The following is a 57,671-nucleotide window of genomic DNA, read 5'->3' as shown; positions in this document are numbered from 1 at the left end:
TCTCTCACTGCGAGCATGGCTAGACTATGCAGTGGGCAAGGCGTGTCGCCGTCAAAGGGAATATGAAATTGGCGGAAAGTAAGATGCCGGAACGGCCGTTTTATCAGCCTGGCGCCAGCAGCGTGGAAGGCCTGCCGCTTGCCCTGCAGATGTTTCATAACCATCCGCTGGTGATGCTCAAGCCACATTGGCACGCCCAGGTCGAGGTCAATTTCATTGTGCGCGGCAGCGTGCATTACCGCATGAACGAACATGAGATCGCACTGTCGGCAGGCGACATGTGCCTGTTCTGGGGCGGCCTGCCGCACCAGATGACCGATCTCTCGGACGACGCCATCTATGCCGGCGCGCATCTGCCGCTGGTGCATTTCTTTCGCTTGCATTTGCCGACGGATGTCCGCCATCGGCTGATGACGGGCGCGACGCTGGTGACGGGCGCGACCGATCCGGCGGACCACCATAATTTCGAGCGCTGGAATCGCTATTTCCGTTCGGGCGATCCGGCCATGATCGAGCATGCCGTGAACGAGTTGCTGCTCAGGCTGGAACGGGTGCGATTCGAGCCTTATCGACTGGTGCCGGAAACCGCGCCCGGGCAGGAAACGGGCAGCCCCTTCGACCAGCAGTCGTCCCGCAATGTCGGTCGAATGTGCGATTTCATCGCCGAGAACTTCCTCTACGAGATCGATAGCGTGAACATTGCAACCGCCGCCGATATCCATCCCAAATACGCGATGAACCTGTTCAAGAAATCGACCGGCATGACGCTCAACGAATATGTCAACCTGCTGCGGCTGAGCTATGCACAAGCGCTTTTGATGCATCAGGACGCCAATGTGCTGCGCGTCGCCATGGATTCGGGCTTCGGCTCGCTCAGCGCCTTCAACAAGTCATTCCGCAAGCTGGCCGGCATGTCGCCCTCCGATTTTCGCCGGGGCGTGACCGGCGCCAGATAAGCGGCGGCAGGCATGCCCCGCGCCGTTGCCGCGAAAGCATTGCCGACCTGATCGCCGGCTAAAGACGGGTCGAACGGTTGCGGTCCGCGATAAGGACGCCGTCGGACGAAATGGCGTCGCACTGGCTGCCATTTCCGGCTGCCGCCACGGCATCGGAAGCGGCCGTCCAATGGCATCGCCTTTCCTGTCTGAATTCGCCATCTGGGCGCTGGACAGGCCGAATTCCCATGCTATAACCCACGCGCTTTCAAGGGACGCCCACGGCGCCTCGATGAAATCCGGCCAAATGAGATTTCGTTTGCCGGAACAGGCCCAGATAGCTCAGTTGGTAGAGCAGCGGACTGAAAATCCGCGTGTCGGTGGTTCGAATCCGCCTCTGGGCACCATCCCCTCTTCTCCCGACCCTCCGTTTAGCCGAACCGTCTACGCTGCAGCTTCTGCAAGCGACTGGAATTATTGATCTTTTGCTGTCGCATTGCGCAATTAGGCGTGACAGAGAGCGCTTCGGGCGCATTTGATCCAACGAGGCGGGGGGATGGTATTTCCGTTGGTATTCGACATCCTGATGGTATCGAAACAGCCAAGGGAGACCTGACGAATGGCCCTATCCGACGTGAAATGTCGAAACGCCCGCCCTGCTTCCAAACTCGCGAAATTGTCTGACGGGGGCGGGCTGCAGCTATGGGTACAGCCCACGGGCTCTCGCCTCTGGCGGCTCGCCTACCGCTTTGACGGCAAGCAGAAACTGCTCGCGCTGGGCAGCTATCCCCTTATCTCTCTCGCCGAGGCACGGGAGGCGCGCGATGATGCTAAAAGGCTCCTGCTAGCTGGCGTCGACCCTGGAAAGGAACGCAGCTTGCGGAAGGCCGATTCGGCAAAGGACTCCTTTCGCTCAATCGCGGACGAATATGTTGACAAGCTGAAGAAGGAGGGACGTGCCGACCGGACGATCAGCAAGGTCAAATGGCTGCTCGACTTTGCCTATCCGATAATCGGCGACAAGTGCATTCGGGAGATCGAGCCGGCCAGCATCCTTACCGCCCTCCGTCGCGTGGAGGTTCGCGGTCGATATGAGTCGGCCAGGCGACTGCGCTCCACCATCGGCAGCGTGTTTCGATACGCGATCGCGACCGCACGCGCCGAGACAGATCCGACCTTCGCCCTCAGAGGCGCACTCATCAGTCCGAAGGTAACGTCTCGCGCCGCGATTACCGATCCGAAGGCCTTGGGCGGTTTGCTGAGGGCGATCCATGCATTTGACGGACAGCCTACAACGCGAGCCGGTCTGAAGCTGATAGCGCTGCTGTTTCCCCGCCCAGGCGAGCTTCGCGCCGCTGAATGGGAAGAGTTCGATTTTGAAAGCTCGGTGTGGACGATCCCTGAAGCACGCATGAAAATGCGACGGCCGCACCGCATTCCCCTATCAAAGCAAGCGATCAGCGTCCTGACTTCACTGAGAGAAATCTCTGGTGATGCATCGCTGCTGTTTCCTAGTGTTCGATCGGCTTCGCGTCCGATTTCCGACAATACCCTTAACGCCGCACTGCGTCGTATGGGTTACAGCAAGGAAGAAGCTACCGCGCATGGTTTTCGAGCAACGGCATCAACTCTGCTGAACGAATGCGGCAAGTGGCATCCGGACGCGATAGAGCGGCAGCTGGCCCACATTGAGAACAACGACGTTCGGCGCGCCTACGCCCGGGCAGAGCACTGGGACGAGCGCGTCGAGATGATGCAGTGGTGGGCCGATTATCTGGATGAACTCAAGAGCAAAAACCTGCGGGTGATCTCAATCGAGGGACGCCGCAAGCCTGCTGTCCACACACCAACGCGACCATCCACTTTGAAACCAACAGCGGCCGTTCATCAAACGCCGATACAAATCTCCAACCGCCGGAAATCATACTGACCGTCGAAAAACGCCACAACTCGACGCCAAATCGTAGGCCCGCATTGTCAGATTTTCCGGAGAGAAAGTTGACCGCGTTCGGCGGGAAGCTGCCGTTCTGCAGCCGACCCCATTTCCGTCATTCAAGCTGCCGATGGCCGGTTCCGAAACCGGCCATCTACCCGGCCCGGGGCCGCGCGCTATTAGAGCGAGAATCCCGTGGGCAGTGTGCGGTCCGTCCGTTTCGCCGGCATTAGTCCGTGGATCCGCTATCCCCGCCCGACTTTAACCTCCACAACCTTCCTCTCCATAGATCCGGGACAAGCCCTTGATGCGCGTCGCGATCGCGTCGACGAGGCGACCAACGATCTCATGGATGATCCCCTCCTGGCGAAGCTCTTGGGCGCACTCCGATGCCATATCGGGCATCACCGCGAGCTGATGGCGGATCGTCCGCACCATGTACTCGCCGCCAACCTTTGCTGAGGACGCACAGCGCCCCCAGTGGCGCGGCATGATCTCCTCGATGGGATAGACTCTGTCGATCTTCATCGCCAGTTTAAGGTCGCGCATCTCAGATTGGATCTCTCCCCCGAGGTGCGGCAGAATGGAGGAGATGTCGTAGAGCGGAGCTAGGCGGGCCTCGCCCTGGGCTCCGAGCAGCATCGAGTAGTTCTTTGCATGCGCGTCCGTGCCGGCGATGATCCAGTTGAAGACGTTCGCGGCCATGAAGATCTGACGGTCTTGGACGGGGTCGAGGGAGGCCGACAGCACCTTTCTGGAGATCGTCGTGGTACCTGGCCCACCCTGGTTCTCGTACTTGAGCGTCGGCATCACCGACAGGGCCTGGCACATGTCCTCCTGATGGATGCGGATGGTCTTGCCCTCGTTGTTGCGGCGGTCGTAGCGCTCGATAACGATTGCCTTTTCGCCTGCGAAGTCGAGAACCTGGCTATGTGCAGCGTCCATGCCGAGCTTGGATGCAAGCTGCAGGCAGAAATGCTCGTTCTCGGTATGCCCGTGCAAGTGCGGCAAAGGCGGCTTGAAGATGTGTGTCGTGGGCGTGTCGCCTAGAGGGATCCCCCAGCGATTGCTGCCCTTATCGAAATGGAACGCCGTCTTTGCCTGCGCACCAGCGAGACTGAACTGACCAGGATCGCCGATTCGCCGGGTCGCTGCACCATCTTTGCGCAGATCGCGCAGGCGGTCGCCGATCTGCGCCTCGGTGAGCAACTCCACGTTCTCGCCGCGGGAAATCTGGTCGCCACGCGAAAGGAACTGGACGGCGCCGGCGCAGTCGCGGCCGACATTCTTGAGCAGGGCAAACGGGTTTCGGGCGGAGACCTGGAACCTCTGCGCCCATCTGGCGAGGGTCTGCTCATTATCTGGCAGTAGGCCCCAGAGGAATGCCTCGACGACCTTGCCCTCGTAGGTCCTGGTGATCGTCGGCATGGACAGGGAGAGCGGGATCGCCACCGGGCCTTCCATCCATGCCTCGTGATAGGAGAACGAAAGCTTGCCGCCCTGCAGGTGGTGGAGCCCCCCAACCGGTCTGCCAGCGATATAGACGTCGAGGGTGTCGATCGGCTTCATCATGATCATCGTCATCTAGAGCTTGTAGGGAATCTCGTCGTCGTCATCGTCGACATGCCGTTCATCGGCATTATGATGATGATCAGCCGACGTCGGCGCCGGCGGGATCTGAAAGTCCATCTCCACACCAAGCGTGGTCAGCGCCAGCAGCACGTTGCCGATCTCGGCGCTGGGCTTGCCGTTCTCGATCCACGACACCCACGTCTGCGTCGTGGTGATCATTTTGGCCAAGGCAGCCTGTGACAGGCCGCGCCGGGTGCGGGCCTCCTTGATCAGGATTCCAATGTCGCGAGCTGTTCTGATCTTCATGGCGTATACGATTTCTGTATGAGCTAGCCTGATATAGGCTCATATATGACGGGTGTCAATATACGTTACTATATCAATTTAACGCAATATAGGCTCACATATCGGCAACCTTCATATACCAACCTATATAAAATCATTGCGCCACGCAACAATGTGCGATCGACCTTTCGCCACGGTACCATCGAGAATGACCGCTGGTCGAGAACTCAACAACTTGTCGGGGCCGGGAGCGGTCTGGTCCGCTATTCAATTACTGTTGGCGAGAAGCTGTCATTCAGCATCCGGTCTGGCGGCATCGTGACAAGATCGATTTTTGTCCGAAGAGAACGAGGCCGGCCGCAAGATAAAGCCACGGCTTTTATGCACTTATTGTCTAGCAGGCTTAGTTGTTCCCCTGAAACTTGAATCTCCCTCAGACTCAGTGTCTTCTCAAGGTAGCCGCTGGGAATTAGACATGCCTTCAGGCTCGTTTCAACACCGCGTGTGGCAATGGATTGTCGCGTGCTTTCCGACGCCGGCTCACCTCGATGTACAGGAGCGCAATCATCGCTTCCTTGAAGAGGCGCTCGAACTCGCTCAGGCGAATTCCTGCACAAAGGAGGAGGCACTCGAACTGGTGGAGTACGGACCGGCGGCAACGCGGTCAGGATCAAGAACCTAGCGTGCTCCAAAACGACACCAAGCGCTAACCGTTGTCCAGTGTGGAAGATGATTGCCTTCGTGGTTTCTCCGACGCGCCGGCGCCCGGCAGACCTTCCTTTCTGGCCTTGGCAAACGCCCGGTCGCCTTCCAGGAACCCGACCAGCATAAAGGGGATCAGTTCCGCCACCGTTTCGGACTCGCCATAGGTCTCACGGTAAAGTGCGGCATAGTCGTTGAGTGCTTGGCTCAAGTCGGCGCCAACGGTGATGGTGATCTTCGAAGGTGTCCGGTCCGGAAGTTTTCCGAGTTTCAGGTTAGCCATGAAGTCCTCCTGTTCACCCCGTGTATGGCCGCAACACGAGGTCCTTGTGCACGATGACGCGCAACGGCCAACCAGGGCGCACGGTGATCGTGGGTTGGACGTTCAGGTTCTTTTCAGTGATCCGTTGGCCCGCTTGACTGACGTTCTGCTGGGTGGATTCACGAATTGCCTTGACCAAGTCGCTTTCATTTTCCCCAAAGCTCAACTCGGTACCAACCCCCAGCAATGTGGCTACCGCGACGCCCTTGATCAACTGCCAAGTATGGAAATCCACCTTGTCCTCGAGCCCGGCATAGCCGGCCGCGTCGGTCACGGGCAGATTGTCGATTTCGGTAGAGGAGCCGTCCGGCATCACGATGCGTTGCCACACCAACAGAGCGCGCCTTTGCCCAAAGGCTACAACGCTGTCGTAGGTGCCGATCAGCCGTGAGCCCTGCGGGATGAGCAGGATGCTGCCGGTGACGCTGTCGTGCACATTCTCGGTGATCTGGGCGACAACAAGGCCGGGCAGATCGGAATTGATGCCGGTGATCAGGCTTGCAGCGATCACGCTACCGGCCATGATCTGATAGGGCGAAGCCGGCGTCTGCAGTGCATGCGGGTTGTAGATCCCGCCGGTGTTCCGTTGATCGATGAAATCGAGCTTGCGCTGTTGATTGTTCTGGTCGCCCTCGGCCGGCGCGACGGAAGCTCGCTGGCCTTCGGTATCTGGCTGCGGAGACGCCGTCTCGAAAGGCGAACGTCCGCCCTGCCCATTGCCAAAAGCTTCCGTCTGCTGGGGCCGGTTTTCGATGCGGAAGAGGACTTGCGACTCGCGCGCCTCAATCGCTTGTTGTGCAAGCCGCTGCGCCTCGGCGGAAACGTCTTGCCCAGGTGCGATGCCAAGCTGGCGCTGGTGCTCGAGAATAGGACGGCCGAGATCCCCGGGCAGCGGCGGTCCAAGCACCGGAGCCTTCGGCTTGCTCCCGGAATAGTCCTTGGGCAGCGATTCAAGTCCCTCGGCGGTCGGGTTGCGGTCGGTGCTGTAAAGCTCTTCAGCCTGCTGCTTCAGGCGCAGTGCCGGCCCCTGCAGCGCCATCATCGTGACGCCAAAGATGGTGGCGGAGCCAACAGCTGCGATCGCGACGATTATGCCGCGCTTGAAGCGCACGGCCCGGCGCGGTGAGGCCCGCAGCTGCAGCTGTTCGGGATCGAGTTTGGGCGGAACATTGGGGCGGGACGTGTCGGTCATGAGCCTCCCCTCACCTGCCAAAACGCGAAAAGAGCGATATCCGCCGCGGCAGTTGCCGTCCGTCGGTCCTGGTGATGCGCACCACCTGCTGCTGCTTGGCGCCGAGACGGAGTTCAGCCGCGGCAAAGAGGCGCTCGACGATGTAGTAGTTGCCGTGCATCCGATAGTTGACGAGCTGGTTGTCCCCGTCAGCACCGACGATGAAGAGCGGTGGCGCCTCGCCCTGATCAATGCGCTTCGGGAACTCTATGTAGACCTTGCTGCCATCATCGAAGGCGCGCGTCGGTCTCCACGGCGGCGTGTCGCCGGTGATCGAATAGCGGAAGCGGATGTTTTCGAGTGCTACGTTCGAGGCCGCGGGCATTTCAGCCTCTGCCTGAGCGTTGCGCCGCCGAAGCGCCACGAGTTGGTCTTCGCTGTAAATCCAGGAGAGCGCCGCCATGGCAGTTTTCTCAGTGCTTTGAAGCTGCAGGTGATAGGATCGCCTGTCCGTCGTGATGACCAGATTGGTGGCAAGCCCCGGCGCGAATGGCTTCACCAGCACATGAGTGCGCTGGTCATCGCCTGAGCCACTAACGGTGTCACCGATCACCCAACGGACCGTATCGCCGGCTGAGACCGAGGTCAGCTTCTCGCCCCGCTGCAATGAGATATCGGTGACGCGCTCCGGCGCGGCGTAGAGCTGGTAGAGCGCGCCGTCGGCAAAGGGGTAAACCTGCACCGCATTGACATAGCCAAACTTGGTGGGTTGTTGCGTCGCCGCCTTGTTGGCATCGGCGACCTGTTCTTCCGGCGAGCGCTTATCTGGGGCGGGCTTGCCGGGTGCGGGCATCAACTGACCAGGCAACGGTAACGGTTTCGGCACTTCCACGACCTTGACCGGCTTCTCCGGCGCCTTCTCGATCGCGGCTGGTTTGAAGTCCTCGTGGTCATAGGAAATCTGAGGCGGCGGCACTGGCTTCGAGGCACAGGCCGAAAGAACCGCAACAGACGCCGACAGGATCAAGGCAGCACGAAGCAATGGGGCTCTATTTGTCATTGGCGGGCTCCTTAGGGGAAACGGGGGTTGGCGCGGCGCTGTCGAGCTCGCGCGACCAGTCGATGGCGTTGATGAAGACGCCGAGCGGGTTCTTGCGCAGCTGCTCGGTTGTCCTAGGCGGGCGGATGAGGATGGTAAGGATCCCGATCCAGCGCGTCGTGCTGGCGAGGCTGCCGCGCTCGAACACCTGCTCGGTCCATTTGACCTGGAACGAGCTGTCGGAAGCCCTGACCACGCTGGTCACCTGTACTGACACGCTGCGCGTGCCGATTTGGCCGAAAGGGTCGTTCGCCTTGGCATATTCGTTGAGGAAGAGCGCCGCTCGGTCGGTGGCAAAGTCGTAGGCCGACAGCCAATTCTGCCGCACCAGAACCGCATCGGTGGAAACCGAACGAACATTCTGGATGAAGCGGCTGAGATGCCAGGCGATCTGGGCATCGTCGGGCTGGTAGTTTTGGACTGCCGGCCCGACCGCGTGCGCCTCGCCAAAGCGGTCGACCTCGACGACATAAGGCACGACGCGGCCCTGCATCGACTGCCACAGAAGCCCACCGGAAAGCCCCGTCGTCAGAGCCAGGCAGCCAAAGGCCATGAAGCGCCAGTTCTTGGCCTGGACGCGCGCCGTGCCGATGCGCTCATCCCAGAGTTGGCTGGCCTTCTGGTAGGGTGTTACGGGTTCGGGCGTCTTTCCATAACGCTGAACGGGTCGCTTGAAGAGCATCTAGTCTTCCTTGTCATTGAGGGAGGGATTGGCGCCGCTTCCGCCCCGATCTCCATCGCGCACCGCCTGCGTGGCAGCATTGCGATGGGCGCGTGCGGTCTGTTCGGAACGCAGACGCCTTGCCCAGGCAGGCGCGGCCGCGGGAGCTACAACTGGAGAGCTTCCGCTCATCGAGCTGGTCGGCATGCCGCCGGTCATCCAGCCGGCATCGCGACCGGCGTCGGCACTACGGCGGAATGGTTCTGCTGCGGATCGCATTCCCCGCATCGCGGCGCCGCTAGCGGCACTCGCAACCCCCTGCAGCCCAGCAGCTACCCCGGACAGCCCGGACTCGGGCGATGTCGCGCGCCCCGTTTGCCAGGCGACGGTGGCAGCGGACCCCATGGCGGCGCCGGCACGGACTGCGGCGAGGCCGCCGCCTGTTGCCATGCGCGCGCCGGCAAACGCAGCGCCTCCGGCAACGAGCGTTGATCCAGCTGCGGCCGCCGTTGTTCCAAGTGCCGCGCCGGCGCCAAGCTGCGGCGCGCCGGAAACGAGACCCGAGGCAATCCCGGGGCCGAAAATGCCGAGCCCAAGCAGCGCCAGCGCACCCAGCACCTGAGACATGGCCGCCGCCAGGTCCGGCTCCTGGCCCTGCAGGGCGGAAGCGAACTCGCCAAAGAGCGTGGAGCCGATGCCGACGATGACGGCAAGCACCATCACCTTGATGCCCGACGAAATCACATTGCCGAGCACGCGCTCGGCCAGAAACGCCGAACGGTTCCAGAGCGCGAAGGGCACCAGGACGAAGCCGGCCAGCGTGGTGAGCTTGAACTCGAGGATGGTGATGAAGAGCTGGATGGAAAGAATGAAGAAGGCGATGAGGACCAGGAACCAGGCCAGAAGCAGCACGAAGATGGTGAGCGCGTTACCGAAGATCTCGGGGAAGCCTACTAGCTGGCTCGCTTGATTGAGGAGCGGCCAGGCGCCCTCGAAGCCGGCCGCGGCAATGCGGCCTGGCCGCAGGAGACTGTCGGCGGACAGGTTGCCGGCCGATGCGTTGATGCCGAGACCGGCAAAGGAGCGGTAAATCATGTCGGCGAGGTTCTTGAAATTGTTCAGGACGAAGGCGAAGGCGCCGACATAGAGCACTTTGCGAACAAGCCGGCCGAGAATGTTGGGCTCGCCGCCGAACGCCCAGACCAAGCCCGCGAGCGTGATGTCAATGCCGATCAGAATGGTGGTGAGAAAGGCGACGTCGCCTGAAAGCAGACCGAACCCACTGTCAATGTAGCGGGTAAAGGTCTCCATGAAGCGATCGATGACTCCGAGGTCGTTCATGTCGCCGCCTTCCTCGTTGTCTTGAAGAACTGCCGCTCAGTTGCCGGGATAAGCCGTGCCGGTGCCCAGGAAACGCTTCGTCGTCTCGCGAGCGGCTTCCTCAGACTGCGCTTTGCGCGCCGCATCCTCGGCTTCGGCCCGGAACTGGGTCGCAAGCAGCGTCTGGATCTGCATCTGCTGCTTGGTCGAAAGCGCGATCAGCTGATTGGTAGCCTGGCTTGCCTCGAGGGCACCTGCCGCGCCCTGACTGCGATTGACGAGATCGGTAAGCAGGTCGCCATCGGCCTGCACGTTCTCGACGATCTGCGACTGCGCGCTCATGGTCTGGCGGAACGCCTGCATGGCGCTCTGCCAGCGCTGGCGCGCGGCGCTCGCCACATCGCTGACCTTGATGGTGGCGTCGTAGCTTTCCGGATATTGCTGGCGCCACTGGTCCTGCAGCTTGTCGAGATCGAAGCTCAGGCCGCTCGCCTGGGTCATCAGACCGTCAATCCGTTGGAGCGAGCCGGTAAGCTGGCCCACGGAAGAGAAATCCAGGCGCTGAAGGTTGCGCGCCATGTTCTGCAGCATGGTCGCCTGGTTCTGAAGCGACTGGATTTGGTTGTTGATCTGCTCCAATGCGCGTGCTGCCGACAGCACATTCTGCGTATAGTTGGACGGGTCAAACACGATGAGCGCATAGGCCGGCTGGACGTAGTCAGCCATCGGTTTGGCAATCAGGGAAACGGTGACCAGGCTAGTAAAAAGGCGGCGTCCGATCATGACGATTGCTCCTTGTTAGGTTGAGGAAATTGCTGGAGAAGCTCGGCAGCCCAATCCAGGCCGCGCGCACTGAAGAAACGGGCGGCAAAGCTGCCCTGCCCTTCTTCGGAAAGAATATTGTCGATCAGGTTCTGGGCGGCCGGGTCGGAGGCGCCGCAAAGCGCAAGAGCGATCGGGCCTAGCCCGAGCTCGAAGAGGCGATTGCCGCGGCGCGACTGCAGATAGTAGTGGCGCTTCGGCGTGGCGCGGGCGACCAATTCGATCTGTCGCTCATTAAGACCGAAGCGCTCATAGGCTGCCCGTGCCTGCGGCTCCACCGCACGATCATTGGGAAGAAAAATGCGCTGCGGGCAACTCTCGATGATTGCCGGTGCGATAGAAGAGCCGGCGATGTCGGCAAGCGACTGCGTCGCGAAGATGACGGAGACGTTTTTCTTACGCAGTACCTTAAGCCATTCGCGGATTCGGGCGGCAAAGAGCGGGTTGTCGAGATAGACCCAGGCCTCGTCGAGCATGAGCAGCGTCGGCCGCCCGTCAAACCGGTCCTCAAGACGATGGAACAGATAGGTGAGCACAGGCAGCACAGCGCCTTGGCTGTGCATCAGCTCCTGGGTCTCGAAACACTGCACATCCGAGATGGCCAGCCGGTCGTCATCGGCATCGAGCAGCCGGCCGAATGGACCGTCGAGCGTGTAGGGCATCAACGCCGATTTGAGCGCATTGGACTGAAGCAGGAGCGACAGGCCAGTCAGCGTGCGTTCCTGCGCCGGCGCGGTGGCGAGGCTGGTGAGCGCCGACCAGATTGCCTCCTTCACCTCCGGGGTGACGGTGACATTCTCGTGGGCAATGAGGCCGGCGATCCATTCGGCCGCCCAGCTCTGTGTGGCCGGGTCGTCGATGTGGCGCAGCGGCTGGAAAGCAAGCGCACCATTCGCACCCAACGCATGGTGGTCGCCGCCCATGGCAAGCGCGGCGGCGCGGGCCGAATTGCCTTTGTCGAAGACATAGATTTGCGCGCCAGCGTAGCGCCGGAACTGCAAAGCGATCAGGGCAAGCAGAACCGACTTGCCGGCACCGGTCGGCCCGACAATCAGCATGTGGCCGACATCGCCGATATGGGTCGAAAGCCGAAACGGCGTCGAGCCGCTGGTTTCGGCGAAAAGAAGCGGCGGAGCGTAATCGCCGGTGACCTCGGCAAGATGCTCGTTCTCCGCTGGACCTGCCCACACGGACGACAGCGGCATGAGATGGGCAAGGTTAAGCGTGTGAACGAGCGGCTGGCGAACGTTGGCGTAGACATGACCCGGCAATGAACCAAGCCACGCTTCGACGGCATTGATGCTTTCGCGAATGGTGGTGAAGCCGAGCCCGTTGACGATCCGCTCGACGGCGCGAAGCTTTTCCGCGGCGGCTTTACGGTTCTGATCCCACACCGTCACCGTTGTGGTGAGATAGCCGAAGCCGACATGATCGCCGCCCAATGCCTGCAGTGCTGCATCGGCATCGAGCGCCTTGTTGTCGGCGTCGCTGTCGACGAGAGGCACCGGTTCGTTGGTCACCACCTCGCGCAGAATAGCCGCGATCGATTTGCGCTTGGCAAACCACTGCCGGCGGAGCCGAGTCAGCGTCTTCGTGGCTTCCGCCTTGTCGAGTGGAATGAAGCGCGTCACCCAGCGATAGGCGAAATCCTGGTTATTGAGCGCATCAAGGATTCCTGGCCGGGTGACGTTCGGAAAGCCGAGAACTGTGAGCGTGCGCAGATGCTGCTCGCCCAGCATCGGCTCTAGGCCGCCGGTCAGCGGCGCGTCAACCAGGACGCCGTCGAGATACATTGGCGTTTCCGGCACGGCGACCGGATGACGGCGTGTCGAGATCGTGCCGTGCAGGTACGTCAGGGTCTCGGCATCGTCGAGCGCGCGCACCTCGGGCACGAAGCCCGAAAGAAGATCGAGAACGCGGTCAGTCTCGTCTCGGAACCGGGCAAGCTCCTGGCGCCAGTCTCTTTCCCCTCCCAAGTCATGCGAGTCGACGAGAGCACTTTCCGCGCGCGCTTGGCCATCGGGCCCAGGCATGAAGACCAAGGTCAGATGATAGATGCTCTCGAAATGCGCGACCTTGCCCTCGAAGGCCGCGCGCCGTTCCTCATCGATCAGCCATGAGGCAGCATCGGGAAGCGCCGAGCTCGGATAGCCCAGCGCTTCGCTGCGCTCGGCCTCGAAGAATAATGCCCAACCGGAGCCGAGCCTTTTCAGCGCATTGTTTGCCCGCGCGCATATGCCGATAAGTTCGGCCTCCGTCGCGCTTTCAAGGTCGGGGCCACGAAACCGCAATGTCCGCTGGGAGCTGCCATCCTTGTTGAGCACGATGCCGGGCGCGACGAGTGCTGCCCACGGCAGATGGTCGGCAAGCCGGTCGGCTTTGCCGCGGTATTCGGAAAGCTTCAGCATGCAAGCCAGCCCTTTTGACGAAGATGACGGACAAGCACGTTGGCAAAATCCGGATCACGCCGTGCGGCAAAGACCGCGAGCGTGTGGCCGGCGATCCAGAGGATCAGACCGGCAATCCACTGCTGCAGGCCTAGGCCGATGGCGGCGGCCACCGTGCCATTGAGGATCGCCACCGCCCGCGGCGCGCCGCCGAGCAGGATCGGCTCGGTGAGCGCCCGATGGACCAGAACCTCGAAGCCTTCGATATGCTGCTCTCTGGTGCTCATCAGACGACTGCCCCGCCGCCAAAGGAGAAGAAGGAAAGAAAGAAGCTCGAGGCCGCGAAGGCGATCGACAGGCCGAAGACGATCTGGATCAGCCGGCGGAAACCGCCCGCCGTGTCGCCGAACGCAAGGGTAAGGCCAGTGGTTATGATGATGATCACGGCAACGATCTTGGCCACCGGCCCCTGCACCGATTCCAGGATCTGCTGAAGCGGCTGTTCCCAGGGCATGCCGGAGCCGGCAGCGTGAGCCTGGGCCGTGAGAAGAAGCGCGACGGCGGCGGACGAAAGAAAGCAAATTTTCTTGCGCATGAGATGACCTTTCAAAGCTGCTGGAGTTGCGGAAGAGTGAGCTGGCCAACGGCGTAGTCGCCACTGCCGTCGAGGCCTGTGACCTCGGCAATCGCGTCTATGCGGCGCGACGACCCGCGTCCGGCGATGAAGACAATCAGGTGGACAGCATCGGCGATCAGCCGGCGGGGAACGGTGACGACCGCTTCCTGGGCGAGCTGCTCGATCCGGTAGAGGGCCGAGCGCGCCGAACTGGCGTGGACCGTGGTGATGCCGCCGGGGTGACCGGTGTTCCACGCCTTCAGCATGTCGAGCGCTTCCGCGCCTCTGACTTCGCCGACGATGATGCGGTCGGGCCTCAGCCGTAGGGTCGAGCGTACGAGATCGGCAAGTGTGACGGAGCCCCGCCTCGTCCTCAGCGCAACACAGTCCTTGGCCGCGCATTGCAGCTCGCGGGTGTCCTCAATGAGGATCACCCGCTCATCGCATTCGGCGACTTCTGCCAGAAGAGCATTGGCAAGGGTCGTTTTGCCCGATGATGTGCCGCCGGCGACCAGGATGTTGCGCCGCTCGCGTACCGCCTTCCTCAGGGCATCAGCCTGCAGCGGGAGCATGATGCGATCGGCGACATAGTTGGCCAGCGTGTAGAGTTTTGCTGCCGGCTTGCGGATGGCAAAGCATGGCGCCAAGACGATTGGCGGCAACAGGCCCTCGAAACGCTCGCCTGAGGGTAGTTCGGCACTGACGATTGGGTTGTCCGCATGCGCCTCGGCGCGCACGTGAGAGGCAACGAGGCGGACGATGCGTTCGGCCTCGGAAGGATGCATATGCACGCCGGTATCGACCCGGCCTTCTCCCAACCGGTCGAGCCGCAGCGCGCCGTCGGGGTTGACCATCACCTCGATGACGGTCGGATCGGCAAGGGCCTCGGTGATCGCGTGGCCCATGGCTGTGCGCAGCATGGCGCGGCGGCGGTGGTCGGCTGCGGGATGAGAGCTCATCCTTCGCCTCCATTGCCATTGCCGTTGCCAAGCGAGCGCTTCCCGGAGGCGATCTGGCGACCGACCTGCTCGACGAATTTGTCAAAGCGCTCTTGGGCAATCGCCTGTGTCGCCCGATCCGGGACCGGCGTGTGGGAATGAAGCGTAATCGAAAAGCGTATGAAGAGTGCGAGGCTCTCCAGGATCACCTCGACATCGGTTCGGATATGGTCGAGGTCACGAGAAAGACGGTCGAGACGCCTGCCATAACGATTGTCGAGTTCGTTCTCGCCACGCCGCTCGATGAAGGCCTCGACCGCTTTCGCAACGATCGCCGATTTTGTGGTCGACGGGTTGCGGCTCAGCGTTTCCAGCTTCTCGCTTAACGCGGGTTCGAGCAGAAACTGGTGGCGAATGCGATGGGGCTTCATGGGGCTCGTTCCGACTGGCCGGCGCTGATGCGCCGGCGGCGGGAACGAACATCGCCGATATCTGAAAAATCGCTTATGGGCGTTATCTACGCTGAGATACGCCTGAGCTGCGAAAGCGCTTAGAAGCCGGGGATGATGTCCTTGTCGTCGCCCCTTCCCTCGTTGATACCGTAGGCGCTGGCTGCGGTGGAAACCCGGTCCATGACGCGCTTGTCTGCGAGTGCCTCGGCGTCATCGTCCGCCAGATTGAAGAGGTCGTCTTGATCAGGCTCCTGAGAGACGACGACGTGGTCTTCAGGCAGGCCGGGATGACGCTGCTGTTGCACGCCGCCGTCTTCTTCGATTGCCGCGCCGGCGTTTTCGTCATCTGCAGCGAGACGGCGGTCAACACTGCGGACTAGTCCGCTCCAATCGTCGGGGCGCGACGCAGGACAGTCCGCGTACAGACCGTCGCGCAACACCGGCGCCGGCAGCACCCGTTCGGTGAAATTCTGGTCCTCGTAGTAGCGGAGCTTGTTCGCACGGATCGGCGGCAATCCTGATATCAGCACCAGCTCGTCCGAAGGCGGCAATTGCATCACCTCGCCTGGTGTCAACAGCGGTCGCGCAGTTTCCTGGCGGCTCACCATGACGTGCGAAAGCCAGGGTGCCAGCCGATGGCCGGCATAGTTGCGCATGGATCTGAGTTCCGTCGCTGTACCGAGCGCGTCCGAGATGCGTTTGGCCGTGCGCTCGTCATTGGAAGAAAAGGAAATCCGCACATGGCAATTGTCGAGAATGGCGTTGTTCTCGCCATAGGCCTTGGAGATCTGGTTCAAGGATTGAGCGATCAGATAGGCGCGGATGCCGTAGCCTGCGATGAAGGCAAGCGCGGTCTCGAAGAAATCGAGGCGTCCGAGCGCCGGGAATTCGTCGAGCATCATGAGGAGTTGATGCCTGCGGCTCTTCTTCGGGTCACCCTCCAGGCGCTCAGTCAGCCTGCGGCCGATTTGATTGAGCACCAGTCTCACCAGCGGCTTGGTGCGCGAGATGTCCGACGGCGGCACGACCAGATAGAGCGACATCGGCCGCTCGGCATCCATCAGGTCCGCAATGCGCCAGTCGCAGGTCGATGTTGCCGCGGCCACTGTCGGATCACGATAGAGCCCGAGAAACGACATCGCGGTCGAGAGCACGCCAGAACGCTCATTTTCCGACTTGTTCAGCACCTCGCGCGCTGCGGAGGCCACGACCGGATGGACCTGGGGCTTGTCCGCCGTGCCGAGGTGATTGGTCGTCATCATCCGCTGCAGCGTCGCGACAAAGGAGCGTTGCGGATCCGACAGGAAGGTGGCGACGCGGGCGAGCGTCTTTTCCTCTTCGGCATAGAGCACGTGCAAGATGGCGCCGACCAAGAGTGAGTGACTGGTCTTCTCCCAATGATTGCGCCGCTCGAGCGCACCTTCCGGATCCACCAAGACATCAGCGATGTTCTGGACATCGCGGACCTCGTTCACTTCTTTGCGCACCTCAAGTAGCGGATTGTAGCGTGCTGACCTCGGATCGGTCGGATTGAACAAAAAACAGTACGAGAACTTCGACCGCCAGCCGGCGGTCAGCTGCCAGTTCTCGCCTTTGATGTCGTGAATGACGGCCGAGCCGGTCCAGGAAAGAAGCGTCGGAACAACCAGTCCAACACCCTTGCCCGAGCGCGTGGGAGCAAAGGCCATTACGTGCTCCGGCCCGTCATGGCGAAGATAGCGGTCCTTCAGCTTGCCAAGGAAAACACCGGCTGGTCGAAACAGCCCTGCCTTCTCGATCTCCCAAGACACGGCCCATCGCGACGAGCCATAAGTGGTGACTAGGCCGCGCTGCCGCGCACGCCAGAGGGAGCCAGCGATGGCGGCCGCGCAGCCCATGAAGCCTGTGGTGGCCGCAAGCATCCCGGCCGTGTCGAAGACCTCGGGCGCGTATGCGTCGAAATGGAACCACCACTCGAACAGTTGCCACGGCTTGTAGATCGGCCATCCGGCTGCGACAAACCATGGGGGTCCGAGTTGCGGCTGATAATCTAAAGTTTGGGCGCACCATTGAGTCGCTGTCCATACGCCGAGAATGACGATGGCGAACACAATGACTATCTGACCGACAAGGAGCTTCGTCGGTGTCATGGGCGCAGCCTCCGAGTTTTGTTAAACGGAAGCAGGATGGCGTGACGTTTCAGAATATTGAAGATACCCAATATACGCGCCCGTGCGATGCAGTGAACGTTGCAGGCTTGGAAGATTGGGGGCGCCAAGAAATGTCATCGCGAAGGCACGAGCGAATGACTTGTATGGGGCCATGTATGGACGGCTCTCCGTTGGCAAGGGATTCTTTGAGCGTTGCCGTTGCTGGTTGGTGCGGCCATGTATCCGACCTGTAGGTGCGGCCTATCATGTGCCGCTGGCCATAATGCCATTCGCGCGTCTCAGGTCCCGATCGTAAGCTCGCACTCGAGGTGCACGGCCCCAGTGGGTTTTCCTGATCCGGCGGTATCAACCGGCTTTGTGCATTAGCTCCTGTCCGCCCTTTCCAACCTCGTCAGCGATCGCTCGCCTTATCTTGTTCTATGCGATGACCGGCTCCCTGTAGCGCTCGCCGTTCGTCATCAGTGCCCAGACCATCCGGGCGGTCTTGTTGGCCAACGCAACCGCCGCAACCTTGGCTGTTCGCCGCGCCATCAACTGCACGAGCCATGGCCTCCTGGTACCGTTGCGCTCGGCATAGCGGATGACCGCCATCGCACCCACCACGAGCAACTGCCGCAAGTAGCGATTGCCGGCCTTGGAGATACTGCCGAGCCTCTCCTTCCCCCCGCTCGAGTGCTGCTTCGGCACGAGTCCGATCCATGCCGATAGACAGCGCCCCGACTTGAACGCATGCGCATCGGCGACCGTAGCCACGAATGCACTTGCCAGCAGCGGGCCGACGCCTGGGATTTCCATCAACCTGCGACCAAGCTCGGTCTCACGCGCATTCGCCCGAACCCTACGATCGTTTTCGAGGATCTGTTTCTTCACGCCCCTGAGCTGCGCCTCAAGCATGCGAAGGCATAGCCGCGCGTCCAGCTGGTATCCTGGTCTCGTTCTCGTCGTTGACGACCACGAGCAGTTGCTCAATCCCATTCCGCCCGATCGGCGCTACGATCCCGAACTCGGATAGGTGTGCCCGCAACGCGTTCGATATCTGCGTGCGCTGGCGGTTGAGCATCAACCGGCCCGGTGCAGCATCATCACACTTTGCTGCTCGGGTGATTTCACAGGCACGAAGCGCATGGTCGGCCGAGTGACCGCCTCGCAGATCGCCTCTGCATCTGCGGCATCATTCTTCTGCCGCTTCAGATAAGGCTTCACATACTGTGCCGGCAGCAGCGGGACATCATGGCCACGTGCAGTCAGTTCTCTCGCCCAATAATGCGACGAGCTGCAGGCTTCGATACCGACCAGGCAACGTGGCAGGCTCTCGAAGAATGCCAGCACGCGCCCACGCGTCAGCTTCCTGCGAACGACAACCTCACTCGCCGCATCCACCCCGTGGATTTGAAACACTGACTTCGCAATATCCAGACCAATCGTCGTAACGTTGCCCATCATAGATCTCCTCCAGCTTCTGGCCCCACGATCATACCGCAGGGCGGGAGGAGAGCCGTCCACCGCATCATCTGCCGACTGTCCGGTTCTGGCCGAGAAACTCAGAAAGCCGCCGTTCGGCACCCGACCCCAAGTCAGCCCTTCGGTTTGATCATGTCGTCGCCCGAAACTTGCCGTTCGTTCGATTCCAATAGTGGACTGAGTTAGGAGCACTTCGAGACCGATCTCGGCCGAGAATCGTATCGGCTGTTGGGAGTATATTTCGACTCTTGCAGCGGCCCAAAGCAATACCCATCCCCCAATTCAATGCAGAAGTATGAGGTCAATCAAGCAATCTCTAAGGCCAAGCGGAAACTGAGTTGAGGGTGTCAACTATCTCTGCAAAATGATCGGCCGAATCCCTAGCCTTCGCAAGATGAGCACCGCGAACGCCATCGCTAGAATTACAGTAGAAGATCGGCTTCTTGGCGTCCATAGAATATGGAACAAGGCTGTGAAGATTTGGGATCAAACCCAGTTTATAATCATCATCGTGCCAAACCTGTACTTGATTCAGAGGAGTAAGCTTTTCGATAATGTTTGCGCGAATCGCAGGCTCGAGTTCGTTCCCGTAAATTTGCCAACCTTCCGTCATCCCAACAGCATTTGAACGTACGTTATGCTGTTGAACGACGTAGCCAAGGTAGCTCGGTCTCCCCTTGGGGATAGAGAGAGTGGGGTCCTTCCATGCGGTATTAGTTTGATCCCACTCTTTCCGCCATCCGACCAGCTTGTTGCCGAGGTTTTCCGTTCCTTGAATGGAAAACAGGTCGGGAGCCAGAGGCGTGATGAAGTAATCCGCCGAGGCTAGAACAGCTCGGTTCAGCGCGCCCAGGTTGGGACCGAGATCCAACAGCACCAAGTCTGCGCGGACTTTCTCGCTAGCCCATTGAATGTAGCGATGGATTGCAGATTGAGCTCGCACCGCAGGCTCGTTGCCACCTCGTGCAGCACTCCAGGTGTCGCCCAATGTGTCTTCAAAATCGCTGAGTCGAAGATCCCCCGGCACGAGATACAGCTTGCCCTGAGCGTGTGGAACCGGACTAGGCTGTCTCTGGCGAATGTCGCCGATGCCTCGTGCGACACGCTCAATGGCTCGGTAGATACTGTTTCCCTCCGTGCCCCACGATTGTCGAATAGCAGTGTCGCTCAAGCAATAGGCACTCAGGTTACATTGACTGTCGCAATCGACCATCAGGACGGTGAGCCCGCGCGCGGCGAGAAGATGCCCAACATGATACATGTAGGTCGTTTTTCCGACACCGCCTTTGTTATTGAAAATCGCAATGCTCTTGGTCATTTGAAATTCCTTTTGTTCGTGATGACCATAAGCGGCCCACGGTCGGTTCGCCACAGATATGAAATTAATCTTCCTCGAATTGCGGTACAAATGTGGAATGTCCTCAGGCCTCCGCATAAGAGCAGTCAAGGTCGTGCATTGGGAATGCCAGCAATTCGTTGAATTTTACGGTTCTCCTCGATGTGCTTAAACGGCTGAAACGTCGCATGCCCAGCTCAAGAGCTGTCCGTCCGCTTCCCACCCCACAATTGTCGAAGCTACCCGGTATTCCACGTGTCGGCGCGAGTCCCTATCTCCGGTCGGGCGACCACATCGCGAATCCTGATCTTGACCAGGTCACAACCGCGAAGCTTGCTGTCGATTGCTAGATCGAATAGCGCACGGTCCCGAACGCGTCTCTTGCGATCGAGGAAAAAGCGAATTGCCCAGATCTGCTTCTGGTTGAACGGACGCTTGGTGACGACCCTCTTTCCGGCATTCCAAGCTGCGCGCTCGCGACTGGCATCATCGAATTGAGAATGGCCCATGTGAGTTCTCCTCAGCCTTGATTGGCCGAGAGAGAACGTCGCACGACACTACCGCTCAGGGGCCGTAACCTGAATGGCAGCTTCGAGAGCAGATGCCGATAAAAGCTGCCATGGGACCTAAGATCGGAACAGGGCGGGCCCGATAGAGGGCCTTATCAGGACGAAGCGATCTCTTCGCCTAAAAACGCTGTGGACTTCTGTAGTCGTATCGCCGCCGAATGCTGCAACGTGATAGAAGAGCCAAATGTTCAATGTTTTTGCCAGACTAGTCTTCACAAGCACGGCCCTCGCCCCGGTCGGATTGACCTATGCTTGGGTTGCGTGGGTTGAATGTGCGCCCCAGGCGGCAAAATTCATCCTGACAGGCTGCCTAATCCTTTGTGTCCTATGCGTCGGGATTCTCTGGAGCGCTAAACGCTCACTGCCCGCGTCTAAATTCAAAGCAGCGTCAATCGAGGCTGCGGACCATGAGAACACCGCGTTTCTCCTCCTCTATGTAATGCCGCTATTCACGTCGCAATTCAACACACTAGATTGGAAATTCTGGGTGCCAACTGTCGCAATCTTTGGCGTGATAACCGCCACTGGGTACAACTACCATTTCAACCCCTTGCTTGGCTTGCTTGGGTGGCACTTCTACAAAGTCCAATCTGCTGAAGGGGTGACTTTCGTGCTGATAACGGAGAAACATCTTCGCACTGCCGCCACGGAATTGCAGGTAGGCCAGCTCACAGAATACATTCTGCTCGATCTGGGGGGAAAATAGATGACTCAACTCTACGCCGTATGCCGTCCGGCCGAGATAGCCGAAGTCAGACACATTCAATTGGCCAATCCGCTGCAGGCCCAACTAAACGGGGTGTTCGAAAACCAAGAAGCTCAATTCATGGCCGGCATCGCCAACGCAATTGCATTCACGGGCGATTGGATTCCAGACAGCGAGGATGTGCTCTTCATCCAAAGCCTGCCAGAGGCACAAGCGCTGCTAGCTGCAGCGGACCAGAACGCGGTCGCACTTCCCGTACTCGATGTCGCCAATTTTCAAGATCAATCCGTCAAGGGCCTATTCGCCGTCCTCGGCAATGGCCCAAATCGGCGGCTCTTGATCCAGAACTTTGGCCCGCAACAGGTGCTATCTAATCGTTTCGCGTTTTTATATGAGGGCGATGTTTTTCGACGGCTCGTCGAACCGGCATTCTCACTGGATAATAAATTGGTAGCAACCGTCGACGCGATAGGACTGGTCCGGTTCAAGAGTTACTCCATGTTACGGCGCGTCCTCGATATGTCCCCTGTCTTCCGAGACGCAACCGATCCTGAGCTAGCTGCATTTTGCGGCCACGCTAGCCTCGCCATCGGGGATGCTGCGGCGTTCGTAGCCGGAGCTGATGAAGGTATCCGAAAGCACGTTCTTGCAATCACGAAGGCCAACGTTCTTGGAAATCACCCGGTCGCAAATATTCAGGCGCAGGCAGTGGCTATAGGATTTCCAATCGCCGTAAATGCAGGCCGTATCGAGATACCAGCCGATCGAAAAGGCGCAAAGGCTCTATTCAGTTTCCTACTGAATAAGGTCTATCTCGGGCCTATCGACCAACAGCTCTTCATAACCAATTCAAACCGACCTCTGGCCTAGCCCAATGAGTTGGGAAACGAGGGCTGCGAATAACCTGCTCCCGCTCAGTTGGGACAAGGGCAGCCTTTCGCAAGCTCTTCGCGAGTGGCGCTACACTGGTGACTACCATGACCTCGAAGCGCCCTCCGCTAACTGTGAACTCTGTGATCATCCCGACATCCGCTACCAATTCGAAATCCGCAATTTGCATACGGCCGCAAGGCTGCTGATCGGATCTGAATGCATTCATCGCTTTGGTATAGCTGCGACCGACGAAGAAGGCCGCACCTTAGACGCGCTCGCCACTCGTAAGAAGGTCGATCGAGATCGGCGACAACTTGTCGAGGACGCGCGCCGCAGGCGATTAGTAAGCGCGCTTGTGGCGCTGGCGAACGTTGAACCCAATTTCGATGTTCATTCCTTTATAGACTATTTGCAGACGCGGGGTGCATTCACCCCCAAACAACTGGCGACCGTTCTCTGGAGGTTAAGAAAGAAAGGCGTCGTGCACAGCCCTCAAGACTTCAAGCTCACGATCCGCCGAGGCCGGGAAAAAGCGCAACTTTTGTCCCTGAAGGACTGGGAAATGGCGCTCGTTAAGCCGTGCCTCACGACCGAACAGTCAGCCTACCTCGAGAAAGTTGCTCATCGAAGGAGTGGCCTCGACCATCTGCTTGACTAAGCCAAATTGCCGCTCCGGAAGCGTATAGATTCGATCTCGCAAACACCGATCTCTGAGTTGTGCGCCTTCACTGGTATCGGTATGCGTCAAAGGAAAGCTAACATTACCGCAGTTCATGCGGCGTCTTGCGATTGGCTTGAATTCTGGCCACCACAATATGGTATTTTACCTTAGATCCATCCGGCACCTTTTGCTCCACACTGATCTGTTCGGAAATGTGCGGTTGATGGCCTTTCCGATCCGTGAGATCTAGCACCAGGAGGAAACCGAAACAGACACCGGTCGTCAGATAGCCCGTCGCCTGGCCGGCATACCGCTCCGCAAGTTCCGCATTGTTGAGCACGTTGTCGTCCCTCTTCACCTCCACGATCGACTTGACGCCACGATATTCGAGAGCGATGTCAGCGCGACCGCCACCGGAGTCACGGGCTTCGGCTCGGAACGACGGTGCGTCCGACATCGTGAGGAACTTCAGGAAATCTAGTTGAAGGTCGTGTTCGACCGGCAGATCGGCGCCGCGCCGAAACACGTACTCAGCAGACGGGTCGGTACTCCTGCCAACGTTGGCGCGAAAATCGAGAAAACGCACAATGAGCGTACACATGTGTTCCAGCAGCGCTCGGGGATGGTCGCGCTGGTAATCGGGATTGTCCGAGAGCTTCTCAATAACGGCGGCCCACAGCTCTGCCACTTGCCGATTGCGATCCATCCCCACGTCGAACTGCGCTGCGGTCATGGCGGCTGTAGCTGCGTCGAGGCCGGCTTTCTTGAGGACATCGACCAGCCAGCCTTCAGTCGATTCGTCAAAAGGGCTGCGATGGATAGCTCCGGCCAGTGAATGTTGCACCGTGTCGCGTAGTTGTCCGACATTCGGAGCGAGATCGCTATCAACGTTCTCGGCGAGCCATTGATTTAAGGTCTGCAGATAGTATCGCCGCTTCTGCAGCGATTGGACGAGTGCCTTTCGTCCGAGAATATCGGCGCCGTGGCCATCGGATCGAGAGAACACGCTCTCACTCGCAAAAAAGATCGATAGCAACTCGTCCTCGATCACAATGGCCGCTTGCAGCCAGGTGTCCTTTGTGAACGTGTGAGCAGCCATGGCTAACTTCGTGGCCATCGACAGCCAGTGAAAACGCTCGCGCGATGGCGCCCCGAGCCATGACTGGGCGGAGTGGCGATCGACGGCAAAGGCTGAGTACTCGATGGCTGCCCTACGAAGTTTTGGCAAATCCAACGCAAGATCGGAGTGCAGTCCTCTGTTCTGCACATCGATCAGAACAGACGTACAGATATCATACAGCGCAGCATCCGAACGTCCTTCGCTCGCCGCCAGGGAACGGCGAAACCAACCCTGCGCCGCCGTCAAGGCTGACATGAGCGCGTCCTGCGTTCTGGCCAGCAACCCGTCTTGCAAGCGATCAAGTCCGAGCTCAAGGGTAGCTTCGTCTGCTGCCTCGCCCACATGCGCCAGGTTGGAGAGAAGGTCTCGGAAGTCGTCATCGGGGTATCGACGCAGAATGGTGCCCGTGACCTTGGCGACGTGACGCAGATAGGCCCCGTCGTCGTCTGTCGTGACGTCCAGAAGATACGACTGCAGGCGCCTGACCAAACTGTGGTCGCCCTGCACTACGACAAGCGCGCCGCGCAACGCCTGCGATCGCATCCAGCTATGTTCAGACCGGGGCTCGAAACGGCGGCGGAAGATTTCCCACGCACTGCGCCCGAGAGCCTGCGGTATTGTGGGCAGTTCGTCGAGGCAGTCGACCATTTCCGCAACAGAGGTGGCGTCATCCTCTCGCTCGAGTATCCGCAGCAGCGCGCGCTGAACGGCGGCCGCGGTCACCCAGCGGGTCATCCAGCAGAACGCGTCTGCGCGCGCGGTTTCGGAAGACAGGGCCTCAATCGCGGCCAGCAATTCGTTCTCTTGAGCCGTTCCCGGGTCTAGGATGGGCGTGCCTTCCGTCGTCAGGAGCTCGAATCTGTCTTCCATCGCCGACCACTCAGAAGAGGTACTTATCCCCCTTAGCGTGTAGCCGATGATCAATAGACACAACCGCCTCCACCGCGCTGCGAGCAATGGTGCCGAGAATGATCTGAACGCCTCCGATGTCCTTCGCAGCAGAGGCAACGCTGTCCAGCATCTGCTCGAAGTCCTCGTTCACGACCTCTTCCGACGCAGGCGAGTCGATAATCAGCAAGCCTGGATGCCGGCCATGCCCGCGACGCTTGGCCACCTCCACAGCCGCCAGCGAGGTCGCGATCTTAATGCGCAATTTCTCGCCCATCGTAAGGTTGCTGAAATAGATATCGGCGCCGCCTTGGTGGACCTTCAGCCTCCCACCGCCGTCGAGGTGCATGCTGGTGATGTGGGAAACACCGAACTTCTTCGTGAGGGACATCACCGAATCAGCGATCTCTGTCAGAACGTCCGACTGCATAGAGGTCATCAGCGTCTTACTGGCGTCAGTAGCGGCACGAAGGATCTTGAGTTCGCTCTGCGTCTCGGTGTCGTCGTTGGCAGGCGATTGCAGTGAGGCGACCAGTTCCCGAAGCTGCTCGGCCCGGGCCTCCAACTGCACAACGATGAGTTCGGGGTCGGTCGGCAACGTTGAGATGGCGTCCTGAAGGTTTCGCATCCTGTTCATTCCGGTGCGGAGGCGTTCGGTCGCCTCCCTTGCTGTCTTCTCGCTGGCTTTGAACTTGGCTTTGGCGATCTGGAGCGACGAAGCCAGTTCCTCAACCAGGATCTGCGCGTACTGGATGCGATCGCTATCCAGATCGTTTTCGTGGACCGGCAAGTCGTTCTTGCACAAGGCGCAGGTGTTGTGGTCTGCGTGCTGAACCGCAGGCGCGGCCTCCTCGAACGCTGCCTCGCAGGCAGGGCAGCAAGTCGGGTTGAGCTGACGGAACGAGTATCCTGCCGACCGCTCGTCCTCGAGCTGCTTGAGCCTTCGCCGCGCGTCGTCGTAGCTGACTGTGACGGCCGCGACGGTCGCCGTGTCCGTCTCTAAGGCTATTCGAGCGGTCTCGACCACCTTCCTATCGGTCACGGTCTCCTCATCGAGGCGCGCCAGTTCCAGCCTTTTTGCGCTGCGGTCATCGGTGCCACGAGCCTCCTTCGCTTTGGCGAGTTGGCCCTCAACCTCGATAAGCCTGCTATCGAGCACTACGCTCACGCCAGAATGGTTCGGCCTATCGGCCAGTGCCTGCTCGAGCTGCTTCTGCGCGGTTAACGCAGCACTATAGGTAGAGACCCACGGTAACCCTATGAACAGTTGGAGCAGGCGAAGCGGGAGCCCGTCTATGGGCAGATCGCCGAACAGTGCCTTCGGCTCAGTAGAACTCGACAGGAAGAACGTCGAAGCTATCAGAGGCCAGCCATGGGGATGACCGCCGGTATTCTTGTTGTGGGCATAAATCACCGGGAAATCTAGTTCTTCCATCATCAGGTGCTCGGTCTGAGACTTCAGCCCGTCTCCAGCGTCACCTTCATAGAGCGTGATCCACTGACCGTCGCTGACACTCCGGCTCAGCGTGGCCTTGCCCTCCGCCGCCTTCTCCTCGCCGGCAGGCTTGCGCAGCTCCATGCGATGCAGGACTTCATCGACACAATACCGGACTTCGATGGTTTCCAGCCACTTCCAAACGTCGGGCTTCACCCGACCGGGAAAGTCGCCGCGGATAGCTGCGTTGAGTAGGTGCAGGATGGATGACTTTCCTCGCAGATTGCGCTCGGACATCACGGCCCAGATGCCGATCCCTATGTCTGACCAGGACAGATGAAACGGTCCGTCGCGCTCGGATTCGGCTCGAACACCCGTCAACTTGATGCCGTCGAAGCGAAGGCTCTTGGCGCGCGGCGGAGTAGTCTGCGCGCGAATGCCATACTTGAGCAACGCGCTTCGAACATCCGACTCCGGACTGGTGCTATCCTCGGCTATGGCTCTTATCCAGCCGTACTCGGTCGACTCGATGATCCGTTCCTTGCTCATGGTTCCAATCCGGCGAATTTGGTCAGACGCTGTTCGACCTGCTCTTGGATAGTCGGTATCACGTCGCCCTGGATGGTGCTTCCATATTGCGGGTGCTCATACTGCCATTCCTTTAGGGCGGAGCCGCTCTTGCCGCTGGCGACTCGCATTACCAACGCTAATCGGTCGCGATACCACGCCAACTCCGGGTAATCCTGAACGCACTTTTCCAGAAACGAGATCGCCTTTGGTAATATAAGGTACTCGTACCGACGAATTTTGCCGTCGTCACCGGCGAGTTGCATCGGTCTCGCTAAGCCGTAGTAGCTCAGCATTGCAAGGGCGTCCTCGACGTTCTGATAGGCGCCGTGCCGCCAGCGGACCATCCGCACCAGTCTGATGGAAGGCTCGTCGTTGATGAAGATGCGCTGAACTGCCTCTAGCAGTTCGGGTTCGCGGGTCTCCTCATAGAGATCCAGCAGGGCGTCACCCAAATAGTCAGGATAACGGACGAGGAAGTCCATTGCCATCAAGCGCTTCTCAGCTCGAAAAACGCTCACGACCTCCTCTGTAGGCCTGTCGACATCTTCACTTCCCGCCACCAAGATGAAAAGCAGCCTGAGCGCGTCGCGATGTCTATAGCTCGGCTCAAGCGATATTCGGAAAGGCGTCCCAGCTTCACCCTCTGGCCCCTTTCCTTCGACGTAAACATCCATATCAGAAGTGCCCCCCAACGCAGGGACCACGATATCTCAAACGGTTTAATTCCGCTAATCTGGTCAGGCACTACTTCGGCGTATTCTGAAGTAGGTGAGGAAATGGTGGAAATAGCGACATCGGCTATCATGCCGGTTCGGCTACGGTTCTTTCAGACCTCTCGATTTGCGCTTCAATTTTCGCCCGGGTGGTTTTGGTGGCAAGGTACTCAACCAATTCTGCAGCGTGGTTTTCGCAGCCCTTTGCCTGCTTTCGAAGAAGCGAGACGTGGTCAGAAAGTTCTTCCGTTGTGCAGAGGCCTATTGGAACCAGAGACCGTTCGCCGTTCCGAAGCACAGGATACGATTTGACTAAGCGAGTATGGCCAGGAAGGACCATCTGAGGGGACGCAGGATCGTCGCTCATGCCCACGCGCTTCAACATACGTGTAACGACACCCACAAGTTCTTTCTTGGCAAATGCTCTGTAGAAGTCGGCATGCGGGCCTGTCAGAGGTTTACTTTTGAATATCTCCTCAACGATTTCGCTTGGCTGCGCGATCTGGCCAGCCTCGATCCGTTGCCCAATGAGTTTATGCAGCTCAGACAGAAGCGCAGAGTCTTTGGCCATGACTTCTATCCCATCAATTGTTGAATGGTGAAGCTGGTAAAGCCTAAACGGCCGTCAATCCGTTCGTAGGGCCACAGCATCCAAACTAGACGTGAATCACTGGTAAGTTGAGTGGGCATCATCCGCCGATTCTAAGATTTGTCAAAGTCGTTGTCCTGACTTTGTTCGAATTTGCAGGTGACACGACACAGGCGAACCTCAGGCGGCTGCCGGGACAATGCCGCAACTGATAGATCGCCGGCCACGAAGCTATCGAACTCTCAAACCTGCAGCGCTACGTGTTGGCAGGTCAGGCGGAGGTCGGCCTCTCTAAGGCGGCCCTTGCAACCAACGCCCTTCGGTCCACCGCCCTTGAAGTCGAGGCGCACCCTATGAAGTGGGCAGAACATGTTGCGCGCCGGGGCGACTGGGTATTCGACCGAGTGGGTGTGGCGCTTGACACCGCCGCCGACCGTCTAGCTGTCCAAGGTGCTCTGCCCCGATGGATCGCGAACGCCTGGACTCAGGAGCAAGATCTAGGCATCTCGCGGCATGGTTTCGATGACGGCCAGGCTTGCCTTTGCTGCATGTACATGCCGACCGGGAAATCCAAGGACGAACACCAACTGGTCGCGGAGGAACTCGGAATGCCGGAAGCACACGATGAGGTAAAAACGCTCCTGCAGACCAATACCGGAGTCCCCAATGAGTTCGTAGCTCGGGTGGCTACGGCGATGGCTGTGCCGTTTGGGCCGCTCGCCGCGTTTGTTGGCCAGCCCCTCCGTTCCTTTTATCAGCAGGCTATCTGCGGCGGTCTGGTGTTCCAGCTTAGCGATGGAAGTCGTCTCGTTCGAACCGTGGTTCCGATGGCCTTTCAATCAGCGCTTGCCGGGATCATGCTTGCCGCAGACCTGGTCAAGCATAGTGCGGGTTTTCCGATGAGTCGGACAACCAGCACTCGCGTGAATCTACTGCGCCCCCTTTGGTTCTCACCTCCATGATCCGAAAGTTAAAGATTCCAGCGGCCGCTGCATCTGCAGCGATGAGGATTTCATTGCCGCCTACAGGCTGAAATACGGCTGTGCCGTTGGACAGCTGAGCAACGGGTCCGCCTAAGAAATATCTAAAGTCTTCGTTACCGCGGACGGCGAGCTGTCAAGCGCTCACCGATGTTTTCGACCACGATCGAGTGCCTGATGACAGTGCGGGGCGGATACTATGACACGCTCGGCCCGCTGCTTGCCAATGTCAGGCCCAGAACCCACGACAGAGATCCTTGAGCGACGGCTCGCCGTTCAACGTTTTTTGTACTGTTATCTACGTTCGACCATATTCGTCGTCGAAGCGAACGATATCATCCTCGGCGAGATAATCGCCGCTCTGCACTTCAATGATAACCAGGTCAATTCTGCCTGGGTTCTCGAGCCGATGCTTATGGCCGCAGGGGATGTAAGTAGATTCGTTTGTCCCCAGGAACAACTCCTGCTCGCCATTGACGACTTTGGCGGAGCCGCTGACCACGACCCAGTGCTCCGAACGATGATAGTGCATCTGCAGGCTCAACTGGCGACCGGGCTTCACCTCGATGCGTTTGATCTTGAAGCGCTCGCCTTCCTCCAGAACCGTATAGGTACCCCAGGGCCGGTGTACCGTGCTATGGACCAGATGAGCTTCATGTCCCGAAGCCTTGAGGCCCTCGAAGAGCTTCTTAACGTCCTGAACGCGGTCGCGGGATGTGACAAGCAAAGCGTCCGGGGAATCCACGATCACCAGATCGCTTACGCCCACCGTGCCGATGACGCGCTTGTCGGAGCTCACATAGGTGCCGGTCGTGTCGACCATGTGCACATCGCCGCGTATCCTGTTCCCGCTTCCGTCGGGGGCGATCAAATCGGCCATTGCGTTCCAGGATCCGATGTCGTTCCAATCCATGTCGCAGGGAACCACGGCAAGTCTGTTAGTCTTCTCCATGACAGCGTGGTCGAGCGAGATTCGCGGCGCGGAACCGAAATGCTCAGGCGCGAGTTCGATTTTGGCAAAGCCTTGGCATTGACTGGCGCGGCCGTTCTCATAGCTGTCGTCGACGGCCTGGAGCACCTCGGGACAATGCAAAACCATCTCGTCGAGCATGGTTTGCGCACTGAAGCAGAAGATGCCGGCGTTCCAGAAGAAGCGTTGAGACGCGACATAGGCTTTGGCTGTCTCCAGATCCGGTTTTTCAACGAAACGGACGACGTTCTCACCATCTGCTTCGATGTAGCCGAATGCTGTGTCCGGTCTGGTTGGGGTGATACCCAATGTGGCGATCCGCCCGAGCTTCGCATGTTCCATGGCCAGGCCCATGACGTCTAGAAACGCAGGCAGGTTGCCAATCAGGTGATCGGCCGGGAAGACGCATAGGATCGCGTCAGGGCCTTGCGTTGCCCTCGCATGGATCGCGGCTGCAGCCACGGCGGCGGCCGTATCCCGAGGTTCGGGCTCGAGCAGAAAGGTGCGTGGCAGGACCACGGAATCCAGTTCGTCGAATTCGTCCTTGGTCAGGAAGAGGTGTTCCCCGGATGTCACAGCGACGAGTTCCACGACACCTTCTATCGAAGCGACGCGCAGCACAGTGTGCTGAATGAGAGAATATCCATCCGCTACTTTGAGGAAAGGTTTGGGGTGCGATTGCCTTGAGGCGGGCCATAGCCGCGATCCGGCTCCGCCGCTGATGATCACGGGAATGACTTTCATAACCAACCTCAATCTCGTCTCTGGAGTGATCGCCCGCGTTGTTTCGAGCGTCAGCGTCACGATCGCCGTCGCTCTGGCTTGTCTGCGGCCCCGCGTAACAGGGAAGTTCTGGCGCGTTTCGGGCGGCGTCAGATGACGACGCTATCGGTAATGTACGGCGCCTCCACTGGCGTCGGTGAGAAATGCGCATTCAACTATGCCTGTTGGTTGCGTCTGCCGAATTGCGCAGGTGGCGGGTCTTAACTGAGATCAGAGACTTGGCTGCCTTCTATCAAAGTCAAACGACTTGGCTCTTTCAGCTCGAATTCAATTACCCGTGGTGCGAAAAGGCGTGCATATCGTGTAAAGGCGCTCGTCGGGGGAAACCGAATTACGGTATCGCAGCGCCCGAGAAGATACATCTCAACGAGGGCGGAAATTCCGCCGTCAATCCCGAGTGCTGCAGTGTGTAAGGGGCCACCTTGATTGGATCCGAAGTGCTTCGGGACAGTGAGCAGATCGGGAAACCTGGCCGACAGAAGATCCAGTATCCGCGCGCTGTCCGTGCATAAGAACAGCCGCACAGGCCTGGGGTGCGGTAACGCCTTAGCCTTGTCAATTGCAGCGCACACTTGCCGAACGGCGAGCTCCGGATCGGCCCAGTAGGGCGCATGCTCCATGATGTCTTCACCGTTACCGTGCCGAACATGAATCCCGATGATGCTGTGCCCCTCAAAACATTCCTGATAAATGGCATCTATGCGGGCTTGAATTTCTGGCCGAGGCTGGACACTCTGGAACACCTGCCGCTCTGCATCCTCATCGCACCGCCACATCAGACAAGCGTCACACACTACTGTGTTCGCTTCGACATCGTGTTCGGCCTGAAAGAGCTCGCCCAACTCATCGCGCTCTTGGAAAATCTGCTCATCTGGCCGGTAAAGGCACTCGATCGCCGGCCTGTTCCACCACTCCGGGAAGAATGGACCAGGGAAGGAAACGTCGTTGATCCGGTCGTCGGAAATAGCCGGCACGCCAGCGATGTCATTGATCGGCTGGAAGAACACCGGAAACGCATTTGTGAAGGGTTGGTCGAGGTAGCAGGCCCCCCGCCAGTCGATGACTAGAGTTCGTCCCGACCGCTGCGCGTAGCGCCAAGCGGCCGCCAATGACCACAGACAATCACCGAACCCCGTACGCCTCCGAGAGACGACGAACCGGCGCTTTTCCAATCCACTAACATGCATTTTCGGAAATCTCGTTCAGAGAGGAGGTTGCCCGGTTTGGTATCCTTAGTCGACACGTAGACCCTGACGCCGGGCGCTTGGCAGAGGCCGGGCCATAGGGCAGAAGAGCTCACTCAGCACTGCCCACTAATCCCGTGACGCTCGCACAGCTTGAAGCCGATGCCCTCGCTTCCGGTTCAGCCTTCTCTACTGGGCCTCCGCGGCATATGTAAAATCTATTGAGTGGATGCCGGCCATCCATGTGTTGGATGCCATGATGAAGGGGCTCGGCTGACGCGGGCCCGGCCAATAGAACCGAAACAGCCGGGAAACGCTGCGACACTGCCTGCCGAAGCAAATCGTTCCGTCGACGCCAGACGCCAAGGGTGCAAGGCTGCATACAGCAACCGGTACCGGGCGAGATGAGGTCGACAGCTCGACGCGCCTGGAACCAGCTGATCGACAGAATCTGCAGTCTGCTCCCAAAGTTCTGCACGACCTGTGCCGGATGCTGTGGTGAGGGCTCGCGGCCACGAACGTTGTCCTCGCCCCGAACGGCAGCTCGGGACCTACGACTCCGGGCCGGCGATGCGCCCCGGCTGCTCGGTCAGACCATCCATTCTGTGGATGCACTTTATCCAAACAATCGATTTCACTGATCCAAACAATTCCCATTAGAAGACGCTCAAGCAAGAAAGAAAGGCGTCCTCACTCGCTGATGATGAGCAAATCAGCTGCAAGGTGCTGGGAGTACAGTCGCTCGCGGCGTGAGCTGAGCGGCACTCAGACCGCATGTACGAAGCCGACAGGTTAGCGGCGCAACTCTATTTTGCTGTGAGTCCAAGCAAGAGGTGTGCTCGGCTGGCGGACTGTCAATGACGAGCTTCGCGCCGCATCTGTCGAAGTGCTCCATAGCGCACGGGGCTGGCCGCACATTGTGTCGGCGTGGCGAGCCGGAGCCGAAACTTTAAACTTAATAGAGCAGGAATAGAATGGGCGATAGCAGAAAAGTTGCTCTTATTACGGGCATAACTGGACAGGATGGTGCCTATCTTGCCCGTCTTCTTCTCGAAAAAGGCTACATCGTTCATGGGATTAAGCGACGTTCCTCTTCCTTCAACACGGGTCGTATCGAAGACCTCTACCAAGACCCGCACGAATCCGATCCGCGCCTGATCTTGCATTACGGTGACCTCACTGATTCGACTAACCTCATCCGCGTGGTTCAGGAATCTCAGCCAGACGAAATTTACAACTTGGCTGCTCAGAGCCATGTGCAGGTGTCGTTCGAAACACCTGAGTACACAGCAAACGCGGACGGTATCGGTACATTGCGACTTCTTGAGGCGATTCGCCTCCTCGGTCTGACGGACAAGACCCGCTTCTATCAAGCCTCGACTTCGGAGCTATACGGCCTCGTGCAGTCCGTACCGCAGAACGAAACGACGCCCTTTTATCCGCGCAGCCCTTACGCCGCCGCCAAGCTCTACGCCTACTGGATGGTCGTCAATTATCGCGAGGGCTATGGTATGCACGCTTCCAACGGCATTCTTTTTAATCACGAAAGCCCCCTTCGTGGCGAAACTTTTGTGACGCGCAAGATCAGCCGCGCTGCCGCTGCTATCTACCTGGGCAAGCAGGACAAGCTTTATCTCGGCAATCTCGATGCTCAACGCGATTGGGGCCATGCGCGTGAGTACGTGCGAGGTATGTGGATGATGATACAGCAGGATCAACCGGATGATTACGTGCTGGCGACGGGCAAAACGACCCCTGTCCGCCAATTCGTCGAGTGGGCTTTCGAAGATATCGGCGTCGAGATCGAATGGCGTGGCAAGGGTGTCGGCGAAAAGGGCTATGATGTAGCGAGCGGCAGATGCCTAGTCCAAGTGGACCCACGCTACTTCCGCCCCACGGAAGTCGATCTTCTCCTGGGTGACGCTACCAAGGCGAAGGAGAAGCTCGGCTGGGTGCATGAGACATCCGTGCGCGAGCTTGCTGCGGAAATGGTACGCGAAGACCTGAAGGTCATGCAGACATCTGTAGTCATGAAGGAAGCGTAATGTATGATCTGAACGGAAAAACCGTGTGGGTCGCTGGCCACAAAGGTATGGTGGGCAGCGCTGTTGTACGCCGACTCGCGTCTGAAGACTGCAAAGTTGTGGCCGCCCCTCGGGGAGAGCTAGACCTCAAGCGACAGACCGAGGTTGAAAACTTCGTGGCAGTGGTGAAACCGGACGCTATCATTATGGCTGCGGCAAAGGTAGGTGGTATTCTCGCGAACGCCACCTATCCGGTCGACTTTCTTTACGACAATCTGATGATCGAGGCCAATATCTTCGCGGCAGCCCACGAAAACAATGTCGACCGCGTCCTCTTCCTCGGCTCGTCTTGCATCTATCCGAAGATGGCACCACAGCCCATTCCTGAAAGCGCGCTTTTGACCGGGCCACTAGAGCGCACCAACGAATGCTACGCCGTCGCCAAGATCACCGGCATCAAAATGGCTCAAGCCTATCGCCAGCAATATGGCCGCGACTACATCTCCGCTATGCCGACGAATCTCTACGGGCCAGGCGACAATTATGACTTGCAGTCAAGCCACGTCATCCCAGCGCTGATCCGGAAAGCGCATGAAGCTAAGCTCATAAGTGATAAGCAAATCACCATCTGGGGCACGGGCACACCACGTCGGGAATTCATGCACGTCGACGACTGCGCCGACGCATTAGTCTTCCTTCTGAAGAACTACTCTGACCATGATCACGTCAATCTCGGCTGCGGACAGGACATCACGATCCTAGAGCTGACTAGAATGATCTGCCGTGTAGTCGGATTTACTGGGGAGATCGCGCATGATCACTCTAGACCTGACGGTACACCGCGAAAGCTGATGAGCGTCGACAAGCTGCGCACTTTGGGATGGGCAGCAAAGATCACTCTCATGGAAGGCATCGAGAGTGTCTATCATGCATTTCTAAACGGGAGCTACACCGAACGGCGGTAGATAAGAGGATTTGCTGCGTCTCAGGCCTGTACGCGCTTTCGGGACCCAGAGCTAATGTAGACTGAGACAATCACTCGATGGCGATAGCGCTCATGTGAGCCAGCCGCGAGGAGCCCCGCCGGACCCGGACCCCATCCGCTCCAACCTCGTCGCCGTGAAGGTCACGGTGCGCTGCCCACGCCGACGCCGACTGCGTCAATCCTCACAAGGGTAACCGTCGATAACCGAACGCGTCTACGGTAACCGAATGTACTTCTTGTTCTCGTCCGAGGGATCTGTCGATGGGCATTCCGGACGAGCCAAAGTTTGAGCATGTTACCTTCAAAACCCGGTTAGCAACGTCGGATTTGGTATGAAATTCGGAACAAGTGGATTACGGGGCCTGGCGACAGAATTGGCAGGAGCCGCCTCTGCCCTATATGCAACGGCATTCGCGACATTCCTGCTGGAATCCGGCCTGGCCAGAATTGGCGACGAGATACTCATAGGGCGCGACTTTCGCGCCTCGAGTCCGGCCATCGCCGCCGTCTGTGCGGCGGCACTGTCCGCGCTCGGCTTCATCGTAGTCGATTGCGGCGCAGTCCCCACCCCTGCCCTGGCACTGTATGCTCAGGCGCGTAAGAGTGGTTGTTTGATGATCACAGGCTCGCACATTCCGGCCGACCGTAATGGAATAAAATTCTATCGACCCGACGGTGAGATCGACAAGGGTGATGAGCGGGAGATAACGCGCATCGCCTTGCAGCTGGAGAAGCGCGGATACGTCCTTGAAGGTGCTGTTGCACGTCGGCAGCACCGGGAGGCCGAATGCAAGGCCTTTTTCATGGCGCGCAATCGAAAGCTTATGGAGATTAATGCTCTAAAGGGCTTAACGGTGGGCGTATATCAGCACAGCACAGTCGCGCGCGATCTCTTGGTTGACATTCTCTCATATCACTGTGCGACGGTCGTAACCCTGGGACGTTCGGAAGGTTTCATTCCTGTCGACACTGAAGCGGTCTCTGACGAGACTGCTCAACAGTTCAAGCTCTGGGCCAAAGAGCATCGGCTTGATGCGGTCGTCTCGGCAGATGGCGATGGTGACCGCCCACTGGTAGCTGACGACCACGGAGACCCCCTTCGCGGTGATTTGTTAGGCCTGATTACGGCGAACTTCCTGCAAGCGAAGGCAGTCGTCACGCCGGTCACATCAAACTCTGGTATCGAGACCGCAGGTTCTTTTAAAGTCGTGCGTACCAAGGTTGGATCGCCATTTGTTATTGCTGCCATGCTCGATTTGGTTGCGTCGGGTCACGAGCGCGTGGTTGGTTTCGAAGCAAACGGTGGTTTGTTGACCGGCACGGACTTTGACCCGAACGGAACTAAACTGCCAGCGCTACCTACACGCGACAGTTTTCTCCCCATCCTCGCGGCACTTTCCCTTGTTAATACAAGTGGGCAGCCACTGTCGGAGATTGGCAGTTCCTTTCAATTGCCGGCGGCGGCGGCGGATCGCTTGGAAAATTTTGCCGTCGAAAGCAGCACTCGCCTCATGACATACCTTCGTACAGCGGAAACTAACATCGCCGCCTTCGTCGGGTCGATTGGAGTGGTAAGCAAGGTTAGCGATGTTGACGGACTTCGTATCACTCTCGCGGATAAGCGTGTCTTGCATTTGCGTCCATCCGGAAATGCCCCGGAAATGCGGTGCTACGTCGAAGCCGAAAATCGGGAGGACGCGGAGCTTTTGCTCCGGACTGGATTGGATCGAATTCGTAATTGGGCGCAAGGCTAAATAAAAGCCGCCTCCCTGCGTATTCCCAGGTGACCCTGGGGGTCGCACAAGCTACTCAAGCGCGATCAGAACGTCCACAGTGTCCCGGCCCTGTCCGCTTTGAAGCGAACCGGAACGCCCGTGGAAACAGCCGATCCGTACCAGCCACGGAGCATCCGGTCGCTCATGGTCAAGGCAGCGCCTTCCGGTAGCGAACAGCCGGTCCCGCACTGACCGCCTGCGCCGCATGTACGATGGCGTTGGTGTCCAGGCCGTGGTGACGGTATAGGTCCGCAATAGTCCCCGTCTGGCCGAACTGCTCGACCCCGAGCGCCTTCACGCGATGCCCGTTAACCCCACCGAGCCACGCGAGCGTCGCCGGGTGCCCGTCGATCACGGTGACGATGCCGCAGTCACGCGATAGCGGCGCGAGCAGCCGCTCGATATGACTCAGGGCGCCAATCGCGCCACGCTGCCGGGCACGTTCCGCCGCCTGCCAGCCCGCATTAAGCCGGTCCGCGGAGGTGATCGCGAGCAGCCCGACATCGCGCCGGTCCTCCGCCAGAAGACCCGTCGCGGCAATCGCCTCCGGCGCGACGACGCCTTGATAAGCAATGACGACACTCGCGTTGGGCCCAGGCGGACGCAGCCAATAGGCGCCATTGACGATGTCCCGCGCGAGCGCCGGGTTCATGTCGCGCAGCGGCTGCTCGAGCGGCCGGGTTGACAGGCGAAGATAGACCGATCCTCCGGTCTGATCACGCAGCCACGTCGTCTCATCCGGATCCCCCTCGCCATTACGTTGCATGTAATCGAAGGCAAAGCGCATGATCACGGACAGTTCGTCGACGAAGGCCGGTTCGAAGGCGCAAAGCCCATCCTGCGCCATGCCGATCAATGGGGTGCCGATCGACTGGTGTGCTCCGCCCTCGGGCGCTAGCGTCACGCCCGAGGGCGTTGCGACCAGCATGAAGCGCGCATCCTGATAGCAGGCGTAGTTTAGCTGGTCGGCCGATCGGTAGATGAAGGGATCATAGACTGTCCCGATCGGCAGCAGGCGCACGCCATTGATCGAGTGCGAGAGACCGAGTGCCCCGAGCATGATCATCAGGTTCGACTCGGCGATCCCGAGCTCGAGGTGCTGCCCCTTCGGCCCAAATTCCCAGGTAAAGGTCGACGGAATGCGTTCGGCCTTGAAGGTGTCCGCCATGGTCTCCCGGGCGAAAAGGCCGCGCCGGTTGACCCAGCCACCGAGATTGGTCGAGACCGTCACATCGGGCGAGGTGGTGACAATGCGGTCGGCAAGCAGACTGCGCTCGCGTGCGATGTCGTTCAGGATCTGGCCGAACCCCATCTGGGTCGAGAGCGGCTTGCCGGGCTGCCCCGGTGACGGAAGGGTTTCAGGCACCGGCACCGACGGCGCAGACAGCCTCCTACGCCCCTCACTGAAGAACGGCGCCTTTGCGAAGAAGGCGTCAAGTTCCGCTTCCGGCAAGGTGGCGGCCGCCCATTTGTCCCACTCCTCACCCCGCTTTACGCCCATTTGCAGGCGGTAGTCTTCCATCTGCGTGGGCGTCATCTGCCCCGCGTGGTTGTCCTTGTGTCCGGCAAGCGGCAGACCGTAGCCCTTGATGGTGTAACAGATAAAGCAGACGGGACGGTCATGCCTGGACGCCGCCTCGAAGGCTTCGAGGAGGCTCGGCATGTCATGCCCGCCAAGGTTCGTCATCAACGCCTGCAACTCGTCGTCGGAGCGGCGTTCGATCAGAGTGGTGACCGGCCCTTGGTCTCCGATCTCGTCGAGCAGCCGCTTGCGCCAGGCAGCACCCCCTTGGAAGGTCAGCGCCGAGTAGAGCTGGTTCGGACAGCGCTCTATCCACTCGAGCAGCTTCTCGCCCCCCGGCTCGGCAAAGGCAGCCTCTTGCAGAGCGCCGTGGCGCAGGACCATCACGTCCCAGCCGAAGTTGCGAAAAATCTGCTCGAAACGCTGCCAGAGGCCCTCCCGGATCACGGCGTCGAGCGACTGGCGATTGTAGTCGACCACCCACCAGCAGTTCCTGAGCCCGTGCTTCCAGCCTTCGATCAGGGCCTCGTAGATGTTGCCCTCATCCATCTCGGCGTCGCCGATCAGGCTGACCATTCGGCCCTCGGCACGCTCCTTCATCCAGCCGTGACCCGAGACGTAGTCCTGCACCAGCGACGAGAACAGCGTCTGAGCAACGCCGAGACCCACCGACCCGGTCGAGAAGTCGACATCGTCGACATCCTTCGTCCGCGAAGGGTAGCTCTGCGCGCCCTTGTAGCCGCGGAAGTTCATGAGCTTTTCGTGGGTCTGGTTGCCCGCCAGATACTGAAGTGCATGGAAGATCGGCGCCGCATGGGGTTTGACCGCCACCCGATCCTGCGGGCGCAGGACCGAACCGTAGAGCGCGGTCATGATGGTACTCAGCGACGCGGACGAGGCCTGATGCCCCCCGACCTTGATCTCATCGCCCTCGCGGACGTGGTTGGCGTGGTGGATCGTCCAGGCTGCGAGCCAGGAGACGCAGCGCTCGATCTCGTTCAGATATTCCAGTTTCCTCGTCATTCAGTTTCCCGCAAATCAGCTGCCGGTCTCACAGGACCCCCGCCCAAATGGTCAAAGATCGAGTTTCAACACACCTGTCGCGCGCGACACGCAGGGGATGAAGCGGTGGCCGCGTGCCTCCTTGGACAGGACGGCATCCCGATGGATCGGCTGTCCCCCCAGCATTGCGCATTCGCAGGTCCCGCACACCCCGTTCTCACACGAGGCCATCAACGGCACACCGGCCGCACGCAAGGCGGCCAGTGCCGTGGTCTCAGCCGAAACCTCAACCACCCTGCCCTCAGCCAGTTCTATGACGAACGGTTCCGGTGGCGCGCCATCAAACTCGGGAGGCTGGAAAGTTTCGAAATGAACAGTACCCTCGGGCCAGTGTTGAGCCGCGCGCCCCACAACCGCCATGAAGCCAGGCGGTCCGCAGTAGTATGTCTGCGCGTCGTCCGAACGGTTCGCCAGCAGCGCGGCGATGTTCTGCCGGGTCTGAGGCTCGTCGTCGAAATGGAACCGAACATTATCGCCAGGAAGATCGTCCTCGATTACCTCCAAGAGTGGCGTGAGCGCCCGGCCGCGGGTGAAATAGTGCAACTCGAAGGGCTTGGCCTGCCGGGCGAGCGCGCGCGCCATGGCCAGAACCGGGGTGATCCCGATCCCCCCTGCCAGCAGCAAAGTCGGCCCCTCGCCTGGCTTGAGAGCAAAATGGTTGCGTGGCGCGGAGACAGGCAGTGTGGAGCCGACGGCAATGGTTTCGTGGATCCACGCCGAGCCGCCACGGCCGTCATTCTCGCGCTTCACCGCGATGGTGTAGCGGCCAAGCTCGGTCGGGTCGCCGCAAAGTGAATACTGACGCACCTTCCCTTCAGGCAGATGGACGTCGACGTGAGAACCCGCTTCGAACGCCGGCAGCACAGGTTTGCGTGGGTGTTTCAGGTCGATGACCAGCACGTCGCCCGGCTCCTTGCGGGCGGCGGTCACGGTCAGCTTCATGATGATGCGCGGCGAGGCCATGGCGTTTCACTCGTCGATGGGCAAGATCAGATCACCGGGGCGGATCACGCCCCCGACCTCGATTGTGCAGTTCAGGCCGGAGCGGTTCAGAAGCCCCTCGTAGAGACCCGGAAGCCCGAGCAACTCCTCGATATACTTGCACGGCACATTCATCCGGGCGGCCCTGAGAATCGTTTCCCCGACCCGGAAGCGTTTGCCGACAAGATGGCTAAGCGGAACGCCTCGTGTCGTCAGATTGCGCCGGTGATCTTCGGGTGCGAGCTTGGCCTTGAAGCCCGGAATTCTGGGTTCGCCCTGCGCGATGGCGTCCAAGACTTCAGCTTCGATCAGCGTCACTTCGCGAACGTCAGGACGCGCGGAATAGGTCCCCGTCCCCAGGTAGTAGCGGTCTCCGACAATGCCTTGGCCGGCAATAAGCTGCGCCTGCGCCAGCTCCTCCATTTCATAGGAGGCGGCAGGCGCGATATGGACGTGAAGCAGCTTTCCTCGCCAGGTCATCATCGCTCTCGGAAATTCGTCTCGTGGAAACCTGCTGCAAAACTGGCCTGATCAACAGCGCCAGTTGCATGGCATTTTCCCGGTCCAGTTGGCTGTTTGGAAAGAAATACGGGGGGCCCTCGGACCGTTTTCAGCGCCAGCTTTCGGCGTCGCCCCGGCTCAGTTGTTCCGCACCGGCATCGCGTCTTGCACCTGCTTGACAACCTCTCGCAGGACCTCAACGCCCTTCCCGATCTGCCGAATGCTCAAGGCGGCATAGCCCATGACAAGTCCGACGCGATCGGTGCGGCCTTCGTCCGATGGCCGTTCGTAGAGCGGCGAGATCAGGTGTAGCCCCAGGCCAGCGTCGCGGGCGGATTCGACCAAGGCCGTTTCCCGCGATCGTGGCAGGTCATTGAACCAAACCGCGACGTGCAGTCCCGCATCTGCTCCCTGGACAGTGATGCGATCCCCGAAGCTGTGCTGCAAGGCACCCAACAACGTTTCCCGACGCTCGCCGTTCAGCCTGCGCACACGGCGCACATGGCTTTCGTAGCCGCCGCTCTCGATCAACGATGCCAGCGCTTCCTGTTCAGCGACCGGCGAATGCCGGTCTGCGAATTGTTTGGCGGTTGCGAAGACCTCCTGCAATTCGGGCGGGACGACGAGGTAGCCGATGCGCAGCATCGGCGAGAGCGTTTTGGAGATCGTGCCGAGGTAGATGACAGCCCCGTGGTCCTCGAGACTGTGCAGCGGAGGGACCGGATTGATGTCGTAGCGATATTCGCTGTCGTAGTCGTCCTCGATCACATAGGCATTGTTGTGCCGCGTCCATTCCAAGAGTTGGTGGCGGCGCGCGATCGGCATGACGCCGCCCAGCGGAAACTGATGCGATGGCGTCACATAAGCCAGTCGTGCTCCGATCCCCGCCAGCAACTCGGTCCTCATCCCGTCTTCGTCGACGATGACCGGGATGGGTGAGGCACCCGTACTGGCAAAGACCTGACGCGCCATCCTGTAGCACGGATCCTCGATGACGAAACGGTCGGCGGGATCGAGAAGCAGGCGCGCGCACAGATCAAGGCCCTGCTGCGAACCGTTCACAACTATGATCTGGTCGAGGTCGCAGCTCAGGGTCCGGGCGCGCCAGAGATAGCCCTGAAGCGCCTGGCGAAGCCGGCGCGAGCCGCGAGGATCATCATAGGCAAGACGCAGCGGGCGCTGCCCCATCGCCTCGTTCATCGCGCGTTTCCAGACCAATGAAGGGAAATCCGACGGCGCGAGGTCGCCATAGCGGAACTCGACCTTCAGCCCAGTCGGCAGATAATCTGGCCAGGGTGACGTCGCGCGCAGCCGCTCGCCATATGCGGACAGGTGGATCGGGCCGACCCGTTGCGCGTGAGTGCGCCCCGTCCCATGGCCCATCAACGAAGACGCAACGCGAGGTCGTGCGCCTTGACGGACTTCGATGAAACCCTCCGCAGCCAGTTGCTCATAGGCGACCGTCACCGTGGTTCGCGAAACGCCGAGGTCATTTGCCAGGGCCCGGGAGGATGGCAACTGACTGCCGGTTTCGTAGACGCCGCCGAGGATTTGCTCGCGAAGGGCTTCGTATATCTGGCGTGCACCCATCGCGTGCGAGCGCGCTGCAGACCCGGCACTTGAAGACTGGACCATCTCTTTCATCGCCAACTGGATATTTCACATTGGCCAGGTTGCCGTCAATCTTTCGGAACCCCAAGAGAGATCGCAGAGGCCGAATGACCAGCTCCCATCAATCCGAAACCGATGCTCCCACGGGGTCGCTCAACCGCACCAGCCCCGGATTTGCCACCCGGGCGATCCATCATGGCTACGATCCGGCCGGCTTTTCCAATGCCGTCCAGCCGCCAGTGTTCCTGACGTCAACCTATGGGTTCGAAAGCGTGGCAGCAAACGATGCCGCCGCCGCCCTTGGTGGACGGCTCTATGCGCGCGAATACAATCCCACGACCGAGATCCTCGAGCAGCGGCTCGCGAATCTGGAAGGAGCCGAGGCGGGGCTGGTTGTTGCCTCGGGGATGGCGGCCTTCGGCACTCTGATCCTGTCGCTCCTGTCCCAGGGCGATGAACTCATCGTCCACAAGACGCTTTATGCGAACACGCTTGCCATGGTCGAACAGGCGGTCCCCCGCTTCGGCATCAAGGTCGTCGCGGTCGATCTGTCAGATCCCCAAAATCTCGATGCCGCGATCACCGAGCGGACGCGGCTGGTTTTCTTCGAGACGCCGGTGAATCCGCTGAGCCGCATCGTCGATATCTCTGCCATTGCCGAGCGCGCCCACGCGCACGGTGTGAAGGTTGCCGTGGACAGCACCTTCGCCTCGCCCGCGCTCCAGCGACCGCTTGAGCACGGGGCGGACATCGTGCTCCATTCGCTGACCAAGTACATCAATGGTCATGGCGATGCGCTTGGCGGGGCGCTTCTCGGCGACGCCCAAACGCTCCGTACGCTGCATGAAACGGGCCTGCGCTACATCACCGGCGCAGCGCTCTCGCCCATGTCAGCTTTCCTAATCCTGCGCGGTCTCAAGACGCTGACGCTGCGTATGGAACGGCACAGCGCCACGGCCCTTGCGGTGGCTCGGGCGCTGGAAGCGCACCCGGCGGTGGCATTTGTGAGTTATCCGTTCCTCGACTCGCACCCTGATCAGGTGACGGCGCGAAAACAGATGTCCAACGGATCGGGCATGTTGGCCTTTGGCCTCCACGCTGGATACGAAGGAGCGCGCCGGATGATGGACCGGCTCAACCTGATCATTCGCGCCGTCAGCCTCGGCGATGCCGACAGCCTCATCTATCATCCAGCAAGCCTCACCCGTGCTCGGCAGCCGATCCGCAAGGATGCCCATTTGGCCGATGGAGTCGGCGAGGATCTCATGCGTCTCTCGGTGGGGCTTGAAGACGCTGATGACCTGATCGCCGATCTGCGGCGGGCTTTGGACGTCTTGTAATGACCTGGCGTGCGGCCACCTCTGCGCTCACACATAGATCTGGAGCCTTGCCATGGCATTCCTGAGCGGTCTTTCCGCGTTCCCCATCACCCCGACCAATCGTGACGGCCGCGTCGATAGCGTTGCCCTGCGCAGGTTGATTGCTCGGCTTGGCATTGCTCAGGTCGATTCCATCGGCCTTCTCGGCAGCACCGGCACATACATCTATCTGTCGCGCGAGCAACGGCGGCGGGCGCTCTCCGAGACCTTGGACCAAACGGCGGGGCAAATGCCGGTCGTGGTGGGTGTGGGCGCGCTGCGCACCGATGAAGCCGTTGGGCTCGCGCAAGACGCCAAGGCCCTTGGAGCAGCTGCGGGGCTGCTTGCCGCCGCCTCCTACACCCCGCTTACTGATGACGAGGTGTTCGAACATTTCTCCACTGTGGCGCGCGAAAGTGGCCTGCCGATCGTCGTCTACGACAATCCAGGAACGACGCATTTCCATTTCAGTCCACCCCTTGTCAGCCGCCTGGCAAAGGTGGCTGGGATTGTCGCCATCAAGAATCCGACAGACAAAAGCGATGCGATCAAGAACCATCTGACCGCCCAGAGGCGCACACTGCCGGAAGGGTTCTCGATTGGCTACAGCGGCGACTGGAACGCCGCCGAGGCCATGATCGCCGGCGCCGACACATGGTACAGCGTCCTCGCGGGCATCCTGCCCGAGGTCTGCATGACGATCGTCACAGCGGCGCAACAGGGCGATGCGGCCGAAGCGCGACGGATCAATGCCGCGCTGGTCCCGATCTGGAGCCTCTTCAAGGAGTTCTCGAGCCTTCGCGTCGTCTATGCACTCGCTGAATTGCTCGACATTTGCAGTGCCGAACCCCCGCGTCCCATCCTGCCTCTGCCCCCAGCAGCGAAGCGCCAGATCGCCGCCGCGTTGAAAGGTTTGCCATCGGATGCCAGCCGGTGAACAGCAAACCGCGTTCGGCAAGTGAAAGGAAGTGCATGTATTTACCCGCTCATTTCGAGAACTGATCGAAAACAACGCACTCGGCGTGCTGATAGCCATGGCTGGAGCGGTCTCGACGCCAATCACACCCCTTCGAACTCGACAATCGACTGCGGAGGTACAGACTGCGCAGGGCACTCCGCCCATGCCGCACCGTTCGCCTTCAAACTAGGAATCGGTGTTTACCCATTTGAATGGCATCGAGCCGGCGCTTTACTTCCGGCCCGGTGCGCGCATTGAAGCCGGTGCCAATGCCGCCGGCGAACACCAGATTTCCGTCCTCGACATTCGCCAGAGCACGCTTCCCGACCGCCGTAACTGTTGCCGGGTTCGCAGCCGATGACGATGAACTCATCACTCAGCACGCATTTTGTCTCACCCATTCTTGGCGCCGGCCGGATCGATATGGACTGACACGCAGCTTGGAGACGATGCCGTCGAGGCCGAACTGGCAGACTTGCGCGAGAATGTCGCTGCCGCCGCTGATCTCGTCGCTCAGAACGATGCCGTTTGGGCGGCGTCTCAGCAGGTTAACTAGCGCTTTGCGCCGATCGACGAGTGGCCGATCGCGAAGACCCTCGCCGTCGATCTTGAGCAGGTCGAAGCCGGCAAGCATGGTCCTGACGTCTCCCGCCGCGGCCAAGAGCCCGCTGAAGACTGGGAATGCGCGACAAGCCTTCTGGTCAACGACGAACGCCTCACCGTCTATTATCGCGTCCGAGGCGCCGAGCTCGGCCACCGCCCGGGACGATAGTCGGAAACCTGAGGGTCCAGTCGTGGAGGTTGCGGGTCGAGGTAGGCCCCCATCGATAGTCGTCCCATTTCATTTCGTGTAGCCAATCAGGGCCCTGCCGGACGCGGCCGACCAGCGGTCGATGTTCGCGACGACCCGAATGTCCAGTCTCGTGTAACCCAGCCTAAAGCGGCCTGTCCGCCCCAAAAAATGACATTCAGTTGCCTCCAGCCTTTCGACACGACCCACTTCACGATCTCGTAACTCGCCAACCTAGCGGCTTGTTGCTTGAGCTGCGCGTTCCTAGGGTGTGGTCGCTAGGCCTCAGCAACAAGAGCTCGGTTGCCAGGCGGGCGGAGGCTCAACGAGATAGCCAGCTCAGGACAAGGAGAGCAAGCAATGGTCGCTTTTACCCTCAATGGCGAGGCGCGAACACTCGACGTCGATCCAGAGATGCCGCTGCTCTGGGCGGTCCGTGACGTCATCGGACTCACGGGAACGAAATTCGGTTGCGGGCTTGCCCAGTGCGGCGCTTGCACGGTTCACGTTAACGGCATGCCGACGCGCTCGTGCCAGACCGCAGTCGGCGACATCGAAGGAGCCTCGATCATCACCATTGAGGGTGTGTCGGGCAAGATAGGCGAAACGGTCCAGGCCGTGTGGGCCGAGTTCGACGTACCTCAATGCGGCTATTGCCAGTCTGGACAGATCATGTCGGCCGTGGCCCTCCTTACAGAAACGCCTAAGCCGACGGACGATGATATTGATTCGGCGATGAGCGGCAATCTCTGCCGCTGCGCCACCTATCATCGCATCCGCGCGGCCATCCACGAGACCGCCAACCGGCTGGAGACTTGAGGCATGTCGCAGTTTCTCTCGAAGCATAACTCCGTGCGGCCCACGCGCCGCCGGTTCCTCGTCGGCGCGGGCGTCACCACCGCTGGCCTCGCCGTGGGCTACCGGCTAGTGCTGGCGGCGTCCGACATCGCACAAACGACTACTGCAAAGGTTCAGGCGAACCCCTTCCAGGCCTATGTCGAGATCACAAAGGAGAACCGAATCATCATCCACTCCTCGCAGTTCGAGATGGGACAAGGCTCCTATTTCGGCATCGCCACCCTGGTTATGGAAGAGCTCGACGGCGACTGGGCGCAGGTGGACGTGGTCGGCGGATATGGCAATACCGCGCTCTACGGCAATCTCGCCTGGGGCGGGGCCGCACAGGCAACTGGTGGCTCCACGTCGATGAGTTCGTCGTGGGAACGCTACCGCAAGGCGGGTGCTGCCGCACGGGCCTTGCTGGTGGCGGCCGCGGCGCAGCGGTGGGATGTGCCAGCCGGCGAGATCAAAGTCGCTTCCGGGGTCGTGTCGCACGCCTCAGGGATGCAGGCGCGCTACGGTGACCTGGCTGAAGCCGCAGCGGGAATGCCGGTTCCCGACGACGTGCCGCTAAAGCCGCGCGACAAGTGGGCCCAGATCGGATCGTACAGCCTCAAGCGCTACGATTCCGCCGGCAAGACGAACGGCGCGCAGACCTACACGATCGACCTCATGATGGAGGGACTCCAGACGGCCGTTATGATCCATCCGCCGAAGTTCGGCGCCGAGATCGAGAGCTTCGACGCAACCAAGGCCAAGGCACTCGACGGCATTGTCGATGTCGTCCAGACGCCGCGAGGCATTGCCGTGGTTGGCAGGGACACCTGGACGGCGCTCAAGGGCCGCGACCTCGTGGAGGTGACCTGGAACGAGGAGAAGGCCGAAGGGCGCGGCACGGCAGAGATCATGGCCGAATACAACAAGGCAGCAGACGATCTGGGCGCGGCCACCGCGCGCGACGACGGTAACACTCCCGCAGCGTTCGCCAGTGCTGAGAAAATCATCGAGGGGCACTACGAATTCCCCTATCTTGTCCATGCTTCGATCGAGCCACTCAACGCGGCCGCCCGAATCAACGAAGACGGCACCATCGACGTCTGGGGCGGACACCAGATGCCCGACCTCTATCAGGCGGCTGCCGCTCAGGTAGGCGGCACCACGCCGGACAAGGTGAGGCTGCACGTGATGAAGACCGGCGGCAGTTTCGGCCGCCGCGCGGTCTTGGATGCAGATGTCATTATCGAAGCTGTTTCCACAGCGCGTGCACTGGGACGCGGCAAGCCAGTGAAGGTGCAGTGGACCCGCGAGAATGACATGCGGGGTGGGCGGTACCGGCCGGCCTATGTGCACGCAGTCAAGGCGGGGCTCGACAAGAAAGGCAATGTCGTCGCTCTCCATAACCACATCGTGGGCCAATCGGTCTTGGGCGGTTCGACCTCTGCGGCGATGATCAAGAACGGCATCGATCCGACCTCCGTAGAGGGCGCCACCAACCTGCCCTATGCGATCCCGAACCTGAAGGTCGAGCTGACCACCACGGACGTGAACATCCCGGTGCTCTGGTGGCGTTCGGTAGGCTCCACCCACACCGCTTACGCGGTGGAAACCCTGATCGATGAGCTCGCCGCCGCTGCGAACCGTGATCCGGTCGACTTCCGCTTGTCAATGCTCGGTCACCATCCACGGCATGCCGCCGTGCTTAAAGTGGCTGCTGAGAAGGCAGGCTGGGACAAGCCTCTGCCGGAAGGCCGTTTCCGCGGCGTGGCCCTGCATGAAAGCCTCTCGACCTATGTCGCCGATGTGGTGGAGATCACCCTCAACGATGAAAATGGTTTCAAGGTCGACCGCGTCGTCTGCGCGGTAGATTGCGGCACCGCGATAAATCCTGACCAGATTCGCGCTCAGATGGAGGGCGGTATCGGCTTCGGGCTAGGCGCGATCCTCCAGGAGGAGCTGACCCTGAATGGCGGTGTCGTAGACCAAGAGAACTACGATACCTATACACCGCTCAGGATCGAGCAGATGCCGCGAGTCGAGGTGCACATTGTGCCGTCCGAGGAGCCGCCCACGGGAGTTGGTGAGCCAGGTGTGCCGCCGATCGGCCCGGCCGTCGCCAACGCGCTACGGGCGGCGACGGGCAAGACTATCCGCAAGCTGCCGATTATAAAGAACATGTCAGGAATGACACCATGAAACAGCCGCGATGAAGATCGCGCCGTTTTCGAACGCCTCCTGACAGGCGCTCATTTCCATGGGTCAAATTCCGGCGGCTGCCCGCTCCAATATCCGGTTTGGAGACGGCACCCCGTGTTCTGAACGACCACAGACGGGCCTTGGCGCCGGTTCCACTGAAGAACCGCTTTCGAGACGCAAATGCGTCCACTCCATTGAAGAGCACAACCGTATAGCACCAGGAAGGCTAGCTACCTCCATCGCTTCGGAGACCCAGGAACCCTCAGAAAACCGAACCTCCCGAGCTCAGAGGTGCTCGTGATCACAATCGCGCTGGTGCGTGGATCATTGTTCAAGGGTTTGCCGATAGGCAGGCGAGATGGCCGATCGACATGATCTTCGCCCGATGCCCTACAAACACAATGCCAGCCGCTGTCACGGAGTCGCGAAGACGAAGTCAATGAGGGTCGACGCCGATACTCATCGTTTGGTTGACAGAGCGCTTGGAATGCCATGCGCTTCACATCGGAGTAGCCATCCGGGAAGCCTGAAGCGCTTTGAAAACGCATGTGCTGCGGCTGTTATTCATAGCGTGGATGACTTTGATCAAAACAATCGATTTCATCACTCTTAGGGAATCGTGCATGGACAAAAAAGAGCCTCACGCACCAATCACACGCTGCTCTATCGTGTGACGAAAGCTGCCTCAGGAATAATCCAAAGGAGAAAATCTTCGATGCGCCCTGACGTGCAGTGGAGGTCGTGCCGAGAAAGTGAGTTGCAACTGGCCGACAAAGTCGGGCGGTGCGACCATGGTCGCTTCGGAGAATGAAATCGGGCCAGTTCACGGGGGCGGTACTGTTATTCGTCGACGGCCGCCCTTCCCAAGAACAGGCGGCATCGCAAGTTGGTTCTGCCGATGAAAACGACATCGCCGGATACATGTCAGCAGCCGCTCAGGATTGGATGATCCAGCCAAGCTCTCGGCGTGATGGCACCGTAGGCGTCACAGTCGAAGCATCTCATTGATCGTTTATGAGGCTTTCTTCGATGCCGCTGATGCCTGACGGGCGGTCGCAGCTGCAGGCGACAACACGGCCTATTTAGTTGGAAACAGTCGAGGTAAGCCAATTTGGCTTCCCCTTACTATTTGGAGAAAGAAATGCTGTGCCTAGGAATCAGCGGCGGACTTGACCAAGTCCATGAAAACCGATTCGAGCGTCCGAACGCCTTTATGCACGATGGCGCCGCGGTGCTCGTCCGAGACGGAAAGGTGATAGCCGCCGTAGAAGAGGAACGCCTCAATCGAATCAAGCACTCGAACAAGCTGCCAAGTGGTTCGATTCAATACTGTCTCTCGACGGCCGGGGTTCAGCTCAGCGACATTGATCGTGTCGCGGTCTACGCCAGCGAGCCCTATGCCAACGCCATGCTTGAAGGTATGTCCGCTTCCCAACCGGACATTCTCTCCACTCCGTTGGATGCTAAAATGTTGGTGCAGAACCTGTTAGCGCGTGAGTTCGGCACTAAGTTGGACAGTTCGCGTATTTCATTCGTAGGTCATCATCAGGCGCACGCCGTGAGCGCCTTTGCAATGTCGGGCTTCGAACAAAGTCTCATTCTAGCGATTGATGGCTGTGGTGATTTCCTGTCGGGCCTTGTGGCGGTAGGGTCTGGCACAGAAATTACGCAAATCGAGGCTTTCCCGGAGGACAATTCTCTTGGGCTGTTTTATCTCGAGACGATCCGCTGTCTCGGCTACGGCATGTTCGACGAGTATAAGGTAATGGGACTCGCGCCCTATGGCGACCCCGCTCCCTATCGCGAGCTCTTCGAGCAGTTCTACGAGCTCTCCGCCAACGGTGGCTACCGTGTTCACCTCGACCGCATCGGTCCGGCGTTGCTCCGCAACATCGAGATCAGGCGAAAGGGAATGCCTTTCACCCAGCAGCATCGAGATGTGAGTGCGTCACTGCAGGAAGCGCTTGAGCGGATCGTGTTCCACATTCTCCGGCACCACCGTGAGGCCACCGGCATGAAGCGGTTGTGTCTGGCGGGAGGGGTAGCCCACAACTGCACGATGAACGGCAAGCTGCTGTATTCAGGGCTTTTCGAAGACATCTTCGTGCAACCCGCGTCTCACGACGCTGGCTGCGCATTGGGAGCTGCGCTGATAGTCTCTAACGAGATGGGCCGCCCCGCGCCGCGTGAGCGACTGCAGGAGGTCTATTGGGGTCCTGATCTCGGGAGCGACCGCGCCGTGGAACAGGAACTGAATGCATGGTCCGGACATCTCGAGGTTGAACGCTCTTATGACGTAGCGAGCAGTGCAGCCCACTGGATCACCAACGGCGCCGTGATCGGCTGGGTGCAGGGTCGTTCGGAGTTTGGGCCACGTGCGCTGGGCAACCGCAGCATTCTTGCCGACCCTCGGCCCGCTGCAAACAAGGACCGGATCAATGCCATGGTCAAGAAGCGCGAAGGCTATAGGCCTTTCGCACCATCTGTGCTGGAAGAGGATGCGAGCGAATTTTTCGACCTCCCGGACGGTAAGCACGAATTTCCATTCATGAATTTCGTCGTTCGCGTGCGTGACTCAAAGCGCGCCTTGTTGGGTGCCATTACGCACGTCGACGGTACGGCTCGGCTGCAAACAGTATCGCGCGATGCCAACCCCGCTTACTGGGAGGTCATCAATGCGTTCAAGAAGCGGACAGGCACTCCAATTCTGCTCAATACGTCCTTTAACAACAATGCTGAACCGATCGTGGATACGGTTGCAGACGCGATTGCCACATTTTTGACGACAGAGCTGGATGGACTTGTGGTCGGGCCCTTCTTGGTAAAAAAACGGGCTGCAACGCTGCAGGATTGGACTGCGCTTGCGATTTCATTGCCTCCCTCAGTCTCCCTCCATCAAACCCGTGCTTACACAGCGCGAGATCATCAGGAGACTGTCTGCGAGATTATTCCGAACCACTCCAGCATTGACAGTGTGCGAATTTCAAACGACCTGTTTAATCTGCTGATGCGGATTGAGGGCGAAGCCGTGTTAAGCGATCACCTCAATATAATTGCGCCGGATCAGGCTAAGCATGAAGCTTTGCTGGAGGACCTGCGAAGACTGTGGGAGCAGCGCCTGGTTCGGCTGCATCCCTCACAAGCTGCTCGGATGGATCATGGGTCCGATAAAACGCCGGACCAGCCTAATAGGCTATCAATGTGATAGAGATGCCGCTCAAGCTCGGCCTCAATAGTGTTCATCGACCCCGCCTGCGAGCTCACCGCTGTGATTAGGGGGGTCGAGGTCGCCCTGGTCAGTATGCTTAGGAATGCTGAATGGGTCGTGTGCTTGCTGTGAGTTTTGGGAGGTTGTCCATTCAGACCGAACCGGGGAGACTGGGTTGGAAAGGCGGGTCTGGCCTCGATATTGACCGGACTTCTGTGTCGAGAGGTCCAGCCCGCAGAACTTTAGAAACTGGCGATGATGACCTAAGCGGCGAGGATCGCCGACTTCCGCAATGACGGTCAATGCCTTGATCGGTCCGATGCCCGGGATTTGTCGCAGGAGCTGATAATCCTGGCTGTGCCGCAGCAGATCGTCGGCCTGTGCTTCGATCTCATTGCGTTGCCGGATCAGGCTGCGTGCTTCGTCAATGACCATCCGGAACATGCGAACGGCAGGCGCATCAAGTGGCAGCGGCAATCCGATCGATAGGCGCGCCGTCTCGAACATCCATCAGAATCTCGTCTTGCTGACCTTGCGGCCGACGACATCCCAAGCTGCTGCCACAAACTCCTCCTTCGTCAGCGCCGTGATGCTTGCTGGGGTCGAAAAGGCATCGAGGAAGGCAAAGAACCAATCGCTGCGGCTGTTCCCCCGGAAGCGATCGATCTCGGGAAAATACAGCGGCAGGTATTTGTCAGGATGCGGTGCTGGATCTCGGTCTTGGCCCTGGCGATCGCTTCATGTGTCTTCGACAGTTCCTGCACGTCGTTGATGCCGGCTCGCAGCGGATCATGGTAGACCTGCGTCGCCTGGATCCTGAGCATGTGTAGGATCACCTGGGCATCGATCTTCTTGCCGAATATGACGCCGAAGGCGTTAAGAAGCCCAGGCATCTGTTCTCGATTTTGCCTACTAGGCTGACGAGAAGGTCGCGTGCCGACAGCAGCACCCGCACGACACAGGTGCCGTGGCTCTTGGTGCGAACCTGCTTAAACCATCCGGCCGTCCGATCTGGCAAGGCCCGCCGCTCGTGGGGGCCCGATTTGTCCGGCATCATCGAGAGGGCGGCGCTTGACACGATCGGAAGTCCGCGCTTCGTTAACTCGTTCCAGAGCCAGACCGCAAGCGGTCACGGCTCCATGCCGATCCGCTCCGTCTCCGCAGTTCCACAGTCCCGCCCGCATCTCCCGGTCGGGCCCGGGTAGCCATTGCGCTGCAAGGCGGGTCTGATCGCTACGGCGGCGCCCGCCACCATCTCCATCATCGGTTCGGCGACATAGCCAAAATCTCCCGTAAGAGAAGTGCTTTCAGGCAAGTTCCGCAGGTTCAAGGAGATCGTTGACGGCGCCGCCACTTGGGAGCTGCGTCGAGTGCATGGTCGAGCTTGCCGCCCAAGGTACGTGGCTTCGAAACGCGTGGAATGCGCCTCATTCAAGACCGGTAGCGGATGGTCGCCGACATACAACGGGGCGCAGGCGACTGAAACGAACCCGTCGGCCACTATGGAGCAATCCTGCCGCCTGACCAGGCGCGTGGGAAAGTATCACAACGGTGACCACAGCGTCGCTTGAGGCCGTCAAAAGCTATTGCCGTGCGTCAAGGCGGGCTAGGTGACCCGTCGGAAGCCGGCACCAGCGGCTTTGTCGGGACAAGACACATGCTATTGGGATTTGGCCGCCGCAGCCGCGAGCATCGCTTCTCCCATCGCAATGGCCCCTTGGGCACGCAGCATTTCACCAGGGTTCTGAATGTCGCGCACCTCTTTGTTCTGGCTGAGTTTTGATTTTCCAACCAGGCCGGTGATCTCGATCTCCAGGGCGACGATTGCCTTGACCATCGTGTCGATGAAGTCCCTCGGCGCGTCGCCCATCTTCCATGGGACCGGCTGGGAGGTTTCTTGCATATGAGTGAGCTTCGCCACGTTGCGGCGCACATACCGCTCATCATCCCGGACAGTGATGCGTCCGTGGGCATGGACGACGAGATAGTTCCACGTCGGCACCTGCTTGTGGAATTCATGCTTGCTTGGATACCAGTTCGGCGAGATGTAAGCGTCGGCCGCACGGAAGATTACGAGAACCTCATCGCCATTGGCGACTTCCTCCCAGACTGGATTCTTGCGGGCAACATGGCAATTGAGGACGCCCTTGTCTCCCTTCGAGCGGTCGAGCTCAAAGGGGACGTGGTTCGCGTCGAGGATGCCTTTGCTTTGGGTGACCAGGATACCGAGCGGGTGTCTCTCGATAAGCTCGAACAGGGCGTTCTGATCGGGGACGGCAAAATGTGGCGGAACGTACAACGCTAAATCTCCTGTCGTGAATGGCGGCTGTTAATGATCGGCGAAATCTTACGGAACGGGCCCCTGAATCTTCGCTGCCGTCGACGAGTGCCCCGGATCTCGGTGTCCACCACGCTCAAGCACCGCCATCGTGAAGTGGGCGGGCACATCAGATGCCGCCGCATATGAGTGCGGTTGGTCAGTGACAAGCCGCGCACTCTCGCCTTCGCTTAATATTACCACATGGGCACCTACCACAACGCTCAGGGCACCCTGACTGACCGAGATCAGCTCGCGCGTATCCGGACTATGAGCGTCCGCGGAAAACACGTCGCCCGGCATAATGACCCAGCTCCACAATTCGAACATCGCGCGCCCCGAGGTCGATGAATGAAGTTGTGCAAAGCTTCCCTTGGCGCTTGTCCAAAGTGTCCTTGTCTCTGTCCGCTCAATAGGAAGGCGAACTGTGGAAGCCTCGTCATTCAGCAAATCGGCCACGGAGAGCGAAAACGCCGCCGCCAGTCGGCAAAGTATGCCGATACTAGGGTTCGCCTTGCCTTGCTCCAGCGAGACGACGGTTCCTTTGGACAAGCCGCTCAGTTTTGCCAGTCGATCCAGGGTCAGATTTTGGTCGCGCCTCAAGTCTCGGATTCGAACCGCTATCGCTTTGCCAAGCACCTGCTCGGAACCCATCGCTGTCGTAACATCGGTCATTATATTGACTTAGGACCTCGGCTCACCTATTGCGGTCAGTATAATGACCAGGGCGAAATTGCAACTGCCCGTTAGGAGGAATGACCGATGCGTTTTGAGACGAAGGCGATCCACTGCGGCCGAGGGGTCGACGAGTCCACGGGGGCCGTATCCATGCCGCTGCACACCAGCACGACGTTCGAACGCGGTGTCAACGGGTCATTTCCGTCCGGCTTCGAATACACAAGGGATGGAAATCCTACACGCAATGCGTTCGAGGCGGCCATGGCGATGCTTGAGGGAGGGGAAGACGGCATCGCCTTCGCTTCGGGCATGGCCGCAATCGCTGCAGTTTTCGAGAGCCATCCGTCGGCGGGTCGGATCGTTCTGCCGGATGACATGTATTTCGGCATTCGTTCGCTGATCGAAGAGACCGACATTGGGTCTCGCTTCGACTTTGCCCCAGTCGACATGCGCGATTTGGACGCTTTGCGCGCCGCGGTGACATCGAAGCGGACTGGCCTCGTCTGGATCGAGACGCCGTCAAACCCGATGATCCGCGTTGTCGACATTGCGGCCATCTGCGCAATCGCGCACGAGGCCGGTGCCTTGGCGGTGGTGGACAACACCTGGGCCACCCCAGTGCTTCAACTGCCACTCGAAATCGGGGCAGACGCGGTAATGCACTCGGCGACAAAGTACATTGGCGGCCACTCGGATTTGATGGCCGGAGTAGTCATTGTCCCAAACGCGTCACCCCTCGGTCGCCCATTGCGGATGGTCCAGAAACACAAGGGCAGCGTTGCAGCGCCCTTCGACTGTTGGCTGGCGTTGCGGGGCCTGCAGACATTGCCGGTCCGCATGCGCGCCCATTGCGAAGGCGCCCAGAAAGTGGCCGAGGCCCTGGCGTCTCATCCGCGCGTCGAAAAAGTGCTCTTTCCTGGTCTGCAAACTGATCCGGGACACGATCTTGCTACGCGGCAAATGAGCCATTACGGAGCGATGCTATCCTTTATCGTCGAGGGCGGAGCCGATGCTGCAATGGCCGTGGCCGGCCGCCTGAAGATTGTTGTCCGGGCGACAAGCCTTGGCGGGACGCATTCTCTGATAGAGCATCGCGCATCCGTTGAAGGTGCGAAGTCCAAAGCGCCAGGCGGATTGCTGCGAATTTCTGTAGGGCTTGAACATCCTCAGGACATTATCGATGACCTGATCCAGGCCCTAGGCGAAACCTGCAAAGCGGGAGTCCAATGACGCGTGCAAGAACTCTGGCGCCGCTTTATGTGGCTGCTGGCGCAGCCGACGATCGGCAGAACAATGTTCCTGCTGAGCAGAACGCACGTCCTCTGGTGAACCGCTATCGCCGTGTCGCATCGTCTCGGGCGCGTGGTCGCATGGGTGATGAACGTCTTCGGGTTTCTGGACGATGGCCACGCGCTCGACCGGAAGCGCAAATACCCAGATTCGCCGTTGACCTACTGCTGCTCGACCTCGTCGGAGATCGCGGTCAACAGATGGGATGGATGACTGGGCTTTGTTAGTCCATGGCTGATCCTGGGACTGAGTTTCTTGGCCGGATGCGGCTTTGCCTTGAACGATCCAGCCTGGCACGCCTCGGTAGGCGATATCCTGGAGAAGCGCGACATACCCGCTGCAGTGACGCTGATGTCGGTGGGGTACAACGTGGTTCGGAGCATAGGACCGGCGCTGGGCGGTGTAATCTTAGCTTTGCTGGGCCCCCTTACGGCTTTCGCCCTCGCTGCGCTGAGTGACCTGGTCCCGTTGAGCGCTGTTCTGCGCTCAAAGTGGCAAGTTCGCTCTTCGCCTCTTCCGCGCGAGCGGATGGCTACGGCCATTCATGATGGGATGCGATTCACAGCAATATCCTCAGAGATCAGAGTGGCGATCGTGCGTGCAACCCTGTTCGGGCTGTCAAGCATCTCGATTCTTGCTCTGCTCCCCCTCCTGGTTCGCGACCAGCTGGCGGGAGGGCCAATTGTGTACGGCGTGCTATTGGCTGGCTTCGGCACAGGCGCCTTCATAGCCGGCATTGGCAGCAGCTACTTGAGACGCATTACGTCCCAGAACCGATTGATCACGCTCGCATCCGTTGCTTGCGCAACGTGCTGCCTTTTGATGGCCCTCACATCGTCGGTGGCTGTGGCGGCGATCGCGCTTGCAATCGGTGGCGCTGGCTGGGTTGTCACCTGGACCGGAACCGACGTGTGTGTGCAGTTGGCAAGCCCAAGGTGGGTCGTTGGTCGCACCCTGTCCATCTATTACGCCCTTACCTACGGCGGCATGGCAGCGGGCAGCTGGATCTGGGGTGCTGTTGCGCAGTACTATTCGCTGACGTGGGCTTTGGAAGGTGCTGCAGCGGCACTGTTGCTGGCTGCGGCTGTGGGAAAGCTATTGCCGGTGCGGCTATGGGAGGAATCGGATCAAGCGGCCGTTGACTTCAGGCCACCAGAACTGGCCCTCCCTTTGAGGCCCAGGAGCGGTCCGATCGTGGTCAAGGTGGAGTACTCGATACTCGAAGAGAGTATCGATGAATTTCTGAGTTGCATGCGCGAAAGGCGGCGCGTTCAGAGCCGCGCCGGTGCGCGGGACTGGACCCTCCAGCGCGACCTTCAGAAGGCGACGATTTGGACCGAGACATTCCGCACGCCGACATGGACGGACTATCTTC

General features: G+C 59.7%; 44 protein-coding genes, 1 tRNA gene and 3 pseudogenes (1 of these 48 running past the window's edge). 17 read left to right on the top strand and 31 right to left on the bottom strand.

Annotated features, from left to right (window positions below; translation table 11 throughout):
• Nucleotides 1–83: 83 nt before the first annotated feature.
• The 3 genes from NKJ89_RS11130 to NKJ89_RS11120 all read left to right on the top strand — a co-directional run bounded on the left by NKJ89_RS11130 (nucleotide 84) and on the right by NKJ89_RS11120 (nucleotide 2,865).
• The gene (locus NKJ89_RS11130) at nucleotides 84–956 is read left to right on the top strand and encodes a helix-turn-helix domain-containing protein (RefSeq protein ID WP_031259888.1); all 873 of its coding nucleotides are present in this window, start codon (nucleotides 84–86) and stop codon (nucleotides 954–956) included.
• 310 nt (nucleotides 957–1,266) lie between these two features.
• Nucleotides 1,267–1,342, top strand: a tRNA-Phe gene (locus NKJ89_RS11125).
• Nucleotides 1,343–1,554: 212 nt separating this feature from the next.
• Nucleotides 1,555–2,865: a tyrosine-type recombinase/integrase gene (locus NKJ89_RS11120; RefSeq protein WP_352602318.1), complete on the top strand. Its 1,311-nt coding sequence runs from the start codon at nucleotides 1,555–1,557 to the stop codon at nucleotides 2,863–2,865.
• A gap of 264 nt (nucleotides 2,866–3,129) precedes the next feature.
• Here the strand turns inward: NKJ89_RS11120 and NKJ89_RS11115 are convergent, their stop codons facing one another.
• The 16 genes and pseudogenes from NKJ89_RS11115 to NKJ89_RS11040 all read right to left on the bottom strand — a co-directional run bounded on the left by NKJ89_RS11115 (nucleotide 3,130) and on the right by NKJ89_RS11040 (nucleotide 20,144).
• Nucleotides 3,130–4,440, bottom strand: coding sequence for a type II toxin-antitoxin system HipA family toxin (locus NKJ89_RS11115; RefSeq protein ID WP_352602316.1), 1,311 nt, complete (start codon nucleotides 4,438–4,440; stop codon nucleotides 3,130–3,132).
• Nucleotides 4,441–4,452: 12 nt separating this feature from the next.
• Nucleotides 4,453–4,746 (bottom strand): helix-turn-helix domain-containing protein, encoded by a 294-nt coding sequence (locus NKJ89_RS11110; RefSeq protein ID WP_023689355.1) that lies wholly within the window; start codon nucleotides 4,744–4,746, stop codon nucleotides 4,453–4,455.
• Between the two features lie 685 nt (nucleotides 4,747–5,431).
• Nucleotides 5,432–5,710: a DUF2274 domain-containing protein gene (locus tag NKJ89_RS11105; protein WP_023689356.1), complete on the bottom strand. Its 279-nt coding sequence runs from the start codon at nucleotides 5,708–5,710 to the stop codon at nucleotides 5,432–5,434.
• Between the two features lie 13 nt (nucleotides 5,711–5,723).
• Nucleotides 5,724–6,941: a TraB/TrbI/VirB10 family type IV secretion system protein gene (locus tag NKJ89_RS11100; RefSeq protein ID WP_023729046.1), complete on the bottom strand. Its 1,218-nt coding sequence runs from the start codon at nucleotides 6,939–6,941 to the stop codon at nucleotides 5,724–5,726.
• Nucleotides 6,942–6,951: 10 nt separating this feature from the next.
• Nucleotides 6,952–7,980 (bottom strand): P-type conjugative transfer protein TrbG, encoded by a 1,029-nt coding sequence (gene trbG, locus NKJ89_RS11095; RefSeq protein ID WP_031245469.1) that lies wholly within the window; start codon nucleotides 7,978–7,980, stop codon nucleotides 6,952–6,954.
• Nucleotides 7,970–8,701, bottom strand: a complete 732-nt coding sequence (trbF, locus tag NKJ89_RS11090) for a conjugal transfer protein TrbF (RefSeq protein ID WP_023685994.1) — start codon at nucleotides 8,699–8,701, stop codon at nucleotides 7,970–7,972. The genes trbG and trbF overlap by 11 nt, the downstream gene beginning before the upstream one ends.
• Nucleotides 8,702–10,021 (bottom strand): P-type conjugative transfer protein TrbL, encoded by a 1,320-nt coding sequence (gene trbL / locus NKJ89_RS11085; RefSeq protein ID WP_352602314.1) that lies wholly within the window; start codon nucleotides 10,019–10,021, stop codon nucleotides 8,702–8,704.
• Nucleotides 10,022–10,057: 36 nt separating this feature from the next.
• Nucleotides 10,058–10,783: a P-type conjugative transfer protein TrbJ gene (gene trbJ, locus NKJ89_RS11080; protein WP_352602313.1), complete on the bottom strand. Its 726-nt coding sequence runs from the start codon at nucleotides 10,781–10,783 to the stop codon at nucleotides 10,058–10,060.
• A complete protein-coding gene (trbE, locus tag NKJ89_RS11075; RefSeq protein ID WP_352602311.1) occupies nucleotides 10,780–13,230 on the bottom strand; it encodes a conjugal transfer protein TrbE in 2,451 nt (816 codons plus the stop codon). Before trbE ends, trbJ begins: the two co-directional genes overlap by 4 nt.
• The gene (locus NKJ89_RS11070) at nucleotides 13,224–13,496 is read right to left on the bottom strand and encodes a VirB3 family type IV secretion system protein (RefSeq protein WP_352602309.1); all 273 of its coding nucleotides are present in this window, start codon (nucleotides 13,494–13,496) and stop codon (nucleotides 13,224–13,226) included. The genes trbE and NKJ89_RS11070 overlap by 7 nt, the downstream gene beginning before the upstream one ends.
• Entirely contained in the window at nucleotides 13,496–13,804 is a 309-nt protein-coding gene (locus tag NKJ89_RS11065) for a TrbC/VirB2 family type IV secretion system protein (protein ID WP_023711818.1), read from the bottom strand. Before NKJ89_RS11065 ends, NKJ89_RS11070 begins: the two co-directional genes overlap by 1 nt.
• A gap of 11 nt (nucleotides 13,805–13,815) precedes the next feature.
• Complete coding sequence (gene trbB, locus NKJ89_RS11060; RefSeq protein WP_023809283.1) at nucleotides 13,816–14,784, bottom strand: P-type conjugative transfer ATPase TrbB; 969 nt, start codon at nucleotides 14,782–14,784, stop codon at nucleotides 13,816–13,818.
• Nucleotides 14,781–15,194, bottom strand: a complete 414-nt coding sequence (locus NKJ89_RS11055) for a hypothetical protein (RefSeq protein WP_023711820.1) — start codon at nucleotides 15,192–15,194, stop codon at nucleotides 14,781–14,783. Before NKJ89_RS11055 ends, trbB begins: the two co-directional genes overlap by 4 nt.
• 119 nt (nucleotides 15,195–15,313) lie before the next feature.
• Complete coding sequence (locus NKJ89_RS11050) at nucleotides 15,314–17,344, bottom strand: conjugal transfer protein TraG (RefSeq protein WP_352602307.1); 2,031 nt, start codon at nucleotides 17,342–17,344, stop codon at nucleotides 15,314–15,316.
• 438 nt (nucleotides 17,345–17,782) lie between these two features.
• Nucleotides 17,783–18,805: pseudogene (locus NKJ89_RS11045) on the bottom strand (IS110 family RNA-guided transposase).
• A 337-nt stretch (nucleotides 18,806–19,142) separates the two neighbouring features.
• Nucleotides 19,143–20,144 carry a ParA family protein gene (locus NKJ89_RS11040; protein WP_023711822.1) on the bottom strand — a complete coding sequence of 334 codons (1,002 nt, stop codon included), beginning with the start codon at nucleotides 20,142–20,144 and terminating at the stop codon, nucleotides 19,143–19,145.
• Nucleotides 20,145–20,915: 771 nt separating this feature from the next.
• On the opposite strand from NKJ89_RS11040, the gene NKJ89_RS11035 reads away from it, so the two are divergent.
• From NKJ89_RS11035 to NKJ89_RS11025, 3 genes are read left to right on the top strand one after another with little or no spacing between them, the layout of a single operon-like run.
• Nucleotides 20,916–21,437 carry a KwaA family protein gene (locus NKJ89_RS11035; RefSeq protein WP_352602305.1) on the top strand — a complete coding sequence of 174 codons (522 nt, stop codon included), beginning with the start codon at nucleotides 20,916–20,918 and terminating at the stop codon, nucleotides 21,435–21,437.
• Nucleotides 21,438–22,307 carry a hypothetical protein gene (locus NKJ89_RS11030; RefSeq protein ID WP_352602303.1) on the top strand — a complete coding sequence of 290 codons (870 nt, stop codon included), beginning with the start codon at nucleotides 21,438–21,440 and terminating at the stop codon, nucleotides 22,305–22,307.
• Nucleotides 22,308–22,311: 4 nt separating this feature from the next.
• Nucleotides 22,312–22,968 carry a hypothetical protein gene (locus NKJ89_RS11025; protein ID WP_023711825.1) on the top strand — a complete coding sequence of 219 codons (657 nt, stop codon included), beginning with the start codon at nucleotides 22,312–22,314 and terminating at the stop codon, nucleotides 22,966–22,968.
• Nucleotides 22,969–23,071: 103 nt separating this feature from the next.
• Here the strand turns inward: NKJ89_RS11025 and NKJ89_RS11020 are convergent, their stop codons facing one another.
• From NKJ89_RS11020 to NKJ89_RS11005, 4 genes are all read right to left on the bottom strand, one after another.
• A complete protein-coding gene (locus tag NKJ89_RS11020) occupies nucleotides 23,072–24,961 on the bottom strand; it encodes a hypothetical protein (RefSeq protein WP_023711826.1) in 1,890 nt (629 codons plus the stop codon).
• Nucleotides 24,962–24,971: 10 nt separating this feature from the next.
• Entirely contained in the window at nucleotides 24,972–26,963 is a 1,992-nt protein-coding gene (locus NKJ89_RS11015; protein WP_352602301.1) for an ATP-binding protein, read from the bottom strand.
• A complete protein-coding gene (locus NKJ89_RS11010; RefSeq protein ID WP_245260670.1) occupies nucleotides 26,960–27,472 on the bottom strand; it encodes a hypothetical protein in 513 nt (170 codons plus the stop codon). The genes NKJ89_RS11015 and NKJ89_RS11010 overlap by 4 nt, the downstream gene beginning before the upstream one ends.
• 313 nt (nucleotides 27,473–27,785) lie before the next feature.
• A complete protein-coding gene (locus NKJ89_RS11005; protein ID WP_352602297.1) occupies nucleotides 27,786–28,268 on the bottom strand; it encodes a hypothetical protein in 483 nt (160 codons plus the stop codon).
• Between the two features lie 371 nt (nucleotides 28,269–28,639).
• Here NKJ89_RS11005 and NKJ89_RS11000 point away from each other — a divergent pair, with 371 nt between their 5' ends.
• Nucleotides 28,640–29,248 (top strand): hypothetical protein, encoded by a 609-nt coding sequence (locus NKJ89_RS11000; RefSeq protein WP_352602295.1) that lies wholly within the window; start codon nucleotides 28,640–28,642, stop codon nucleotides 29,246–29,248.
• A gap of 316 nt (nucleotides 29,249–29,564) precedes the next feature.
• Here the strand turns inward: NKJ89_RS11000 and NKJ89_RS10995 are convergent, their stop codons facing one another.
• Nucleotides 29,565–30,980, bottom strand: a complete 1,416-nt coding sequence (locus tag NKJ89_RS10995; protein ID WP_352602441.1) for a mannose-1-phosphate guanylyltransferase/mannose-6-phosphate isomerase — start codon at nucleotides 30,978–30,980, stop codon at nucleotides 29,565–29,567.
• A gap of 239 nt (nucleotides 30,981–31,219) precedes the next feature.
• Nucleotides 31,220–32,206, bottom strand: a complete 987-nt coding sequence (locus tag NKJ89_RS10990; protein ID WP_352602293.1) for a nodulation protein NodZ — start codon at nucleotides 32,204–32,206, stop codon at nucleotides 31,220–31,222.
• A 971-nt stretch (nucleotides 32,207–33,177) separates the two neighbouring features.
• Here NKJ89_RS10990 and gmd point away from each other — a divergent pair.
• The 3 genes from gmd to NKJ89_RS10975 all read left to right on the top strand — a co-directional run bounded on the left by gmd (nucleotide 33,178) and on the right by NKJ89_RS10975 (nucleotide 36,966).
• Nucleotides 33,178–34,248, top strand: a complete 1,071-nt coding sequence (gene gmd / locus NKJ89_RS10985; RefSeq protein WP_352602292.1) for a GDP-mannose 4,6-dehydratase — start codon at nucleotides 33,178–33,180, stop codon at nucleotides 34,246–34,248.
• Nucleotides 34,248–35,192, top strand: a complete 945-nt coding sequence (fcl, locus tag NKJ89_RS10980; RefSeq protein WP_023772716.1) for a GDP-L-fucose synthase — start codon at nucleotides 34,248–34,250, stop codon at nucleotides 35,190–35,192. Before gmd ends, fcl begins: the two co-directional genes overlap by 1 nt.
• 352 nt (nucleotides 35,193–35,544) lie before the next feature.
• On the top strand, nucleotides 35,545–36,966 hold the full coding sequence (locus NKJ89_RS10975; RefSeq protein WP_352602290.1) for a phosphomannomutase: 1,422 nt from the start codon (nucleotides 35,545–35,547) through the stop codon (nucleotides 36,964–36,966).
• Nucleotides 36,967–37,135: 169 nt separating this feature from the next.
• Here the strand turns inward: NKJ89_RS10975 and NKJ89_RS10970 are convergent, their stop codons facing one another.
• From NKJ89_RS10970 to pdxR, 4 genes are all read right to left on the bottom strand, one after another.
• Complete coding sequence (locus NKJ89_RS10970) at nucleotides 37,136–39,532, bottom strand: transketolase (RefSeq protein ID WP_352487295.1); 2,397 nt, start codon at nucleotides 39,530–39,532, stop codon at nucleotides 37,136–37,138.
• Between the two features lie 51 nt (nucleotides 39,533–39,583).
• Nucleotides 39,584–40,534, bottom strand: coding sequence for a PDR/VanB family oxidoreductase (locus NKJ89_RS10965; RefSeq protein ID WP_352602288.1), 951 nt, complete (start codon nucleotides 40,532–40,534; stop codon nucleotides 39,584–39,586).
• A gap of 6 nt (nucleotides 40,535–40,540) precedes the next feature.
• Nucleotides 40,541–41,032 carry an MOSC domain-containing protein gene (locus NKJ89_RS10960; protein ID WP_023758446.1) on the bottom strand — a complete coding sequence of 164 codons (492 nt, stop codon included), beginning with the start codon at nucleotides 41,030–41,032 and terminating at the stop codon, nucleotides 40,541–40,543.
• A gap of 159 nt (nucleotides 41,033–41,191) precedes the next feature.
• On the bottom strand, nucleotides 41,192–42,688 hold the full coding sequence (pdxR, locus tag NKJ89_RS10955; protein ID WP_502904122.1) for a MocR-like pyridoxine biosynthesis transcription factor PdxR: 1,497 nt from the start codon (nucleotides 42,686–42,688) through the stop codon (nucleotides 41,192–41,194).
• An 83-nt stretch (nucleotides 42,689–42,771) separates the two neighbouring features.
• On the opposite strand from pdxR, the gene NKJ89_RS10950 reads away from it, so the two are divergent.
• Nucleotides 42,772–44,004, top strand: coding sequence for a trans-sulfuration enzyme family protein (locus NKJ89_RS10950; protein ID WP_352602284.1), 1,233 nt, complete (start codon nucleotides 42,772–42,774; stop codon nucleotides 44,002–44,004).
• A gap of 52 nt (nucleotides 44,005–44,056) precedes the next feature.
• Complete coding sequence (locus NKJ89_RS10945; RefSeq protein ID WP_352546074.1) at nucleotides 44,057–44,959, top strand: dihydrodipicolinate synthase family protein; 903 nt, start codon at nucleotides 44,057–44,059, stop codon at nucleotides 44,957–44,959.
• Between the two features lie 202 nt (nucleotides 44,960–45,161).
• Here NKJ89_RS10945 and NKJ89_RS10940 read toward each other — a convergent pair whose 3' ends face one another.
• Nucleotides 45,162–45,353 carry a hypothetical protein gene (locus NKJ89_RS10940; RefSeq protein ID WP_352582421.1) on the bottom strand — a complete coding sequence of 64 codons (192 nt, stop codon included), beginning with the start codon at nucleotides 45,351–45,353 and terminating at the stop codon, nucleotides 45,162–45,164.
• A 3-nt stretch (nucleotides 45,354–45,356) separates the two neighbouring features.
• A complete protein-coding gene (locus tag NKJ89_RS10935; RefSeq protein WP_352602282.1) occupies nucleotides 45,357–45,737 on the bottom strand; it encodes an ATP-dependent DNA ligase in 381 nt (126 codons plus the stop codon).
• Nucleotides 45,738–46,130: 393 nt separating this feature from the next.
• Between NKJ89_RS10935 and NKJ89_RS10930 the strand changes: the two genes are divergently transcribed.
• The 3 genes from NKJ89_RS10930 (at nucleotide 46,131) to NKJ89_RS10920 (ending at nucleotide 52,008) form a co-directional block, all read left to right on the top strand.
• Nucleotides 46,131–46,589: a (2Fe-2S)-binding protein gene (locus tag NKJ89_RS10930; protein WP_352602281.1), complete on the top strand. Its 459-nt coding sequence runs from the start codon at nucleotides 46,131–46,133 to the stop codon at nucleotides 46,587–46,589.
• Between the two features lie 3 nt (nucleotides 46,590–46,592).
• Entirely contained in the window at nucleotides 46,593–48,803 is a 2,211-nt protein-coding gene (locus NKJ89_RS10925; protein WP_352602279.1) for a xanthine dehydrogenase family protein molybdopterin-binding subunit, read from the top strand.
• A gap of 1,141 nt (nucleotides 48,804–49,944) precedes the next feature.
• Nucleotides 49,945–52,008: a carbamoyltransferase family protein gene (locus NKJ89_RS10920; RefSeq protein ID WP_352596297.1), complete on the top strand. Its 2,064-nt coding sequence runs from the start codon at nucleotides 49,945–49,947 to the stop codon at nucleotides 52,006–52,008.
• A gap of 180 nt (nucleotides 52,009–52,188) precedes the next feature.
• Here the strand turns inward: NKJ89_RS10920 and NKJ89_RS10915 are convergent.
• The 3 genes and pseudogenes from NKJ89_RS10915 to NKJ89_RS10905 form a co-directional block, all read right to left on the bottom strand.
• Nucleotides 52,189–52,856 (bottom strand): annotated as a pseudogene (locus NKJ89_RS10915) (transposase); the annotation flags it as partial.
• A gap of 815 nt (nucleotides 52,857–53,671) precedes the next feature.
• Entirely contained in the window at nucleotides 53,672–54,310 is a 639-nt protein-coding gene (locus NKJ89_RS10910; RefSeq protein ID WP_352602277.1) for an FMN-binding negative transcriptional regulator, read from the bottom strand.
• A 48-nt stretch (nucleotides 54,311–54,358) separates the two neighbouring features.
• Complete coding sequence (locus NKJ89_RS10905; protein WP_352602275.1) at nucleotides 54,359–55,003, bottom strand: helix-turn-helix domain-containing protein; 645 nt, start codon at nucleotides 55,001–55,003, stop codon at nucleotides 54,359–54,361.
• Nucleotides 55,004–55,090: 87 nt separating this feature from the next.
• Here NKJ89_RS10905 and NKJ89_RS10900 point away from each other — a divergent pair, with 87 nt between their 5' ends.
• Nucleotides 55,091–56,236, top strand: a complete 1,146-nt coding sequence (locus NKJ89_RS10900) for a trans-sulfuration enzyme family protein (protein ID WP_352602273.1) — start codon at nucleotides 55,091–55,093, stop codon at nucleotides 56,234–56,236.
• A gap of 273 nt (nucleotides 56,237–56,509) precedes the next feature.
• Nucleotides 56,510–57,671: pseudogene (locus NKJ89_RS10895) on the top strand (MFS transporter); its annotated part runs 164 nt beyond the window's last position; the annotation flags it as partial.

Origin of the sequence: Mesorhizobium sp. M0047, assembly GCF_040323315.1 — a bacterium.
GTDB lineage: Bacteria > Pseudomonadota > Alphaproteobacteria > Rhizobiales > Rhizobiaceae > Mesorhizobium.
The sequence above is the reverse complement of the archived record's forward strand: the minus strand, read 5'-3'. Positions and strand labels throughout refer to the sequence as shown.

Excerpts from the sequence above, each read along its gene's own strand:
- NKJ89_RS11130 (WP_031259888.1), top strand. The coding sequence starts at position 84 with ATGCCGGAACGGCCGTTTTATCAGCCTGGCGCCAGCAGCGTGGAAGGC.
- NKJ89_RS11120 (WP_352602318.1), top strand. The coding sequence starts at position 1,555 with ATGGCCCTATCCGACGTGAAATGTCGAAACGCCCGCCCTGCTTCCAAA.
- NKJ89_RS11115 (WP_352602316.1), bottom strand. The coding sequence starts at position 4,440 with ATGATGAAGCCGATCGACACCCTCGACGTCTATATCGCTGGCAGACCG.
- NKJ89_RS11110 (WP_023689355.1), bottom strand. The coding sequence starts at position 4,746 with ATGAAGATCAGAACAGCTCGCGACATTGGAATCCTGATCAAGGAGGCC.
- NKJ89_RS11105 (WP_023689356.1), bottom strand. The coding sequence starts at position 5,710 with ATGGCTAACCTGAAACTCGGAAAACTTCCGGACCGGACACCTTCGAAG.
- NKJ89_RS11100 (WP_023729046.1), bottom strand. The coding sequence starts at position 6,941 with ATGACCGACACGTCCCGCCCCAATGTTCCGCCCAAACTCGATCCCGAA.
- trbG (WP_031245469.1), bottom strand. The coding sequence starts at position 7,980 with ATGACAAATAGAGCCCCATTGCTTCGTGCTGCCTTGATCCTGTCGGCG.
- trbF (WP_023685994.1), bottom strand. The coding sequence starts at position 8,701 with ATGCTCTTCAAGCGACCCGTTCAGCGTTATGGAAAGACGCCCGAACCC.
- trbL (WP_352602314.1), bottom strand. The coding sequence starts at position 10,021 with ATGAACGACCTCGGAGTCATCGATCGCTTCATGGAGACCTTTACCCGC.
- trbJ (WP_352602313.1), bottom strand. The coding sequence starts at position 10,783 with ATGATCGGACGCCGCCTTTTTACTAGCCTGGTCACCGTTTCCCTGATT.
- trbE (WP_352602311.1), bottom strand. The coding sequence starts at position 13,230 with ATGCTGAAGCTTTCCGAATACCGCGGCAAAGCCGACCGGCTTGCCGAC.
- NKJ89_RS11070 (WP_352602309.1), bottom strand. The coding sequence starts at position 13,496 with ATGAGCACCAGAGAGCAGCATATCGAAGGCTTCGAGGTTCTGGTCCAT.
- NKJ89_RS11065 (WP_023711818.1), bottom strand. The coding sequence starts at position 13,804 with ATGCGCAAGAAAATTTGCTTTCTTTCGTCCGCCGCCGTCGCGCTTCTT.
- trbB (WP_023809283.1), bottom strand. The coding sequence starts at position 14,784 with ATGAGCTCTCATCCCGCAGCCGACCACCGCCGCCGCGCCATGCTGCGC.
- NKJ89_RS11055 (WP_023711820.1), bottom strand. The coding sequence starts at position 15,194 with ATGAAGCCCCATCGCATTCGCCACCAGTTTCTGCTCGAACCCGCGTTA.
- NKJ89_RS11050 (WP_352602307.1), bottom strand. The coding sequence starts at position 17,344 with ATGACACCGACGAAGCTCCTTGTCGGTCAGATAGTCATTGTGTTCGCC.
- NKJ89_RS11040 (WP_023711822.1), bottom strand. The coding sequence starts at position 20,144 with ATGACCAAGAGCATTGCGATTTTCAATAACAAAGGCGGTGTCGGAAAA.
- NKJ89_RS11035 (WP_352602305.1), top strand. The coding sequence starts at position 20,916 with ATGTTCAATGTTTTTGCCAGACTAGTCTTCACAAGCACGGCCCTCGCC.
- NKJ89_RS11030 (WP_352602303.1), top strand. The coding sequence starts at position 21,438 with ATGACTCAACTCTACGCCGTATGCCGTCCGGCCGAGATAGCCGAAGTC.
- NKJ89_RS11025 (WP_023711825.1), top strand. The coding sequence starts at position 22,312 with ATGAGTTGGGAAACGAGGGCTGCGAATAACCTGCTCCCGCTCAGTTGG.
- NKJ89_RS11020 (WP_023711826.1), bottom strand. The coding sequence starts at position 24,961 with ATGGAAGACAGATTCGAGCTCCTGACGACGGAAGGCACGCCCATCCTA.
- NKJ89_RS11015 (WP_352602301.1), bottom strand. The coding sequence starts at position 26,963 with ATGAGCAAGGAACGGATCATCGAGTCGACCGAGTACGGCTGGATAAGA.
- NKJ89_RS11010 (WP_245260670.1), bottom strand. The coding sequence starts at position 27,472 with ATGGCAATGGACTTCCTCGTCCGTTATCCTGACTATTTGGGTGACGCC.
- NKJ89_RS11005 (WP_352602297.1), bottom strand. The coding sequence starts at position 28,268 with ATGGCCAAAGACTCTGCGCTTCTGTCTGAGCTGCATAAACTCATTGGG.
- NKJ89_RS11000 (WP_352602295.1), top strand. The coding sequence starts at position 28,640 with ATGAAGTGGGCAGAACATGTTGCGCGCCGGGGCGACTGGGTATTCGAC.
- NKJ89_RS10995 (WP_352602441.1), bottom strand. The coding sequence starts at position 30,980 with ATGAAAGTCATTCCCGTGATCATCAGCGGCGGAGCCGGATCGCGGCTA.
- NKJ89_RS10990 (WP_352602293.1), bottom strand. The coding sequence starts at position 32,206 with ATGCATGTTAGTGGATTGGAAAAGCGCCGGTTCGTCGTCTCTCGGAGG.
- gmd (WP_352602292.1), top strand. The coding sequence starts at position 33,178 with ATGGGCGATAGCAGAAAAGTTGCTCTTATTACGGGCATAACTGGACAG.
- fcl (WP_023772716.1), top strand. The coding sequence starts at position 34,248 with ATGTATGATCTGAACGGAAAAACCGTGTGGGTCGCTGGCCACAAAGGT.
- NKJ89_RS10975 (WP_352602290.1), top strand. The coding sequence starts at position 35,545 with ATGAAATTCGGAACAAGTGGATTACGGGGCCTGGCGACAGAATTGGCA.
- NKJ89_RS10970 (WP_352487295.1), bottom strand. The coding sequence starts at position 39,532 with ATGACGAGGAAACTGGAATATCTGAACGAGATCGAGCGCTGCGTCTCC.
- NKJ89_RS10965 (WP_352602288.1), bottom strand. The coding sequence starts at position 40,534 with ATGGCCTCGCCGCGCATCATCATGAAGCTGACCGTGACCGCCGCCCGC.
- NKJ89_RS10960 (WP_023758446.1), bottom strand. The coding sequence starts at position 41,032 with ATGACCTGGCGAGGAAAGCTGCTTCACGTCCATATCGCGCCTGCCGCC.
- pdxR (WP_502904122.1), bottom strand. The coding sequence starts at position 42,688 with ATGGTCCAGTCTTCAAGTGCCGGGTCTGCAGCGCGCTCGCACGCGATG.
- NKJ89_RS10950 (WP_352602284.1), top strand. The coding sequence starts at position 42,772 with ATGACCAGCTCCCATCAATCCGAAACCGATGCTCCCACGGGGTCGCTC.
- NKJ89_RS10945 (WP_352546074.1), top strand. The coding sequence starts at position 44,057 with ATGGCATTCCTGAGCGGTCTTTCCGCGTTCCCCATCACCCCGACCAAT.
- NKJ89_RS10940 (WP_352582421.1), bottom strand. The coding sequence starts at position 45,353 with ATGAGTTCATCGTCATCGGCTGCGAACCCGGCAACAGTTACGGCGGTC.
- NKJ89_RS10930 (WP_352602281.1), top strand. The coding sequence starts at position 46,131 with ATGGTCGCTTTTACCCTCAATGGCGAGGCGCGAACACTCGACGTCGAT.
- NKJ89_RS10925 (WP_352602279.1), top strand. The coding sequence starts at position 46,593 with ATGTCGCAGTTTCTCTCGAAGCATAACTCCGTGCGGCCCACGCGCCGC.
- NKJ89_RS10920 (WP_352596297.1), top strand. The coding sequence starts at position 49,945 with ATGCTGTGCCTAGGAATCAGCGGCGGACTTGACCAAGTCCATGAAAAC.
- NKJ89_RS10905 (WP_352602275.1), bottom strand. The coding sequence starts at position 55,003 with ATGACCGATGTTACGACAGCGATGGGTTCCGAGCAGGTGCTTGGCAAA.
- NKJ89_RS10900 (WP_352602273.1), top strand. The coding sequence starts at position 55,091 with ATGCGTTTTGAGACGAAGGCGATCCACTGCGGCCGAGGGGTCGACGAG.